This is a genomic window from Pseudomonas sp. RIT-PI-a, from assembly GCF_001187875.1.
Classification (GTDB): Bacteria; Pseudomonadota; Gammaproteobacteria; order Pseudomonadales; family Pseudomonadaceae; genus Aquipseudomonas; species Aquipseudomonas coleopterorum.
Genome location: NZ_LGIR01000034.1, coordinates 1 through 56,246, shown reverse-complemented (window position 1 = coordinate 56,246; position 56,246 = coordinate 1). Strand labels below are relative to the sequence as shown.

Here is a 56,246-nt window from a genome sequence, read left to right as displayed (position 1 = left end):
CCGTGGTTGGTCAGCCAGTGGGACGCGTAGATACGGTCCACATAGGCCTTGAACTTGTCGATGTCGCCTAGATAGGCCTTGGTTACGTTGATCATTCGCTGCTCCCTGGCGGCTCGCCATTCCCGTGGTATCCAACACGTTATTGTCCGCTCAGGACGCCTGACTTTTGCTGCGAGCGACTGCGCGTCGGGCGCGGTGCTGGTTGAGCCGCAGGATCATCCGTGTGGTCAGGCTGCCGGCATGAGGGTCACCGTAGTGGAACAGCGCAGTGGCACGCCGGTGCGCCGGATCGCACGGCTGGTTGGCATGCAGCGAACGGTAGCCCCAGAAGAAATACACGTTGCCAGGTTTCATGCGCAGTAACAGCGGCTTGAGCCAGCCGCGCTCGATGCACCAACCCATCAGGCGCCGGCACAGCGGGTTCTGATACAGCACTTTCTCGGCAGCGTTGAACAGCACGCTGCCCCGCACCTTGCGCAGGTTGGGAAACAGCACCAGGTCGCCGCGATCCTTGCCCTGCTCGGGGATGAAGATCGGCACCAGCATGGTCAGCAGGGTGGCATCGAAGTGAAACGCGTTGGATTCCTTCAGGCCGCTGTGGCCTTGCACGCAACGCAATACCGGGAACACCTGGTCGCTGGGCGCAGCATGGCCCTGGCCCTGCTCATGCAGGCGCGCCAGGTGCTGGCGAAACTCGCTCGACATCGCCGTGGCCGCCAAGCGGCTGCCCACCAGCGGCGCATTGCCGTGATAGGCGAAGTACTGATGGTTATGGCGCGCGGCCTGGTCATCCACATAAGCACGAAGTTCTTCCAGCACGTAGGGCGCCAAAGCGTTTTCCAGTACGGCATAGCCCTGTTCATTCATGTCGACCGCCAGGCGGTTCGACGTGCTTTCATCCAGGTTGAACAAATGTGACATGAGGAAGAACCCTCCTTGGACACGCGGTTGATTGAACGCCATAACTAACGTTCTCTGTGTTTGGGCAAAGCTACCGCCCGGTTCGTACTTGACGATCCTTGAAATGTGCAACTTCCAACTTCGCGTACTGCAATGAACATGACGGACTGCACAGGCCAGAGCACACGGCGCGGACCGCTCATTGAGGTCAGCGCTTACAGGGCAATGGGGTAGTCGTCGGGTCTGCGCGACACTCTTCGGCGTCGCTGCAACTGCTGTGTTGGCGGCAGATGGGGTGATATATCGGCTTTGGCGGGAGGACTGTCAATTGCTTTCGTCAAAAATAGCGCGCCGATTAGAATCGCCTTGATATAATTACATATGCAATTGATTTATAAGGTAATTTATTTTTGGCGCTGGCATATTGCTGCTTTCTTTGACGTTTTTGAAGTTTTCCAGCTGGGGAGCCCGTCAGTGGACCGCAAACCCGCGCAGTTACTGGGCCCGATCATTTCGCAAGCGGCGTAAAACAGTAAAATCCACACAAAAGCCGACTATTTACCGTCGTCAAAAAAAAACCACCATGGGCCACAAAGCACGCCCATGATGGTTTATTGACATCACTCACTCGCCCCTCCCGCCACACCCCCCATCCCGTAGGAGCGGTCAGCGGCCGCGAAAAGACACCCCGGTGTGTCAGACAGGCCCCAGTCAAGCTTTCAGGGTCCAAGACCCCGCCTACAAATCGGCAACATCAATAAAGCTCGGTCCGCCTGTCGTTCAGATAGGTGAACGCACTGCGCGCCGATGCCAGAGAGGCCTTGTCCAACGTACCGACGATCAACGCCTCATCCCGACCCGCCTTGGCAATCTGCTGCCCATCGGCACCGGCAATGCTGCTCAGCCCGCAGTACTCGAACTCCATCTCGTTGCCGCAATAGTTGGCATACGCCACGTAGCACTGATTCTCGAATGCCCGGCTGCGCACGGTCACCTCGGCAATGAATCCGTAGGGGACCATATTGGCGGTGGGCACCAGAATCAGCTCCGCCCCTGCTGCCGCCAATCGACGCGCGTTTTCCGGAAACTCCAGGTCGTAGCAGATCAGCAGGCCCAGCTTCCAGCCATTGAGTTCGAGCACGGCAGGGGCCTGTTCGCCTGCGCTGAACATGGCGCGGTCGGCGTCGCCGAACAGGTGGGTTTTGCGGTAGTTGCCCAGGCGCTCACCGGTGCGGTCGATCAACTGCACCGAGTTGTACACGTTGCCCTGTTCATCCAGCTCTGGGTAGCCGTACACAATGGCCAGGCCGAATTGCCGAGCGATCTGCGCGACCTGTTCGGCGTTGGCACCGTCGCTGGCCTGGGCCAGATTGCGGGCCACGCCCGCGCCAATGTTGTAGCCACTCAGAAACATCTCCGGCAGTACCAAGAGTTCGACATCCCACTGTGCAGCTTCACGGGCGCGCGCCTGCAAGCGGGCAAGGTTGCCCTCGACGTCGAGCGGTTGGGACGGGCATTGGTACAAGGCTATGCGCATGCGGGCTCCTGTTGCGATCAAGGAAGCGGTCAATCCGACAGGGCAATGGGCCCCAGTTCATCGAAAACATCCCCAGGCCCGGGGTTTTCCGGGTGAGTGTAGCCGTCGAAGTGGGTCATGATGCCCCACACCGCGTTCAGCGACGTCTGCACCGCGCCTTCGACCCAGGCAGGCGTCCATGACACGTCGTCACCGGCGATGAAGATACCGCGTTGTGCATCAGGCAACGCGCTTTGCATAAAGTGCGCATACATGCGCTGGTTGTAGCGGTAGTGGCCGGGCAGGGCGCCCTTGAAAGCGCCGAGGAAATACGGATCGGCTTCCCATGACACGGTGATCGGATCACCGATGATGCGCGCGGCGATGTCGACTTTCGGGTAGATCTTCTTCAAGGCATCCAGGGCCAGCTTGACGCGCTTCTCCACAGGATGAGGAAGCATCTTCAGGGCATCGCTCATCCAGGCATACGACAGGCAGATCACCCCCGGTTTGTCGTCGCCGTGGTCGAACAGGTAGGTGCCACGGGTCAGGCGGTCGGTGAGAGTCATGCTCATCAGATCGCGGCCGGTCTCGGGGTCCTTGTCCTTCCAGAACGGCCGGTCGACCATGACGAAGGTCTTCGAGGACTGCATGTAGCGGGTACGGTCCAGGGCCATCCACATCTTCTGCGAAAACAGCGTTTCCTCGCATTCGATCTGAGTGGTCAGCAACCAGCTCTGGCAGGTGGTCAGCACGGCCGCGTAATGCCGCGTGTCGTCCCAGTGATCGGTGACCGCAAAGCGGCCATCTGCGGCCCGGGCGATCTTCTTCACGCCACCGCGCGGCGCGCCGCGGTGCAGCGACGCCAGGCTGGTGCCGGCAGGCCAATGAGCGCAGCGCTGGGGCACATGCTTCCACAAACCCAATGGCACCTGCTCGACGCCACCGACCACCAGATGCTGGTGATCGTCGCAGTTGGTCATCACCACGCGGAAGATTTCCAGCATCGAATTGGGAAAGTCCGAATCCCAGCCGCCGGTACCGAAACCCACCTGGCCAAACACTTCTCGGTGATGAAACGACAGCTGGGCAAAGGCCTTGGACGTGGCCACGAAATCATAGAAGGTGCGGTCGTCCCACAGCGGCACCAAGGTGTTCCACAGCTCCTTGAGACGAGGCACATCGCGGTCGCGGATCGCCTGCTGGATATCGCCGAAACGGGCGCCTTCTTCCAGCGCGTCGGCCCAGGCGTCCGCGACCTCCTGAAACAGTGCTGGCAGGTCGGCCAAGGTCTGGCCGTAGTAGGTCTCGCCTTCCAGGTCGATCACCGTGCTGCCCGAGGCCGGGGTCAGCGGGTTGGGGAAGGGCTTGGTCTGCAGGCCGAGCTTGTCGACGTAGTGGTAGAACGCGGTAGACGACACCGGGAAACGCATCCCGCCCAATTCGGCGACGATATCCTCGGTGCCTTCGAACTTCTGCGAGCGCAGCCGTCCGCCCATTTTCGACGCCTCATAGACCACGGGCCGCAGCCCCAGCTTCATCAGCTCGTAGGCCGCCACCAGCCCGGCGATCCCGGCGCCGACGATGGCCACTTCGGCACCGTGGTGGTGTTCGGGAATCACCCCCAGCCCGGCCGGATGCTCGATCCAGTCGTCGAAGGCGAAGGGAAAATCCGGACCGAATACGGTGACGGGCTTCTTGCCGTCGGCGGGGTGACGCGAAGTTGGGCTCATGGCGGGACCTTGGCTGAACGAGGAAAACGCAGGTTCATTCTAGGCAAGCGTGATGAGGTTAATAAGACACAAAGTGTCGTCGATCTGACGTTTTATCGGTCGTAAAGACGTGTCGGCGCTGCATTGTGCAAAGCGAGGGGTTCAATCCCGGCGGTCGACCTTGTTGCTGAGGATGATCGACGTCGTGGTTTTCTCTACCCCGTCGACGCTGCCGATCTGGTCCAGCAGTTGGTCCAGTTGCTCCGGCGAGTCGGTGCGTAGCCAGGCCACGTAATCGAACTCGCCACTCACCGCGCACAGTTGCTGCACCTGCGCCATGCCACTCAGGCGTCGCACTACGTCCTTGCCCGAGCGCGGTTGCACGGTGATGCCGACGTAGGCCTGCAGGCCGCCGTCCAATGCGTGCTGGCCGAGCCGCACACCGTACCCGCTGATGACCCCTGAGCTTTCCAGCCGAGCCAGCCGCGCCGTGACCGTCGTGCGCGCAATGCCCAATCCGCGCGCGAGCATCGCCACACTCTCGCGGGCATTGAGCTGCAGCGCGGCAATCAATTGGCGATCTATGGCATCCAGGGCAAGCGGGTGGCGGTCGGACAAGGCGGGGGCTCCATAGGCAAGTCAGTGCGGCGCATTAGGCCATTTATCGACGCCCGGCTCAAAGCAATGTTGCCAAGGGCGATCCTTCAGGTCTTTCAACCGCTGTTGCTCCTCGTTGCGTTAGTTGAATGGAAAGTTTGACGCAACGGATGAAAAGTCCGCTGCAACCGGCTGTTTGTGGCGTCAGGCGAACGGCAGGCCGAGTGCAGTGGATTGATTAAATTGAAGTGGCAAAACAATTAATCCCTCTATAGTTCGCTTGCCGAACAACGCCCCTTTCATCCCCTGACCAAACAGTCCGCTGCTCGCGGCCATGGAGAGCAAGGAACATGAGTTCAACCCGTGGCATGCACCTGCCCACCGTAGTGGCCGGTCTGATGCTGGCCTGCGCCGTGATCGCCAGCTTTCTGGCCAGCAGCGGCCCGATTCAGTGGATGGACAACGGCCTGATGCTTGCCGAGGCCGCCCACGGCTCGTTCTTCAGCACCTCCCTGGGGCCGGTCAGTCATCCGTTCCACGCACTGGTGAGCCGTGTCGTCCACGCGCTGCTGGGCATGCACCTGCTCAGCCTGCTCAACGCCATCCTGTTGCTGCCGCTGGCGCTGGTCGTGCATGGCCTGACGGTCAGCGTCGGCGCTGCGCGCCACCTGGCGCTGCTGTCGGCCACGGCAACGGTATTGGCCCACGCCGTGTTCTGGGCGTCCACCAAGGCCGAGCCCTATGTGCTGCATGCCGTGCTGATCATTGGGGCTTACTGGCTGTGCTTCGCCACACCCGCGCGACTTGGCGCCACAGCGCGCCTGCTGGCCATCGGTGTGCTCAGTGGCCTGGCCCTGGCGATACACCCGTTGACGCTGGTGGTGCTGTTGCCGATGTACGTGCACCTGGCCATTCAGCACAGACTGCGCCTGCTGCTCGTCCTGCCTGCAATTGCGCTGGGGTTTGCACCCGCTTTGCCCGCTGTCATCGGCGACCTGGACAGCGGCATGAGCCTGTTCGAAATCGCTCGCCGTTACCTGGCCGGTCCCGACCAGTTGGCGATCATTCCCGGCGGCCGCAACGACACGCTGTGGCGTTTCGACGACATGTGGCACGAAAAGAACGCCGTGGTGCTGCTGGGTTTGTCACTGATCGGCCCGCAACTCATTGGCCTGCTCGTATGGCCGAAAACCCGCGCCCTGCAAGTGCTGTGGGCCGCGCTGCTGCTCAACTTCCTGTTCGCCGTGTCCTACGGCGTATTCGACCGCTTCACCCTGTTCCTGCCCGGCATCGCCTTGGCCAGCATCCTGGGCGTCGCTCACTTGGCCAGGTACCTGCCTGGCAATCGCTTCGGCGTCGCCGCGCTCTACCTTTCGGTCGTGGCCGGGCCGGCGGCCCTGCTGTCGATGTGGGGGCTGTACGCCAATGGCTGGGTCAAACTGCCGACCCATACCGAAGCGCTGCCGTTTCGCAACGACATCCGCTACTACCTGGTGCCCTATCTGCAGGACCGCTCTGCAGAACAGTTCGCCCGCACCTACGAAACCCTGGTGCCCCCCGGCGCCCTGGTCGTCGCCGACCCGACCCCACTGGGCGCCCTGCGCTCGGCCCAGGCCAACGGCGCGCTACGCGGCCGCATCCTGCAAGGCTGCGAACAGAGCACCAACATCCCGCCTTACCTGAACGGCGCCGGCGCGTTCCTGCCACGCACCAGCTTTTGCGGGAACATTGGCGAGCAGTACCGGCTGCAGGAAAATTTGCTGGGGTTTCGCCTGCAGGCCAAGTAAGTGCTTCCGGAGAAGCCTAAAGGCTGCATTTTGTGCCAGCCGAAGCTTTATTTTCACAAGGGTTAGGTATACGTTACATTGACCTCAATTTGTCACGTATACACAACATGGATTACGAGCTCATTGCTACCCGTCTGGGCGCCCAAATCCGGCAACGCCGCCTCAATCGTGGCATGACTCAAGCCCGGCTCGCCGCATTGGCTTTTGTCACACGGCAGAAGGTCATTGCGATCGAGAAGGGCGACCACTCGGTCGGCATGACTGCCTATGCGCGTGTGCTCGCTGCGCTGAATTGCGAACTTACGGTCATCCCTGCCGTGCTGCCCACGCTGGATGAAATTCACGGGATATTCGACTGATGCCGACCCTACTGCAGGTTTCAACCCCAGAGGGAGAGAGCGGAAGAGTGCTACGCAGCGAAGATGACTACATCTTCCGCTATTGCGATGACGCCGCCGCGCACACCGCGATCAGTCTGCTCATGCCCCCGCGGATAGATGAATATCGCCATCGAGAACTTCATCCCATCTTCCAGATGAATCTGCCTGAGGGTTACGTGCTGGAGCAGCTGCGTAATCGCCTGGCCAAGGTGACAAACGTCGATCCAATGCTACTCCTGGCACTTTCAGGCAGCAGTTCGCCCATCGGGCGAGTCGCAGTCAAATCGCCGGAAGTCGATGCGCTGTTGCAACGCCAACAGTTCCCCGGAGAAAGGCTGGATGAGATCCTCGCCTGGGATGGTGCCGAGGACATCTTCGCCAGCCTGGTTGATCGGTACATCCTGCGTGCCGGCATCTCAGGGGTGCAACCCAAGGTGCTGGTACCTGAGCATCAAAACCACGCTCCGCAGCGATTCACTTCGAAAACGTCGGAACTGATCATCAAGAGCGGCCGAGATGAATTCCCTGGCCTGGCGATCAACGAGTTTCTCTGCATGTCCGTGGCCAAAGCAGCCGGCATCGTCGTGCCGGAATTCTACTTGTCCGATAACACCAAACTGTTCGTCATGCGCCGCTTTGATCGGGACGAGCAGCTCAACCCCATTGGCTTCGAGGACATGACAGCCCTCATGGGCCTGGCTGCCGAACAGAAGTACAGCAAGAGCTACTCGTCCATTGCCAGAGCCATCCGTATGTTCTGCGCCCCTGACCGGATAGAGCATTCACTGTCTCAGCTATTCGCGATCGTGACTCTCAGCTGCATCGTCGGCAACGGCGATGCCCATCTGAAAAACTTCGGACTGCTCTACGCCAATCCCGCCCAAGGCGATGCACGACTTGCACCCGCCTACGACATCGTCAACACCACGGCCTATATCCCTGACGACGTACTTGCCCTGGACCTGATCGGCAACAAATCAATGTTCGCCTCGCGGCAGGGCTTGCTGGATTTCGCCCAGCTCTGTGGTGTGGAGCAGCCCCAAGAAGTTATCCGCACGCAACTGCAGGCGTTGGAGCAAGTGCTGGCGAGCTCGGGTGAGGTGATGGAGCAAGCGCAGCACGTGGTCACTGCAATACAGAAAAGTGCCGATCCGTTCAGGCAAACATTTGGGTAGTTTGCCTCTCGATGCGGAGTCTAGTGAAGGGCAGCACCCTAGAGACTTTGCATGAATCTACACTTGGGGAACGCCGAACATCCCCAAAACTGCTGCCCGGCATTGGCTCCTGTTTTCCGCGTGCGGATGAGCAGCGCACTACCGCACTTCGGGCAACAACGTTCAGCGCTTGGATCGCTGCGACGCTTGAGGTGTTGCACGTGTTCGCGATGAGTCACAAGGCTCGGCGCCAGACGTCCGGCCTTCAATGCTTGCAACATGTCATCGACTTCCGCCTCGCTGAACACAACCTGCCGAAACGACTTGATATAGCGGATGAAGCCGATGCCCCGCGTTACGTTGGCCGGCATCTGGGTCTTGAACGTACTGCCCCCGACGAACGTGATGACCGAATGCAGATGCGCAGGGCTGACATCCAAAGCGGCTTCCAATGCCCTCAGGTGTTTGTAGTTCTGCCGAAGGGGATTCTGGAATTTGAAACTGCGCCTGGGAAATCTCTGCGTCCACTGCGCTTGTTGCTCAGTGCCGAAAATCCAGCCGCTCATGTTCTTCGTTTCCAGCACGAAAATGCCATGGACCGAGAGGAACACATGATCGATCTGCGTCGTGCCGTCCGGCGTATTCAAGGTGACGTTATGCAGACGACGGTAGATCTGCGCGTCCAGTTGCCAGTGCGCAAACAGGCGCACCAGCAACTCGCCGATATGACCCTTGGCCCATGGCGATTTGAACAGCGTGATCAGCAACAGGAGCGGTAGCGCCCAGCTCAGCGTTCCCCAGAGCTGGGCGATGACAGGTGTGAAGTCCATTTCTCAACCTTGATGACAGTACTGATCCAGCCTGGCTGGATTATTTCGGCGTTTGCGCGCCACTGGCCGTGGACGATGCTTCGGAGCCGGTTGCCGTCTTGAAGTACGCCACATGATAGGCCAAGCCGACGAAGACCGCGCCGCCCACGGCATTACCCAGGAATACCGGCACGAAATTATCGGCGAACTGCGCCCAGCTCAACGCCCCGGCAAAGATCGCCGCTGGTATGACGAACATGTTGGCAACAACGTGCTGGAAGCCGATCGCGACAAAAGCCATCACCGGAAACCACATGCCCACCACCTTGCCGACCACATCCTTGCTCGCGTAGCTGAGCCACACCGCCAGGCACACCAACCAGTTGCAGCCAATACCGGAAATGAACGCCTGCTCGAAGCTGGCCGACACTTTGGCATTGGCGATAGCCACGGTCTTGCCCATGAAGGCGCCTTCGGTCAAGCCGACCAAATGCCCGAAGCAGTAGGCAACGAACAGCGCGCCAATCAGGTTGGCCAGCGTCACCAGCGCCCAATTGCGCACCAGCTGGCTCAAACCGATACGCCCGGCGAACAGCGCCATGGGCAGGCTCATCATGTTGCCAGTCAACAATTCGCCGCCGGCCAGCACCACGAGAATCAACCCCACCGGAAACACCACAGCGCCCAGCAGGTTACCCAGCGACGCCCAATCACTGGGGATCATGGTGCTCACATGAATGTCGAGAAGAAATCCGAAGGCGATGAAAGCGCCCGCCAGAAATCCAAGGATCATCAACGAAGAGAGGCTCAGATGGGCTTTCTTGAAGCCGCTTTCGACGGCAATTTCGGCAATTTGCTGCGGGGTATTCAAAGACATGGCGGGCTCGTGCGTGATCGTGGGCTGAGCAGGGGGACGACAAGCTCAGACGGTGCGCGCATCTGTCGCACCGGGTGGTTACGTTACGGAGGGGGGCGGGAAATGGCCAATCGGCTGTTTTGATGGGGTGATTGAGGGAATCGATGATGCCTTCAATGCTCTGCCGGGAAGCTATCTCCCAACGAGTCGAGTTCCCTCACCGGATTGGCCAGCAGTGCCAGTTGCGGGCAAAAAGCGCGGTAGGACAAGCATGTGCGGCACTGCAAAGGCAGTCAGCACAGCGAACAAGGCACGGATGCCAGTGTGCTCCTGGAGGAGGAAGAGCAGGCCACCACCCAAGGTGAACAGCGCTGCGCCCAATAGTATTGGCCAAGTGAGCCGTAGATAGGCCGCTAAATCAGGTACGCCCAGCATTCGTTGACGAACCCGGGTCTGGGGCGCGGCATGCAATAGATAGAAACCCAGCGCAAATCCTACCAACGGTGGTGCCAGCACTACCCCGATCAAGGTGGTCGCCAACCAAAGACAGCGTCGTCGGCAGGAAGCCAGCAGCAGTATCGGCAGCGCCACGCTGCCAACTGCGGCGAGTAACCACGTCAGCCACTCTGCGAGGGCATTGGATTCGCCCAAGCCCATGCTCAACGCCAGCAACCGAGTGACCTCTGCCTCGTGCATCACCGCCGGGCCACCGACGATGAAAACGCCCAATGCCAGCGAAGTCAGCCGATCAGGAAACACTTCATCCTCGTGGACAAAATGCCAGACCGAGAGCAGCAAGAACAGCAGCAGAGCCGTCCCGCTTGCGAGTTGCCAAAAGACCAGGCAGCCCAGAGCCACCGCCAGATAAGCGCACAAAAAACCCCAGCGCCGGGCCGGTGCCACAAGGTGTAGGTCGCTGACGCCGTGCAATAGCCCCAAGCCCAGCCCTACGGCCAGCGCAAACGTCAGCTGTCCCGCTCCCCCGTCTACGCTGGCCATTGCGGCGGTCAACAGCAATGCCAACCAGCCGCTCCGGTTCATTCTCAGGTGCCGGAATGAACAAGCGCCGCGCGCAGATTGCGCTCGGAGGTAAAGGCGTAGACAACCTTGGCCAGCACGTCGAGTACCAGAATGATCCAGAGGGTCGCTGCATCGCTGATTGCCCAGATGCCTTCCGGTCCGACGGCAAAGACAACGGGGTAGATCAGCCAGAGCACGGTGAGAAAGCCACTGTTTTTACGATAGGCCGCGCCGATTGCCGGAGACGCTTCGGAAAGCGCCGCCAATGGCTTCCAGATCAGATAGAGCACGCCGACGAATGCGACGCATGACCAAGCGAAGAAGACCCATTTGATGGTGCCATAGAGCGCCAGAGAGGCAATCAGGCCTGTCACTATCATCATCACGTCCAAGGTTACGATGGACGTCACGAAACCGGCCTGACCATCGCGCTCGCGAGCCCCCAGATACGCCGAGCTGACAACGCCTGCCAACAGCAGGGGCGTGGTCAGGAGCCAGTCGAAGTAGCGGGCGACATAAGTGATGCTGTCGTCCGGCTTGATCAGATTGCCGACACCCAAGTACATGGCGAGATACGCCGTAGCGGCGATAAAGGGAACAGCTGCATGGATCAGCGTATGGCCGCGCAGCGGCCCGCGGTGAGCACCTTTGGCATAGATAGCCAAGGAGGCAAGCGACATGATGACGAAGCCGATGAGCAGAGGTGTCTGTGTCATGGGGATTTATCCAAATGGTCTATGAGATCGCATCGGCAGCCGCGTCCTTGAGAGAACAGGACATTTGCTGGCGTTACAGTCCAGATAGAGGAGTCAACGGATAAATTGGTTCAGGATGTTTCAGCGGTGTCGAAAGCTGCGCTCGCCGATTTGATCAAGGGATCACAAGTCGAAAATCTTTCATGAATCCTCCTCCATGCTGGATCGAGAATTCACCTTGCAGCGTTGCACTACGGGACCGTATTGGAATGATCTCGCCAGAAATAAAAAAAGCCGCGCAAAGCGCGGCTCCAAAATCTTGGTGGGCCCAGCAGGACTCGAACCTGCGACCAAGGGATTATGAGTCCCCTGCTCTAACCAACTGAGCTATAGGCCCCAGAAGGCCGCCGATTATAGCGATGGATTGCAGGGAGTGCTATCCGAAAAATCCGTAAGGCGCATACGAAGAAAGGTCGCGGCGAATCGGTCGGGGGGCAGGGGGAGGCTGACGAGGTAGCCCTGGATCTGCTCGCAGCCTTCGCGGGCCAGGAATGCTTGCTGTGCGGCGGTTTCCACGCCCTCGGCGATGACGGTCAGTTGCATGCTTCGGCCCAAGGCGATGATGGCGCGTACGATCGCGGCGTCGTGGGGGTCGTCGGGCAGGCCGCGGACGAAGGACTGGTCGATCTTGAGGATGTCCAGCGGCAGGCGCTTGAGGTAGCTCAGCGATGAATAGCCGGTGCCGAAGTCGTCGATGGCCAGTTGCACTCCCAGACGCTTGAGCTGATGCAGCACCACCAGCGCTTCCTCGGTCTGGCTCATGATGAAGTTTTCGGTGATCTCCAGTTGCAGCGATTGCGGGCGCAGATCGCTGTCGGCCAGCAGGCCTTCGATGCGCTTGAGCAGGTTGGGTTGGCGCAGTTGCGCGCCGGCCAGGTTGACCGACAGCGGACCGAACTCGTGGTAGAGCTGTTTCCACTCGCGCAGCTGCCGACAGGCCTGCTCCAGCACCCAATCGCCGAGCTGCAGGATCATGCCGTTCTCTTCGGCCAGCGGAATGAATTGCTCGGGCGGCACGTCGCCGAAGTTGGGGTGCTTCCAGCGGATCAGCGCTTCGGCACCTACCAGCAGATCCGAGTCGATGCTGAACTTGGGCTGGTAGCTCAGGCTCAGCTCATCGCGCTCGATCGCCCGGCGCAGCTCGTGCTCCAGCGCGATGCGCATGGTCGCCTGAGTGGTGAGGTCGCGGGTGTAGCTCTCCACGCGGTTGCGGCCCTTGGCCTTGGAGCGGTACATGGCAGCATCGGCGTTCTTCACCAAGGTGGCGACGTCGGTGCCGTCCTGGGGATACAGGCTGGTGCCGATACTGGCACTGGTGAAGAACTCATGGTCACCGGCCTGGAAGGGCGCCGCGAAGCAGGCCAGGACCTTGGCGGCAATGTGCTCCGCATCACTGGCGTGGGCCAGGCCCGGCAGCAGAATGATGAACTCGTCGCCGCCCAGGCGCGCCACGGTGTCGATGTCGCGCACCTGTTCCTTGAGGCGCTGGGCGATGCCTTTGAGCAGCAGGTCGCCTACGGGGTGGCCGAGGCTGTCGTTGATGTGTTTGAAGCGGTCCAGATCCAGGAACAGCACTGCGCCTTGGCCACCGGCTTCGTTCTGGCTGGCCAGGGCGGCGGCCAGACGGCTTTCGAAGAGGGTTCGGTTGGGCAGGCCGGTGAGCGGGTCGTGGTGCGCCTGATAGTCCAGCCGCGCCTGAGCGTGCTTGAGGCTGGAGATGTCGGCGAACACGGCGACGAAATGGGTGATGGCCTCTTCGCTGTTGCGTACCGAGCTGATGGTCAACCAACTGGGGTACAGCTCGCCGTTCTTGCGCCGGTTGCAGATCTCGCCCTGCCAATGCCCTTCGGCGGCCAGGCGATGCCACATGGCAATGTAGAACGCACTGTCGTGCTGGCCCGAGGCGAGCAGGCGAGGGGTTTCGCCCAGCACTTCCTGTTCGGAAAAACCGGTGATCTCGGTGAAGGCGCGGTTGACCATGCTGATGCGTTGCTGGGTGTCAGTGATCAGCACGCCCTCGGCCGTGCTCTCGAACACCGTCGCGGCCAGGGTCAGCTTGTGCTGCATCTGCTGGCGCTCGGTGATGTCCCGGGCAATGGTCAGCATGCAGGCGTCCCCACCGATGGGCAGCGGCCGTACCGACACCTCACACAGGCGCACCTGGCCATCGATACGCCGGATGCGGCAGACGAAGTCACGAACGAAGCCTTGCCGCTGCAACTTGTCCAGCAGCCGCTTTCGCTCGTTGGGATCGGCCCAGATGCCCAGTTCGAGGGTCGAGCGATCCAGGGACGTCTTGCTCTTGTGCCCGGTCATGATGCTGAAGCCTTCGTTGACTTCGATCAGCAAGCCGTCGCTCTGACGAGTCAGCAGCATGCCATCGGGCGAGGCGTGGAACGCCTTGGCGAACTTCTCCTCGGAAATCTGCAGGCGCTGCTGGGTCTGCTTGAGCTCGCTGATGTCGCGCACCACCACGACCATCGCCGCCGTGGTTTCCAGCTGGAGTGGTTCGGCCGAGAGCAGGCCGGTGAAGCGCTGGCCGTTGTCGCGGCGAAAGGTCATCTCCAGGTTGCGGATGCTGCCGCCCTGCAGGCGCTTGAGCAGTCGCGGCGCGACGCCGTCCACGCCCCAGATGTCGAGCTCCGCTGCGCGCCGTCCGACCACCTGTGCCGCCTTGAGGCCGATCTGTTCCTCGAAGGCTTCGTTGACCTCAAGCAGGCAGCCGTCGCTGAGCCGCGCAATGACCAGAATGTCGGGACACTGACGAAACACCGAGGCGAACTTCTGCTCGGACAGGCGCTGGGCTTCTTCGATCTTCTTGGTTTCACTGATGTCGATCATCAGGCCGCGCATCACCGGTCGCTGGTCATGCTTGATCAGGCTGACGATGTCGCGCACCCACAGGCTGCGACCGTCTGCAGTGATCACGCGGTATTCGAGGGAGTGACCCACCCCTGCAGCGGTCTGCTCGGCGCAGTAATCGCGCGCCCAGCTCGCGTCCTCCGGATGCAGGATGCGCTGCCAGAAACCGGGCTCCAGCCAGCTCTGCAACGGGTAGCCCAGCAGCGCCTCGGCATGGGGTGAGACGTAGCTGTAGGTGTAGTCGGTCGTGTCAGCTTCCCAGGCGATGGCCGATAGGCTCTCGATCAGGCCGCGGTAATGGTATTCGCTGCTGCGCAGCTCACGTTCCAGAGCGATGCGCTGGCTGATTTCCGAGGTCAGGCGACGGTTGATGCGGATCACCACGCCCAGGGCAATGACCAGCATGACCAGGCCGGGCAGGCCGTAGATCAGGGCGGAGTACCAGTCACGGGCGGGCGCAGCATTGGCCGACGAGGCTTGCTGCGTCGTTGGCACACTGGCGTCTGGCGCCGTGGCAAGCAGGGGGCGCGCCTCGGCCACACTCGCAAGCAAAGGCGGATGTTCAACTAGCCCAAGCGGGTAACCAGCGGGAGAAACAGTGTCGGCGATGGCTGCCCCGGCGAGCGAAGTCAGCAGCACAAGTGCCGGCAGTCGATGCATGGCAGCCTCGTTGGACCATCGCAGGAAGGGCCAGTGTAGTCGGGCGCGGCAGCCAGCGGGAAGAGGGGGGCGAACAAACTTTGGGGTCATGGGTCCATCACGCAAAACCCCCGGCAAGGCCGGGGGTTCTGGTGGTGCTCGTCGCTGAGGCTTATTCGTCGAGGAAGGAGCGCAGGTGCTCGCTTCTCGTCGGATGACGCAGCTTGCGCAGCGCCTTGGCTTCGATCTGACGAATACGCTCACGGGTAACATCGAACTGCTTGCCGACTTCCTCGAGGGTGTGGTCGGTGTTCATGTCGATGCCGAAGCGCATGCGCAGCACCTTGGCTTCCCGTGCCGTCAGGCCGCCCAGCACTTCGCGCGTGGCTTCCTTGAGGCTTTCCACGGTGGCCACGTCGATCGGCGACTGCATGGTCGAGTCTTCAATGAAGTCACCCAGATGGGAGTCTTCGTCGTCACCGATCGGCGTCTCCATGGAGATAGGCTCCTTGGCGATCTTCAAGACCTTGCGGATCTTGTCCTCGGGCATCTCCATGCGCTCGCCCAGCTCTTCCGGCGTAGGCTCGCGACCCATCTCCTGCAGCATCTGCCGCGAAATGCGGTTCAGCTTGTTGATGGTCTCGATCATATGCACCGGAATACGGATGGTGCGCGCCTGGTCGGCGATCGAGCGGGTGATGGCCTGACGAATCCACCAGGTGGCGTACGTCGAGAACTTGTACCCGCGACGGTATTCAAACTTGTCCACCGCCTTCATCAAGCCGATGTTGCCTTCCTGGATCAGATCGAGGAATTGCAGGCCACGGTTGGTGTACTTCTTGGCGATCGAGATCACCAGACGCAGGTTGGCTTCGACCATCTCCTTCTTCGCCCGGCGAGCCTTGGCTTCACCGATCGACATGCGACGGTTGATGTCCTTGATCTCGGCGATGGTCAGACCGGTTTCCGCTTCCAGCGCGCTCAGCTTCTGCTGGCAGCGCTGAATGTCGGCCTGCAAGCGACCGATGGCTTCGGCGTACTTCGCCTTGCCGTTGGCCAGAGCATCGCTCCAGGTTTGGTCGACTTCGTTGCCAGGGAACTGGCGCAGGAAGTCGGCGCGCGGCATGCGAGCATCACGAACGCACAACTGCATAATGGCGCGTTCCTGCTGACGCAGGCGATCCAGGGCACCACGAACACGCTCCACCAGGCCTTCGAATTGCTTGGGCACCAGCTTGATCGGCATGAACAGCTCGGCCAGCGCGAGCATCTCGGCGATGCCTTGCTTGCTGTGACGGCCATGCTTCTTCAGCGCTTTCAGGGTAACGGCGAGTTGATCGGACACGGCGCCGAAGCGCTGCTGGGCCACGACCGGATCGGGACCGCTCTCGGTCTCTTCCTCGTCGTCGCTGTCGCTTTCTTCTTCGTCGTCATCCTTGGCGTCGGCCTTGTCAGCCGGCTTCTCGACCGGCGGCGGCACTTCGGCCGGCGGCGCGATGCCGTCGTCCGGATCGATGTAGCCGCTGAGCACGTCGGACAGGCGACCACCCTCGGTGGTCACGCGGTCGTATTCGCTGAGGATATGCTCGACCGTGCCGGGGAAGTGCGCGATCGCGCCCATCACCTCACGGATGCCCTCTTCGATACGTTTGGCGATTTCGATTTCGCCTTCACGCGTGAGCAGCTCGACCGTACCCATTTCGCGCATGTACATGCGCACCGGGTCGGTCGTGCGACCGATGTCGGTTTCGACCGCTGCCAACGCCGCAGCGGCCTCTTCGGCCGCCGCTTCGTCGGTATCGGCTTCGGCCAACAAAAGGGCATCCGCATCCGGAGCACTCTCGAATACGTTGATCCCCATGTCGTTGATCATGCGGATGATGTCTTCCACCTGCTCCGGATCTGAAATATCCTCGGGCAGGTGATCGTTGACCTCCGCGTAAGTCAGGTAGCCCTGCTCACGACCACGGGTGATCAACTCTTTGATGCGAGATTGCTGTTGCGCTTTTCCGGACATAACACCCTATCCACTGAAGGTCTTGGCGGGCAAAAAACAAGCCGAGGATTATACCCGAGCTAGGACCTCACGCGCCAGTTGAGGTCGGGGTTTGTGCGTGAACATTGCGGCTGAGGAGCTCGCGCAGTTGATTCTTTTCCTCTGCGCTCAGTTCACTCTGTCTTGATTTTCTGAGCAAATGCTCGAGACAACGCTCGCGTTGGCGAGCGGACAAGCTAGTTATAGTGTCGAAAAACTGTTGTTCAAGGTTATCGGCATCGATCAGCCATTCTTTCTCGGCCAATGCGCGCAGCAACTTGCCTTGTTCGGTACCGTGCCATCGCGCGATCAACTGCAGAGAGCGTAGCTTGGGATTCTTCTGCAGGGCTTCGAGCAGTGCCACCAGTAGTTGTGCGTGCAGCTGTTCCTCGTCGGCAAAGTGACTGACATCCTCCACCTTCTCCGCCAGTTGCGGATAGTGCAGCAGAGTACGCAGTGCACTGAGCGTGGGCGGCTCCACCGTCACCGGCGTGCGTGGCTGCGGGCGCGGTTCGAAATCACGCTTGCCCTTGCCTTTCCACGGCTTGCCTTCCCATTTCTTGCCGGACGTCTTGGTCGATGTCCATTGTTGCTGTGGTTCGAAGGCCGGCGGCGCATGAAAGTCACTGAAGTCCGGCGAATAACCCGGCATCGAATCGTAATCGGCCATCGGATCGTGACTGGGCGTCGGCGCTGGGGGCGCGCTTTGCACCAGCTGGCTGACGGCCTCGCCACTCAAGCCGGTGATCTGGCTCAGGCGATTGCGCATCAGGGTGCGCAGGTTGGCGCCCGGTACCTTGTCGATCAGCGGCGCGGCCAGCGTTGCCATGTGCGCCTTGCCTTCCAGCGAGCGCGGATCGGCTTCTTCGGTCAGCTGCTGGAAAAAATAGTCCGCCAGCGGCTGCGCGTGTTGGTTGATTCGAGCCCGGAAGGCGTCGGTGCCTTCGGCGCGCACCAGGGTGTCCGGGTCTTCGCCTTCGGGCAGAAACAGAAAGCGCGCCTTGCGCCCATCCTGCAGGCTCGGCAGCGCAGCTTCCAGTGCACGCCAGGCGGCATTGCGGCCGGCCTGGTCGCCGTCGAAGCAGAACAGCACGCTGGGCACCACGCGAAACAAACGCTTGAGGTGCTCCTCGCTGGTGGCCGTGCCCAAGGTCGCGACGGCGTTGCGCAAGCCTTGCTGAGCCAGGGCAATGACATCCATGTAGCCCTCGACGACGATGATCTCGTCAAGGTTGCGGTTGTGCTTGCGCGCCTCGTACAGGCCGTACAGCTCCTGGCCCTTGTGAAACACCGGAGTTTCCGGGGAGTTCAGGTACTTGGGCTTGTCGTCGCCCAGCACTCGGCCACCGAAGGCGATGACCCGCCCGCGGCTATCTCGGATGGGAAACATCACGCGGTCGCGGAAACGGTCGTAGCGCTTGCCCGAGTCGGCGTTTTCCACCAGCAGGCCCGCATCGATCATGGCTTTCTGCTGAAGGCTGTCGCTGCTCAGGTGCTTGAACAGGTTATCCCAGCCAGGCGGTGCGAAGCCCAGGCCGAAATCGCGCGCGATCTCGCCGGACAGGCCACGGCCCTTGAGGTAGTCGACGGCCGCCCGGCGTTGCGGGTGCCCCTTGAGCGCCAGGCGATAGAACTCTGCAGCGGCTTCCAGTAGCGGATACAGCGGTGAGTCGGTCGGCTGGCGCGGCTTGCTGTTGCGCCCGCTGTCTTCGCGCGGCACTTCCATGCCAGCGGCCTTGGCCAGTTCCTCGACGGCCTGGGGAAAGTCCAGGTTGTCGTGGTCCATGATGAAGCCAAGGGCGTTGCCACCGGCGCCGCAGCCGAAACAGTAATAGAACTGCTTGTCGGGGCTGACGCTGAAAGAGGGGGTCTTTTCCTTGTGGAAAGGGCAGCAGGCCGTGTAGTTCTTGCCGGCTTTCTTCATTTGCAGACGTGACTGCACCACATCGACGATGTCGGTGCGGTTGAGCAGGTCGTCGATGAAGCCTTGGGGAATCAGCCCGGCCATGGCGTTCTCTTTATCAGCAGCCCAGGAGCGGAAGTGTACCCATTGGAAATCGGTCTGGCAGGTTTTGCAGCGCTGATTTCTATGTCGGAAACGTCTCTGCGTTCAACGGCGCCTTGGGCAGCAGTCGAAGGAGGGCGTTACCAACGGAATAAGTGTGCTCGTCTGCAGCCTTGCAAGGCTCGTCAGGATGACGTGCACGATCTGGCAATGAAGCCAGTTCTGACGTTTGAGGCGGGGGACTGCGGCAACTGCCGGCAGCCCGGCTGTGGGCCGGGCAAGGCAGAAGCTTGCGACGAACGTCTGTGTATTAGTACAGACGAACGGCGCGGCGCTGTTCGCGCTGGACTTTCTTGGCGTGACGTTTGACAGCGGCTGCTGCCTTGCGCTTACGCTCCGAAGTCGGCTTCTCGTAAAATTCGCGGCTACGAACTTCAGCCAGTACACCGGCTTTTTCGCAGGAGCGCTTGAAACGACGCAGAGCTACGTCGAAGGGTTCGTTCTCTTTAACTTTGACGGCTGGCATCCAGAGCTACCTTCATTCATTACCGGGGTCGACATCTCATGGCAAAAGCGCGCATAAGTACGTCGGTTTTTAAGGGTTGCGGATGTTAACCCTTACCCAGCAGGAATGCAAAGCCTCTGATCGAAAACCGCTGGTCGGTGCCCTGTTCGACGACTATCATGCGCGCCTTCGAATACAGCTCCACAAGGCCTGGCCATGCTAGTACTGGGATTGGAAACGTCCTGCGACGAAACCGGTGTCGCATTATACGACAGTGAACGCGGCTTGCTGGCCGATGCGCTGTTCAGCCAGATCGACCTGCATCGCGCCTATGGCGGGGTGGTGCCTGAGCTTGCCTCGCGCGACCACGTCAAGCGCATGCTGCCGCTGATCCGTCAGGTGTTGGCCGAGGCCGACTGCGCGGCCACCGAGATCGACGCCATCGCCTATACCGCCGGCCCCGGCCTGGTCGGCGCGCTGCTGGTCGGCGCCTCCTGCGCCCAGGCGCTGGCATTCGCCTGGGACATACCGGCGTTGGGCGTGCACCACATGGAAGGCCATCTGCTGGCACCCATGCTGGAAGAGCAACCGCCGCAGTTTCCGTTCGTCGCCCTGCTGGTATCCGGCGGCCATACGCAACTGGTCCAGGTCGACGGCATTGGCCAGTACGCCTTGCTCGGCGAGACCTTGGACGATGCGGCCGGGGAAGCCTTCGACAAAACTGCCAAGCTGATCGGCCTGAACTACCCGGGCGGCCCGGAGATTGCCCGCCTGGCCAGACAGGGCGTGGCCGGGCGCTTCACCTTTCCTCGTCCGATGTGCGACCGCCCTGGCCTGGATTTCAGTTTCAGCGGTCTGAAGACCTTCGCGCTCAACACCTGGCAGCAGTGCCGCAGCGCTGGCGATGACGGCGAACAGACTCGCTGCGATATCTCTCTGGCGTTCGAGCAGGCGGTGGTCGATACGCTGACCTACAAATGCCGCCGGGCCTTGAAGCAGACCGGCCTCAAGCGCCTGGTGATCGCCGGTGGGGTGAGTGCCAACCAGTCATTGCGCCAAGGCCTGGAAAAGATGCTGGGCGAGCTGGGTGGCAACGTCTATTACGCCCGCCCGCAATTCTGCACCGATAACGGTGCGATGATCGCCTATGCTGGGTGTCAGCGTCTGTTAGCCGGGCAGCAGGAAACTCTGGCCATCAGTGTCCAGGCGCGTTGGCCGATGGAGCAGTTGCCAGCGCTCTGAACGCGCCGGCAACTGCTCAGAAGTGCCGCTCGCGGCCAGCGAACAGATCGCGCAGATTGCCGCGGTGACGCCAGATGATCAGGATGGTCAGCACGCTCAGGGGCAGCAGTGTCTCTGGGCGTTGCCAAGCCAGCAGCGGCAAAGTCAGTGGCGTGGCGATCAGGGCTGCGAGTGAACTGGTGCGCGTGAGCCGAAAGGTCAGCGCCCAGGCAGCCATGGCCAGCAGCGCGGCAGGCGGGTACAGGCCCAGCAGCAGGCCGGCGGAGGTGGCCACGCCCTTGCCGCCCTTGAAGCGGAAATACAGCGGAAACAGGTGGCCGATCACCGCGCAGAGCCCGATCCAGGCTTGCTGTGCGAGCGTCATCCCGGCTTGCGCGGCAATTAGTACCGGCAGCAAACCCTTGCACAAGTCGCCCAGCAGAGTGAGGATGGCGAGCTTTTTACCGGCCAGGCGTAGCATGTTGGTCGCGCCGGCGTTGCCCGAACCGCTCATTCGCGGGTCGGGAGTACCCGTCGCGCGGCTGAGCACGATAGCGAAGGACAGCGAGCCGAGCAGGTAGGCGCCAAGCGCCAGCAACCAGAACATGCTTTATTTCCGGGTAGGGAAACCCTTGATTCTAACGGCGCCAGGCGCCCTTGTCGTGCTGCGGAGTGAAGTGCTTGGACAAAGTGTTTATCGAAGGCCTGGAAGTCGACACGGTGATCGGCGCCTATGATTGGGAGCGTGACATTCGTCAGTGCCTGCGTCTGGACCTGGTATTCGCCTGGGACAATCGTCCGGCTGCCGCGGGCGACGACCTGACGCTCGCGCTGGACTACGCGACCGTCTCGCAGCGCATCCAGGCCTTTGCTGCCCAGGCGCGCTTCGAGCTGGTCGAGACCTTCGCCGAGCGCCTTGCCCAATTGCTGATGAGCGAATTCGGTATTCCCTGGCTGCGGCTCAAAGTCACCAAGCCCGGTGCCGTCGCGGCGGCGCAGGGTGTAGGCGTGGAGATCGAGCGCGGATGTCGCTGAATCGAATCTATCTGGGCCTGGGCAGCAACGTCGATCGTCAGCGCCATCTGTGCGCCGGGCTCGACGCGTTGGCCGCCTTCCTCGTGGACCTGCGCTGCTCGGCCGTATTCGAAAGCCAGCCGGTGGGTATCAAGAGCGGCCCGTTCTTCAACCTGGTGGTCACCGCGCTGACCGATCTGCCGTTGGAGGAGCTGGACCGCCGGCTGAAATTCATCGAGGCCGACAATGGCCGCTACGCCCCGGACCGCAAGGGGCTGCCGCTGGATATCGATGTATTGTTGTACGCCGACTTGGTCGGCAACTTCGATGGGCTGATATTGCCGCGTGCCGAAATTCTGAAAAACGCGTTCGTCCTGTGGCCATTGGCGCTGATTGCGCCAGAGTTGGTGCATCCGGGTACAGGTGTGAGTCTTGGCCGGTTGTGGCGCGAGGCGAGTATCGACCAGGTGTTGGCACCTGTCCCCTTCGAATGGCGCGGACAGCAATTGACCCCTGCCACGCTTTAGATCGCTTGCGCCTTCTTCGCGGGCAGAGACCCGCTCCCGCAGGTGATCCCACTTCCCCATGGGAGCCCCAGGTGATCACACGTCCCTGTGGGAGGGGGGCTCCCCCGGTTGTCACATTTCCCCATGGGAGCCCCAGGTGATCCCACCTCCTTATGGGAGCCTCAGGTGATCCCACTTCTCCATGGAAGCCACAGGTGATCCCACTTCCCCATGGGAGCCTCAGGTGATCACACGTCCCTGTGGGAGCGGGTCTCTGCCCGCGAAGAGGCCCGCAAAGCCACCCTCAACCATCCCCATTCAAACGCCCGCCTTATACCCCTTCAACACCTCCAACCGTGCCCGTTTCAACGCTTCACCCAGCGCCTGCCCCTTGAACCCCTGGGCAACCAGCGGCTGAACCGCCACCCCCCGCGCCGCCGCAGCCGCACCGCGCAGATAATCTGCCTGAGGGTACTCTCGCCCCTCGAACCCCAACCGTCCACGCGCGTCCATTTCGCACGCCATGATGAACTCCTCGAAGCGCTGGGGACGGCGGTACACGTCGAAATTCTGCAACAGCTCCAGCAAGGTCGACGGCTTGAGCTCCAGAGCCCGATGCCCATGGGTGTGGTATTCACCGACCAGCACCGCCAGCTCCTGGCAATCCTTGGGCACCTTGAAGCGCTCGTTAACCGCCTTGATCAACTTCACGCCGCGCTGCTCGTGAGCGATATGCCGCGGCCACTCGCTGGGTCGCGTGGTGCCCTTGCCCAGATCGTGCAACAGACACGCCCAGCGCACGGTCAGCGGCTGGTGATGCCGCGCGGCCTGTTCCAGCACGCTCAAGGTATGCACCCCGGTGTCGATCTCCGGATGATGAGCAGGCGGCTGCGGTACGCCGAACAACGCGTCCACTTCGGGGAGCAATTGTTCCAGCGCTCCGCAGTCGCGCAGCACCTGAATGAACACGTGTGGGTGCGCTTCCAACAGCGCCCGGGAAATCTCCTTCCAACTGCGTTCGGCCGTCAGGGCCTGCAACTCGCCCGATTCGCTCAGCTGACGCATCAGTTGCAAGGTCGGTTCGGCCACTCGAAAACCCAGCCCGGCATAGCGGGCAGCGAAGCGTGCAACCCGCAATACGCGCAGGGGATCTTCGATGAAGGCGGGGGAGACGTGCTTGAGCAGGCGGTCATGCAGGTCTTGCTGGCCACCGTAGGGGTCGATGATCCGACCTTTGTCGTCCTCGGCCATGGCATTGATGGTCAGGTCGCGCCGCGACAGGTCCTCTTCCAGAGTGACGTCCGGGCTGGCATGGAACACGAAACCACCGTAGCCGCGCCCGCTTTTGCGTTCGGTACGCGCCAAGGCATATTCTTCGCCGGTCTGCGGATGCAGAAACACCGGGAAATCGCTGCCGACCGGCCGGTACCCCTCAGCGAGCATTCGTTCGGCGCTGGCACCCACGACTACGCGATCGATGTCGGTGACAGGTATACCCAGAAGGCGATCGCGCACCGCGCCGCCCACTTCATAGATCTTCATTGCAACACCTCCGATGGCCGCGAAGGATAACACCAAGCCACCGAAGGTTTGCCCAGTGCACCGGGCTCAGAGGTGCACGACGTTGAGGTCCGCCCGCCCATGGCTGCCGTCCGTGTGCTCGTTGCGAGGCGGCACGTGGTGCGTCTTGACCAGCTGATCGCCTTGCAACGTCTCCAGATGGATGTCGAAGCCCCACAAACGGTGCAGGTGCTTGAGCACTTCCTCGGTGGATTCGCCCAGCGGCTTGCGGTCGTGTTGCTGATGACGCAGGGTCAATGAGCGGTCACCGCGTCGATCGATGCTCCAGATCTGCACGTTGGGCTCGCGGTTGCCCAGGTTGTATTGCGCCGCCAGGGTCTCGCGGATCGTGCGATAGCCGTTCTCGTCGTGGATCGCCGGTACCAGCAGTTCGTCGCGCTGGTCGTCGTCCATGATGCTGAACAGCTTCAGGTCGCGGATGACCTTGGGCGACAGGTACTGCAGGATGAAGCTCTCGTCCTTGAAGCTGCTCATGGCGAACTTGATCGTCGACAGCCAGTCACTGCCGGCAATCTCGGGAAACCAGCGGCGGTCCTCGTCGTCCGGGTTTTCGCACATGCGCCGTATGTCCCGGTACATGGCAAAACCCAGCGCATAGGGGTTGATACCGTTGTAGTAGGGGCTGTCGAAACCCGGCTGGAACACCACGCTGGTGTGCGACTGCAGAAACTCCATCATGAAACCGTCGGTGACCAGGCCCTCGTCGTAGAGGTCGTTCATCAGGGTGTAGTGCCAGAACGTCGCCCAGCCTTCGTTCATCACCTGGGTCTGGCGCTGGGGATAGAAGTACTGCGCGATCTTGCGCACGATCCTGACGATCTCGCGTTGCCATGGCTCGAGCAACGGCGCGTGTTTCTCGATGAAGTACAGGATGTTCTCCTGCGGCTCGGCCGGAAACCGGGCGTTGTCCTCCTCGCGGTTCTTGTCGGCGCCCTTGGGGATGGTGCGCCACAGATCGTTGATCTGGCGCTGCAGGTGTTCCTCGCGGTCGGCCTGGCGGCGACGTTCCTCCTCGGCGGAAATCGGATACGGACGCTTGTAGCGATCGACACCGTAGTTCATCAACGCGTGGCAGGAGTCGAGCAGGTCTTCCACGGCATCGATACCATGCCGCTCTTCGCACTTCATGATGTAGGACTTGGCGAACACCAGGTAATCGATGATCGAACTGGCGTCGGTCCAAGTGCGGAACAGGTAGTTGCCCTTGAAGAAACTGTTGTGCCCATAGCAGGCGTGAGCCACCACCAGCGCCTGCATGCAGATGGTGTTCTCTTCCATCAGGTAGGCGATGCACGGATCGGAGTTGATGACGATCTCGTAGGCCAGCCCCATCTGACCGCGCGTGTAGGATTTCTCGGTACTGAGAAAGTGTTTGCCGTAGGACCAATGGTGATAGCCCAGCGGCATGCCGACCGAAGCATACGCATCCATCATCTGCTCGGCCGTGATCACCTCGATCTGGTTGGGGTAGGTGTCCAGCGCATAGCGCTCGGCGATGCGGCTGATTTCCCGGTCATAGGTTTGGATGAGCTCGAAGGTCCATTCCGAGCCCGTGGAGATGGGTTGACGCTTCTGCTCTCTGGCGGTCATGTCGCTAACCTGCGCTGGAAGAGTTCACGGAAGACCGGATAGATATCCCCGGCCGACACCAGCTGTTGCTGGGCGAACGTATCGGCGAACGAATCGCTGATGCGCTCGTATTCGTACCACAGCGCCTGATGTTCGCGCGGCGTGATCTCCACATAGGTGTAGTACTGCACGAACGGCATGATCTGCTTGGTGAGGATTTCCCGACAGATGGGCGAGTCGTCGTTCCAGTTGTCGCCGTCCGAGGCCTGGGCGGCATAGATGTTCCATTCGTTGGTCGGGTAGCGCGCCGCCATGATTTCCTGCATCAGCTTCAACGCGCTGGAAACGATGGTGCCGCCAGTCTCGCGGGAGTAGAAGAATTCTTCTTCGTCGACTTCGCGGGCGCTGGTGTGGTGGCGGATGAATACCACCTCTATCTTGTCGTAGTTACGCTTGAGGAACAGGTACAGCAGGATGAAGAACCGCTTGGCGATGTCCTTGGTCGCCTGAGTCATGGAGCCGGACACATCCATGAGGCAGAACATCACTGCCTTGGAGCTGGGGTTGGGGTGTTTGACCAGCAGGTTGTACTTCACGTCGAAAGTGTCGAGGAAGGGCACTCGATGGATGCGGGCGCTGAGCTTCTCGATTTCCCCCATCAGGGCCTGGATGTCACCAAAGTTGTCTGGCTCTTCGATCTTCAGGCGTTCGAGTTCGAGTTTGGCCGCCTTGAGCTTAGCGCGGCTGCTGCCCGAGAGCGCGATGCGCCGCGCGTGGGCGGAACGCAGGGTGCGGATGATGTTGATGCGTGAGGGGTTGCCCTCGTTGCTGATCCCGGCGCGCACTGTCTTGTAGGTGTCGGTACCGCTGAGGTTGCGCTTGACCAGGTTGGGCAGTTCGAGGTCTTCGAACATGAATTCGAGGAATTCTTCCTGGGTGATCTGGAACACGAACTCGTCCATGCCTTCGCCGGAGTTGCCCGCCTTTCCAGGCCCTTTGCCGCCACCCCCACCGCCTTGGGGGCGAGCGATGTGTTCACCGGCCGTGAACTCCTTGTTGCCGGGGTGCACCACGGTCTGCTTGCCACCACGGCCGTGATGCAGCACCGGTTCGTCGATGTCGCGACCGGGAATGCTGATCTGCTCGCCGTGTTCCATGTCGGTGATGGAGCGGCGGCCGACCGCTTCTTCCACGGCCTTCTTGATGTGATCACGGTAACGCCGCAGAAATCGCTGGCGGTTCACCGTGCTCTTGTTCTTGCCATTGAGGCGTCGGTCGATCACATAGCTCATTAGGCCTCCGGGCAGCCTGGCTGCAAGCCACAAGTCGAGAGCGGCGAGGCGCCCGGACGGTCATGTCCGTCCGGGCCCTTCGCTGCCTGAAGCTTACCGCGCGATCACTGCGACTTCCTGACCCGCAGATACCACTCGGACAGCAGGCGTACCTGCTTGTCGGTATAGCCACGCTCGACCATGCGAGTGACGAAATCGTTGTGTTTCTGCTGGTCCTCCTTGCTGGCCTTGGCGTTGAAGCTGATGACCGGAAGCAGATCCTCGGTGTTGGAGAACATCTTCTTCTCGATCACCACGCGCAGCTTCTCGTAGCTGAGCCAGGTCGGGTTCTTGCCATTGTTGTTGGCGCGGGCGCGCAACACGAAGTTGACGATCTCGTTGCGGAAATCCTTCGGATTGCTGATGCCGGCCGGCTTCTCGATCTTCTCCAGTTCTTCGTTGAGAGCCACACGGTTGAGGATTTCTCCGGTTTCCGGATCGCGGTATTCCTGATCCTGAATCCAGAAATCGGCGTACAGCACGTAACGGTCGAAGATGTTCTGGCCGTACTCGCTGTAGGACTCCAGGTACGCGGTCTGGATCTCCTTGCCGATGAACTCGATGTAGCGCGGAGCCAGGTATTCCTTGAGGAAACGCAGGTAGCGCTCACGCACCTCGGCAGGGAACTGCTCCTGCTCGATCTGCTGCTCCAGTACGTAAAGCAGATGCACCGGGTTGGCGGCGATTTCGTGTGGATCGAAGTTGAACACCTTGGACAGGATCTTGAACGCGAAGCGCGTCGACAGACCATTCATCCCTTCGTCCACGCCTGCTGTGTCGCGGTATTCCTGGATCGACTTGGCCTTTGGATCGGTGTCCTTGAGGTTTTCGCCGTCGTATACGCGCATCTTGGAGTAGATGTTGGAGTTGTCCGGCTCCTTTAGCCGCGACAGGGTGGTGAACTGGGCGAGCATCTTCAGGGTGTCGGGTGCGCAGTGGGCCTTGGACAGCGAACTGTTGAACAGCAGCTTGTCGTAGATCTTGATCTCGTCGCTCACGCGCAGGCAGTACGGCACTTTGACGATGTAGATCCGGTCGATGAACGCCTCGTTGTTCTTGTTGTTGCGGAAGCTGTGCCATTCCGATTCGTTGGAGTGCGCCAACAGGATGCCTGAGTAGGGGATCGCGCCCAGACCCTCGGTGCTGTTGTAGTTGCCTTCCTGAGTGGCAGTCAGCAACGGATGGAGCACCTTGATCGGCGCCTTGAACATCTCGACGAACTCCATCAGCCCCTGGTTGGCGCGGCACAGGGCACCGGAGTAGCTGTAGGCGTCGGCGTCGTTCTGCGGGTATTCCTCCAGCTTGCGGATGTCCACCTTGCCCACCAGCGCGGAAATGTCCTGGTTGTTCTCGTCCCCCGGCTCGGTCTTGGCCACGGCGATCTGGTTGAGGATGGAAGGATAGAGCTTGACCACGCGGAACTGGCTGATGTCGCCGCCGAATTCAGCCAGGCGCTTGGTCGCCCAAGGCGACATGATGGTGCTCAGGTAGCGCTGCGGAATGCCGAAGTCTTCCTCCAGGATCGCGCCGTCCTCGGTGGCATTGAACAGGCCCAGGGGCGACTCGAACACCGGCGAGCCCTTGATGGCATAGAACGGCACCTTCTCGATCAACTGCTTGAGCTTCTCGGCCAGCGACGACTTGCCGCCACCGACCGGGCCGAGCAGGTACAGGATCTGTTTCTTTTCTTCCAGACCCTGTGCAGCATGGCGGAAGTACGACACGATCTGGTCGATGCATTCCTCCATGCCGTGAAAGTCTTCGAAGGCGGGGTAGCGGCGGATCACCTTGTTGGAAAAGATGCGCGACAGCCTGGAATTGGTCGACGTATCGAGCAATTCGGGCTCCCCGATCGCCATCAGTATCCGCTCGGCGGCGGAGGCGTAGGTGCTACGGTCCTTTTTGCACAGCTCGAGGTACTCCTGTAATGAGAGCTCTTCCTGGCGTGTGGATTCGAAGCGTTGTTGGAAGTGGCTAAAAATACTCATGACGTCACCTCGCTCGATACGTGGAGCCGACGTCGGATCACTCAGTTGATGCTGGCGGTCACCTGAACCCCTTGGTGGCCGTATACCCCCCAGAACACCCATGTAGTCTTTACCGATTGACCCGCGCGCCGGTGTACCGGCTCTCCCCTGTTATGGATGGCCTGAGCTAAAGGATAGTTGGTAATCGGGGACTTCAAGGGCGGATGCGCAATTAAGTGTCGGCAAGGCTTTGCGCCGATGCCGGGAAGGCCCGTGGGGCGCGGCGTCGGCGCACGAAAAAAAATTCGTCGCGCCTTGCCCGCCGCCGAGGATTCAGGCCTGGCTGGTTTCGCTCGGAAAGGTGGTGCGCCACAACTCGAAGCCACCATCCAGACTGTAGACGTCGGAGAACCCTTGGCTGACCAGATAGGCGGCGGCGCTCTGGCTGGAGTTGCCGTGGTAGCAGACCACGACCAGCGGTTTGTCCAGGTCGGCTGCCTTGATGAAATCGTGCAGCGAGTGGTTGTCCAGGTGCGTGGAGTCGGTGATGTGGCTGGCCGCGAAGGTCTGCGGATCGCGGATGTCGACCACCACGGCGCCCTGTTCGCGCAGGCTGTGGGCTTGTTGCGGAGGGATGCGTTGGAATTCGGTCATGGGCAGGCTCCTGGGCTGGGCATCCATTCTAGCGTTTGTCGCCGGGGGGAGGGAAATCTGCCGCAGGCATCGGTTCGGGTGTAATTGCCCCGCCCTGGTCGGTGCATTGGCATGACAGGCGCACGCCATTGTCGACGTCGAGCAGGGTCATCGCGCCGCCCCATACGCAACCGGTGTCGAGCGCGAAAACGCCCGGCGCGTCGCAGCGACCTTCCAGGGCCGCCCAATGGCCGAAGATGATCTTGAGGTCGCGGGTCTTGCGCTCCTTGTGCGCGAACCAGGGTGCGTAACCGGGCAGCGCGGTGTCGGCGCCTTCCTTGCCCTTGAGATCGAGCTTGCCGTCAGCGGTGCAGAAGCGCATGCGGGTGAAGTAATTGGTGATCACACGCAGACGAGCGGCGCCCTGCAGTTCCTTGTCCCACTTGTTCGGCTCGTTACCGTACATGCCATCCAGATAGGGCTGAAACAGGTTGTCGTCACGCAGGGCCGTCTCGACTTCGGCGGCCAGACGCAGGGCCTTGCGCAGCGACCACTGGGGCGGAATCCCGGCATGAACCAGAACGGTATTGCGTTGCTTATCGTAGTGCAGCAGCTTCCGGCGGCGCAGCCAGTCGAGTAGTTGCGGGCCGTCTGGCGCTTCGAGGATCTCGCGCAGGGTATCGCCGCGCTTGAGTCGTTCGGCGTTGTGAGCTACCGCCAGCAGGTGCAGGTCATGGTTGCCCAGCACGCAGACCACCGACTCGCGTATGGCATACAGATAGCGCAGAGTTTCCAGCGAGCTCGGTCCGCGATTGACCAGGTCACCCACTAGCCACAAGGTGTCTTTCGTCGGGTCGAAGGCGACCCGTTGTAGCAAGCACTTGAGGGGTTCCAGACAGCCTTGCAAGTCACCGACTGCGTACACCGCCATCAGTGCAGAGCTCCCGGCACGGCGAGGCGAAACGGCGCGATTACGGCTTCGAACTGCTTGCCGTCCTCGGCTTGCATCTGATAACTGCCCTGCATGTTGCCCACGGTGGTGGCCATGACCGTACCGCTTGAGTAGGTATGACTCGCGCCTGCAGCAATAAGTGGTTGCTGGCCGATCACGCCAGGCCCACGGACTTCTTCGACCTTGCCATCGCCATCGGTGATCACCCAGTGTCGTGATAGCAAGCGAGCGGGCAGTTGTCCGTTGTTGAGCACAGTCACGGTATAGGCGAAAGCAAAACGATGCTGCTCGGGTTGGGACTGTTCGGGCAGGAAACGGGTCACGACGCTGACGTCGATCTGATAGCGAGGATCGGACATGCAAAAGGCCTTGAAAGCGAGAGCGAATGTAGCCGGCGTCGGCCGGTTCAGGTCAGTCTAGGTCAAATAGAGGGCCTGTGGACCAACGAGTGGTCCACGTTAGAGGTCAGAGCGCGTCGCTTCGTTCGGCCAATTGATCGGCCAGGCGTACGAAAGCCGCCAGGTCGAGCTGCTCGGGCCGCAGGCTGCCGTCGACGCCGGCCGCTTCGATCGCCTCATTGGGCAGCAACGCCTTGAGGGTATTGCGCAAGGTCTTGCGGCGCTGGTTGAACGCTTCGCGGACGACACGCTCGAGCAGGCGGTGATCCTTGGCCGGGTGGGGCAGGGTGGTATGAGGCACCAGTCGCACGATGGCCGAATCGACCTTGGGCGGTGGATTGAACGCACCGGGTCCGACGTTGAACAGGTGTTCGACGCGGCAGTGGTACTGAACCATGATCGACAGACGACCCCAGTCGCCACCGCCAGGCCCTGCAGCCATGCGCTCGACCACTTCCTTCTGCAGCATGAAATGCATGTCGCGAATCAGATGGGCGTTGTGCAGCAGATGGAAGATCAGCGGTGTGGAAATGTTGTACGGCAGGTTGCCGACTACGCGCAGGGTAGCGGGCTCGGCACCCAGACTGGTGAAGTCGAACTTCAATGCGTCGCCCTGGTGCAGACGGAAGTTGTCACGGCTTGCGAACTGCTGATTGAGAATGGGCACCAGATCCTTGTCCAGTTCCACGACGTCCAGTTGCGCGCCGCTGCCCAGCAGGCCTTCGGTCAGCGCGCCCTGGCCCGGTCCGATTTCCAGCAGGTGTTCACCGGGCTTGGCATGGATCGAGCGAAGGATACGGTCGATAACGCCGGCGTCATGAAGAAAGTTCTGACCAAAGCGCTTGCGCGCCCGGTGTTGGTATTGCTCGGTCATTAAAATGTCTCGGCCATTCGATAGGCGGTGTCGAGGGCGACGCGCAGGCTGCCGGTATCGACCTTGCCGGTCCCGGCCAGGTCGAGGGCGGTGCCATGGTCCACGGAGGTGCGGATGATCGGCAGCCCCAGGGTAACATTGACCGCCGCGCCAAAGCCCTTGTACTTGAGTACGGGCAGGCCTTGGTCGTGATACATCGCCAGCACCGCGTCGCAATGCTGCAGGTATTTGGGAGTGAAGAGCGTATCGGCAGGCAGCGGCCCGCGCAGATCCATGCCCTCGGTGCGTAGACGCTCCAGGGTGGGCTCGATGATGTCTATTTCTTCGCGACCCAGGTGGCCGCCCTCACCGGCGTGCGGGTTGAGGCCGCAGACCAGGATGCGCGGGCGAGCCAGGCCGAATTTGCCCTGCAGGTCGGCATGCAGAATGCGCGTGACCCGCTCCAGGCGTTCGGCGGTGATTGCGTCGGCTACGTCGCGCAGCGGCAGGTGAGTGGTCACCAGCGCCACGCGCAGATCGCCGGTGGCCAGCATCATCACTACCTGTTCGGTCGCGGTGAGGTCGGCGAGGAATTCGGTATGTCCGGAAAACGCGATGCCACCGTTGTTGATGACACCCTTGTGCACCGGCGCGGTGATCATGCCTGCGAACAGACCGTCGAGACAGCCTTGAGCCGCACGGGTCAGGGTCTGCAGCACGAACGCGGCATTGGCTGTATCCAGCTCACCTGTACGCACAGGCGCGCCCAGCGGTGTATCCCATACGTACAGGCTGCCAGCGGGCGCAGGATGGTCGGGGAGGGCGTCGGCATCGACTGCCAGCAGACTGACGGCCAGCCCCAGTTGCGCGGCCCGCTCGGCGAGCAGGTCACGACTGGTGATGGCTATCAGGGGATGAGGCTGGGATTGCGCGGCGAGCAGCAGGCACAGGTCAGGACCTATGCCCGCCGGCTCGCCGGGCGTCAACGCGAAACGCTTGGGTGTCACTGTGCAGCCTGGTCGGCGCCAGGCAGCTTGATTTCAACGTAGGCTTCGTCGCGGATCTGGCGCATCCAGGTCTGCAGCTCTTCGTCGTATTTGCGGTTACGCAACACGTTCATTGCCTGCTGATCGCGGGCCTGCTCGGTGTTGTCGGTCGCGCGGCGGCCAAGTACCTGCAGAACGTGCCAGCCGAACTGCGTCTGGAATGGACGCGAGACCGATTCCACTGGCGTCGAGGCCATGGTTTCGCGGAACTCGGGTACCAGCGACTGCGGGTTGACCCAGTTCAGGTCGCCACCGTTGAGTGCCGAACCTGGATCTTCCGAGAAATTCTTCGCCAGGGTGGCGAAGTCTTCGCCGTTCTCGATGCGCTCGTACAGTTTGCGCGCCAGCTCTTCGGTTTGCGCCGGACTGCGAATCTCGCTCGGCTTCAGCAGAATGTGGCGTACGTGCACTTCGTCGACGGTCTGGACGCCGCCGCCGCGCTTGTCCAGCACCTTGAGGATGATGAAACCCACAGGCGTGCGCACTGGTTGCGTGACATCACCAACCGGCATGGTGCTCAGCATGCGATCGAAAGGTGGTGGCAATTGCGCCGGCTTGCGCCAGCCCATGTCGCCGCCTTCGAGGGCGTTTTCGCTCGACGAGCTGGCAATGGCCAGCTTGTTGAAGTCGGCACCCTGCTTGAGTTGGCGATAGATGTCTTCGGCCTTGCTGGCCGCTGCCTGGATGGCCGCCGAACTGGCGCTTTCCGGAACCTGGATCTGGATGTTGGCCAGGTGCAGTTCCTCGGACAGCTGCATCTTGCCCAGGTCCGAAGCGAGGAAGTTCTTCACTTCCTGCTCCGACACCTGGATGCGCTCGGCCACGCGACGCTGACGCACGCGGCTGATGATCATCTCGCGCTTCACCTGCTCGCGCGCATCGTCATACGACAGGCCGTCATGCGCCAATGCGGCGCGGAACTGCGCGGTCGACATGTTGTTGCGCTGGGCGATGGTGGCGATGGCACCGTTGAGCTCTTCGTCGGTGATGCGAATGCCGGAACGCTCGCCGATCTGCAGTTGCAGATTCTCGACGATCAGGCGTTCCAGCACCTGCTGTTGCAGGACGCTGGCGGGAGGCACGCCACCACTGCCGCCACGCTTGGCGATGGTTTGCTGCACTTCCTTGACGCGCTGGTCGAGCTGACTTTGCATGACCACGTCGTTGTCGACGATGGCCACGACACGGTCCAGCTGTTGCACCGCGGCGTGCGCCGTGGTGCCCAGCAGCATGGCGCCCAGCACGACTGGGCGCAGCAGATCACATAGCTTGGTCTTCACGTTCACGATAACCTTGAATGCCCTTGTCGAGGAAACCCTCAACCTTATTGCCTACCACGCCACCGAGGCCCTTCAGCACGATTTGCAGGAAGATGCCATGGTCGCCTTTTTCGTTCTGCGGGGCGGCCTGGCTGTATTCGTCGTAGTCAACCCAGTAACGGTTGATCAGACGCATCTTCCAGCAGCAGTTGTCGTATTCGAAGCCACCGAAGGCTTCCAGCGTGCGGTTGCGGTTGTAGTCGAACTGCCAGCGGCTGATGACGCTCCACTGCGGCACGATCGGCCACATGACCGAGAAGTCATGCTGCTGGATCTTGTAGTAGTCCTTCACATAGTTCGGATCGCCCGGCTGACCGTAGTCGCCACCGAAGGTCCAGCGACCGGTCGCCGAATCGTAGTGCACGGTGTCGTCGCGGTAGCGATAGCCCAGGTTGACCACCTTGTTGGGGTTGTCTTCAGGCTGGTAGTGGAACATCGCGCTGCCCGAACGAGTGCTGCGGCTGTCTGGATCCCAGTTGAAATCCGAGCTGAAGCGCCAGTCGCGGTTGAAGCGGTATTCGTATTCCAGGGCGTACGGCGAAACGTTGGCCTGTGCATCGTCGCGGGTCTTGAAGTCGACGCCCGGCAGTTGCACTTCGCGATCCCGGAAATACAGGGCCTGACCGACGCTGACACGCTGACGCTCGAAACCGTTGTCTTCGATCCAGCGGCTGGTCACGCCCAGCGAGAGCTTGTTCTCGTCGCCCACGCGGTCGGTACCGGTGAAGCGGTTTTCACGGAACAACGAACCGTAGCTGAAGGTAGTTTCCGACGTGTCGAACACGGGAATGTCGGTCTGGTCTTCCTCAGGTACATAGAGGTAGAACAGGCGCGGCTCCAGGGTCTGGCGGAAGTTGGTACCGAACATCTGCGTGTCGCGATCGAAGTACAGGCCGCTGTCGATGCTGGCGATCGGTACGCCACGGTTCTGCGAGCTGCTGAAACGCTCGTCGGCCAGCAGGGTGTTCTTGCCGCGGCTGTCCAGATCCAGGTCGTACTGGGTGTACATGTACTTGAGCGACGGACGCACGAAGCCCCAGTTCCAGTTCAGCGGGAGGGCCACACCAGGTTCCAGGTTCAGGCGGTTGCCGTTGGCGCGGGCCAGGCCGGAGACGTTGTTGTCGATACGGCGATCACTGAAACCATCTTCGTTGATGAACGTACCGGTGCGCAGATCACGCTCGAAACGAACGATCTCGCTGTTGTACGTGAAGTCCAGACCACCCGGATGGTAAGGCAGTGCACCGTTGAAGGTGATCTGCGGCATGCGGTTGTACGGAGTGATGTCCGCCACGGTCGCCAGCTTGTACGCCTGAACGTTCAAGCGTGCGGTGTAGGTATCGCCACGATAGGTCAGGGCACCCTGCTGGTTGATCCAGTCGTGGCGCTCGACGCCGATCTGGTCGGACTGCAGGTCCTGGAAGTAGTAAGGATCGCTGATGTCGGTGTAGTCGACTTCAGTGGTCAGGCGTGAATCCAGGCCACCTTTGTGCTGCCAGTTGACCATCCAGCGAGTCTTGTCGTAGTCGGACTGCAGGCGGCGATCGTCGTTCTCGTCGTTGAGGTACGCACCGCCGAACTGGCCTTCGCTGGTCTTGGTCAGGTAGCGGAACTCGCCTTCCATCATCACGCCGCGCTTGGCCATGTAGCGCGGATACAACGTGGCGTCGTAGTTGGGCGCCAGGTTGAAGTAGTACGGCGTGACGAGGGTGAAGCCGCTGTCGCTGTCGGTGGCGAAGGACGGCGGGAGGAAGCCGGACTGGCGACGGTCATCGATCGGGAAGTAGATATACGGCGTGTACAGCACCGGAATATCCTTCACGCGAAGGGTGACGTTGGTCGCGGTGCCGAAACCGGTGGCCGGGTTCAGCGTGATGTTGTTGCCCTTGAGCTGCCAGGCGTTGCTGTCCGGCTCACAGGTGGTATAGGTACCGTCCTTGAGGCGGATGATCGCGTTTTCGGCACGCTTGGCGTACAGCGCACTGCCGCGGATGCGCGACTTGTGCAGCACGTATTCGGCGTTGTCGACCTGGGCTTCGCCGGTGTCGAGCTGGACCTGGGCGTGGTCGCCCACGACCAGCGCGCCGTTGTCGCGCAGCTTGACGTTGCCGTTGAGCTCGCCACGGTTCTCGGCCTGATGCAGGCTGGCCTCGTCGGCCTCGATCTGCATGCTGCCCTGGCGCATCACCACGTCACCGGCCAGCGAAGCGATCTGCTCTTCGGTCTGGTAGCGCGAAGCCTTGGCGCCGATGAAGGTCGGAGACTCGCTCTTGGGCGTGTTGTCGCTCATGCCGGGACGCACGGGTTCGATGTACGCACCGGAGCAGTACGGTCCGGTTTCGGCCAGTTGCGCGGCAGTCAGCTTGCTGCGCGGTACCCAGTCCAGGTGGCTGTAATCGGCACTGCGCGAGGTCAGGCCACGGCCCTTGCTCTGGGTGACGGCCACGGGGCCGACGGTCTTCTCTTCACGCGAAGAGCCGCCGCCACTGCCTGCCACCGCCGCGCCGTCGTGCACGGGGCGTGGCGGCAACTGCGCAGCCGGGGCCTTGGGGTTGCAGTCCCAGGCACCGGCAGCGGAGACTTGGCAGTCGAATTGCTCTGCAGCAAAGACGAACTGGGTGGCCATGGGTTGCATCACCAGCAAACCGCCAGTGACCAGCAACGGAAATTTTTTACGAAACGCGGGGGATTTCAATGCCATCTTATTAGTCCGGGCTTCCTGCGTGCCATCTTGCCCGCGGGGGGGCCGCACGCCTCTCGATGGTCTGAAAAAGATGCTGGATAATAAAGCATGACCCGCTTGACGGCTAGCGCCGTCGGAGACCCTTGCAATGCCTGATCAAGATGTACGCCTGCAACACCTCAAAACATGGCTCGACGAGCAACTGGAGAAACTCTTCCAGGCTCGTGAATGGGGCGCCGTACCCCCGGCCACGTTGACTGCGGCCAGTAGCGATGCCAGTTTTCGTCGGTACTTCCGCTGGCAGGGCCAGGGTCGCAGTTTTATCGTCATGGACGCGCCACCGCCCCAGGAAAACTGCGCACCGTTCGTGAAAATCGACGAATTGCTGGCGAGTGCCGGCCTCAATGTGCCGCAGATTCATGCCCAGGACCTGGAGCGTGGCTTCCTGCTGTTGAGCGATCTTGGCCACCAGACCTACCTGGACGTGATCGATGCGGACAACGCCGAAGCGCTGTTCGCCGACGCCATCGATGCCTTGCTGGCGCTGCAGAAACTACCGGCCAGCGGCGACCTGCCCAGCTACGACGTGGCGCTGCTGCGACGCGAGCTGGAACTGTTTCCAGAATGGTACGTTGGCAAGGCCTTGGGCAAACAGCTGGACGCCGAGCAACTGGCGGCCTGGCAACGCGTGAGCACGCGCCTGATCGACAGCGCCCTGGCGCAGCCCAAGGTCCTGGTGCATCGCGACTTCATGCCTCGCAATCTCATGGTCAGCGAGCCTAATCCAGGCGTGCTGGACTTTCAGGATGCGGTCTATGGTCCGGTTACCTACGACATCACCTGTCTGTTCAAAGATGCGTTTCTCAGTTGGCCAGAGGAGCGTGTGCAGGCATGGCTGCAGCGCTACTGGGAGCAGGCAGGCGAGCAGGGCATACCGGTGCAACTGGACTTTGCCGAGTTCTGCCGTGCCAGCGACCTGATGGGCGTGCAGCGCCATCTTAAAGTGATCGGCATTTTCGCCCGTATCTGCCATCGTGACGGCAAACCCCGTTACCTGGCCGACGTACCGCGTTTCTTCTCTTATATAGAAACGGTACTGGCGCGGCGTCCCGAGCTGGCTGAACTGGGTCAACTGTTCAAAAGCCTTGGAGTGTCCTCATGAAAGCCATGATCCTGGCGGCAGGCAAGGGCGAGCGCATGCGCCCGCTGACCCTGGCCACGCCCAAGCCGTTGCTGAGCGTCGGTGGCAAACGGTTGATCGAATACCACCTGCTCGCGTTGGCCAAGGCGGGCTTCAGCGACGTGGTGATCAATCACGCCTGGCTGGGCCAGCAGATCGAAGACTACCTGAGCGACGGCGCTCGTTATGGTGTGGCCATCGAGTATTCGCGCGAGACCGAACCGCTGGAAACCGGCGGCGGCATTCGTCAGGCGTTACCGCTGCTGGGTGATGCACCGTTTCTGGTGGTCAATGGCGACATCTGGACTGACTACGATTTCAGCCAATTGCGCGGCCCATTGGCGGGCCAGGCTCATCTGGTACTGGTCGACAACCCGGCCCAGCATCCGAAGGGTGACTTCACCCTGCTCGAAGGCCAGGTGCGCGACCAGCCCGGGTTGACCTACAGCGGCATCGCCGTGCTCGACCCCGAGCTGTTCGACGGCCATGGCGAAACCCCGTTCAAGCTCGCGCCATTGTTGCGCCGTGCGATGGACGTGGGGCAGGTGACCGGCGAGCACTACCGGGGTCAGTGGATCGACGTCGGTACGCCGCAGCGGCTGAGCGACCTGGATCGGCTCCTGGCCGAGCGGGGTTGATATGCTGTGGCCCGCAACGGTAGCCGGCGCAGCGGCAGGGTATGCCATTGCCGACATTCCAGGCGCGCTGCTGGGTCTGGTGCTTGGTCAAGCGCTGGATCGCCACCTCAGGTTACAGACCTGGGGGGAATTGCTGGATCGGCTCAAGGGCAAGTCGGTGCTGCGCGACGAAGAGCTGTTGTTCGTCCTGCTGGGCCGGGTGGCCAAGGCTGAAGGCCAAGTGCTCGCGGCGCATATCCAGCAGGCGCGCCTGGAAATGCGCTCTTTGAACCTCAACGAGCAGGCACGTCGCCGCGCGATCGGTGCATTCAATCGGGGCAAGGCGGGGGGTGATCAGTTGCGCGGGCACCTGCTGCGCCTCACGCATCAACCCAATTCCGCCGAAGGCATGCTGCGTGCCTGCTGGCGGATGGTCTGGGCCGATGGTCGCGCCGGAACCGCCGAGCGCGAGCTGGTGGTCACCTGGGGCAAGTGGCTGGGCTGGTCGTCGGCGCGCGTGCAGGGGCTTGGGCAGGACTACGAGCCGCGCCACAGACCGGTGACCAAGCGTGGCGGTGCCTACGAAGAAGCAATGCGTTTGCTGGGAGTGTCCTCGACCACCGAGCCGGATCAGATCAAGCGCGCCTACCGGCGCCTCTTGAGCCGACATCACCCTGACAAGCTGGTCGGCAGCGGCGTAACCCCGGCGCAGATTCGCGAGGCGACCGACCGCACCCGTGAGCTGCACAACGCCTACAGCCTGATCCGCGAGCGCCGCGATCTGCGTTGATGGGCCGGTCCGCTGGCGAGCGCGCAATCGTCTACTGCGCGCTCAAGGCACCCTTGACCCGCCGGAACAACTGCTCGGCCTGTGCATCCCTGTCCGGCAGCGATTTGAGCGAAACCTGGGAATACACCGCGCCCTTGTTGCGCTTGCTGGCTTGCAGACGCAGTTGCGCAGCAGCGGCCGCCGCCTGACGATCGCTGTAGAAAATGTCCGTGGTCGGCACCTTGAGCAGTGCGGCCAACTCGTCGATCTGCTGGGGTGCATTGTCCGGCGTGCGCGTGTCCACCAACATCAGTCGCTGGACGTGTGCAGGTTGCCGTTCGGCCATGTAGCGGGTCGCCCAGTAGGCACCGCTGCCATGACCTACCAATACGATGCTGCGCGAGTTGTGTTGCTGGGCGAAAGCGATGCCTGCTTCGATGCGCGCAAAGATGCGCTCGGCGTCCACCTTCATCGGGTCTTGCAACTGCACCTCGGGGCTGGCCGCTTCGGCATCCTGCGCTGTGGCCTTTTCCACCCCGGCGCCGGCGTCCGGCGGCGTCGCCTGGGTTTCGGTCGTCACCGGCAATGGCGGCTTCTCGGCTGGCCTGGCCGAAGGCATCTGGCTGACCAGGTCCGGCAGGCTGAGGCTCAGGCTGTTGAACCCGGCGTCCGGCAACTTGCGCCGCAACGGCCCCACCCCCTGCGGCCAGTCCGCGGTTTCCCCGGCACCTGGCACGATGATGACCGTACCCTGCGCATCGGCAGTATTGGCTGGACGCCACAGCGACAGGAACTCGTCGCTGCCGGCCTGCAACTGTTGCTGCTCGCTGGCAGGCAGTTGACGTTCCAGTGCCTGGGCATCCTCGACGCTGCGCTCAGGCAAAGGTTGACGAACATCCGCCGCATCCTTCGCCGGTGCGGCGTCATCGGCCAGCGCAAAGCCGTGCAGCGGAACGAGCAATGCCAGGCAGACCGCTCTGATGTGAACAGCTTTCATCGGTACTTTCCGTCCAGATCAATGATTCTTGTGTTCGACACCGGTTGAAATTCCAAGCCTATAGCTTAGTGCCATCCACGCAAAGGTCGTTCACAGCGAATGTTCCCCCTTCGCTCCGCCCCCGGTTCTGCAATGCGTTCCAGCGCGATTCGCCCGCCCATCGCACCTGAGCTACAATGCGCGCCACCGTGATTCCAGCCTGAATAGGTGCGCCATGCAGCCCTTCGCAATTGCCCCGTCCATCCTCTCTGCGGATTTCGCCCGCCTGGGCGAAGAAGTCGATAACGTACTCGCCGCGGGCGCCGATATCGTCCACTTCGACGTGATGGACAACCACTACGTCCCCAACCTCACCATCGGCCCGATGGTCTGCGCGGCGCTGCGCAAGTACGGCATCAGTGCGCCCATCGATGTCCATCTGATGGTCAGCCCGGTCGACCGTATCATCGGTGACTTCATCGAGGCGGGTGCCAGTTACATCACCTTCCACCCCGAAGCGACTCAGCACATCGACCGCTCGCTGCAGTTGATCCGCGAAGGTGGTTGCAAGGCCGGTCTGGTCTTCAATCCGGCAACCCCGCTGAACCTGCTCGAATACGTCATGGACAAGGTCGACATGATCCTGTTGATGAGCGTCAACCCCGGTTTCGGCGGCCAGAAGTTCATTCCCGGCACCCTGAACAAGCTGCGTGAAGCACGCGCTCTGATCGACGCCAGCGGGCGCGAAATCCGCCTGGAAATCGACGGCGGCGTCAACGTGAACAACATTCGCGAGATCGCCGCAGCCGGTGCCGACACCTTCGTCGCCGGCTCGGCCATCTTCAACGCGCCCGACTACCGCCACGTGATCGAGCAAATGCGCACGGAACTGACGCTGGCCCGCTCATGAGCGCCCTGGAGCGGCTGTTTCCCGGCAGTCTGCCGCGCTTGGTGATGTTCGACCTGGACGGCACCCTGGTGGACTCGGTGCCTGATCTGGCAGCCGCCGTCGATACCATGTTGGCCCAGCTGGGCCGTGAGCCGGCCGGAATCGAAGCCGTGCGCGAATGGATCGGCAACGGTGCCCGCGTGCTGGTTCGCCGTGCGCTGGCAGGCGGCATCGATCACCAGCACATCGACGAGGCGGACACCGAACACGCCCTTGAGCTGTTTTCAGCGGCCTATGCCGCAAGCCATGCCCTGACCCAGGTCTACCCGGGGGTTCACGAAACCCTCAAATGGCTGCACAAGAAACGCGTGAAGATGGCCCTGATCACCAACAAGCCGGAACGCTTCGTCGCGCCCTTGCTGGACCAGATGGGCCTGGGACGCTATTTCAAGTGGATCATCGGCGGCGATACGCTACCCCAGCAGAAGCCCGATCCGGCAGCCCTGTTGTTCGTCATGAAAATGGCCAAGGTCAAGGCGCAGCACGCCTTGTTCATCGGCGATTCGCGTAGTGACGTGCAAGCCGCCAAGGCTGCGGGCGTGAACTGTATCGCGCTCAGCTACGGCTACAACCATGGCCGACCGATCGCCGAGGAATCACCGGCACTGGTGATCGACGATCTGCGCGCACTGATGCCTGGTTGCTTCGATCCGGCCACTGGGATAACGTTGGCCCACGGCAACTCCCCCGCTCATAGAGATTCCATCGTGGTGGTCACTCGCAAACTCTGGATGAAAGTCATCAAGGCCTTGGCCCGCTGGCGTTGGCGCGCCTGACTTTCCCGTTCCAGCGTTTGCCCACAGACCGTTCGACCCCTCCATCACGAGGCTGAATCATGACCCGCGAAGAATTCCTGCGCCTGGCCGCCGAAGGCTACAACCGTATCCCGATGGCCCACGAAACCCTGGCCGACTTCGATACACCCCTGTCCATCTACCTGAAACTGGCCGACCAGCCCAATTCCTATCTGCTGGAATCGGTACAGGGCGGCGAGAAATGGGGCCGCTACTCGATCATCGGCCTGCCGTGCCGCACCGTCCTGCGTGTGCACGGGTACCATGCCAGCGTGACCTGCGACGGCGTCGAGATCGAAGCCTGCGATGTCGAAGACCCGCTGGCCTTCGTCGAGACCTTCAAGGCCCGCTACAACGTGCCGACCATCGCCGGCCTGCCGCGCTTCAACGGTGGCCTGGTGGGCTATTTCGGCTATGACTGCGTGCGTTACGTCGAGAAGCGTTTGGGCCAGTGCCCGAACCCGGATCCGCTGGGCGTTCCGGACATCCTGTTGATGGTCTCCGATGCCGTGGTGGTGTTCGACAACCTGGCTGGCAAGATGCACGCCATCGTCCTGGCCGATCCTGCGCAGGCCGATGCCTACGAGCAGGCCCGCGATCAGCTCGAAGCCCTGATGGACCGCCTGCGCCAGCCCATTGCGCCGCGCCGCGGGCTGGACTTCAATCGTCCGCAGGCTGCCGACCCGGTGTTTCGTTCCAGTTTCACCCAGTCCGACTACGAAGGCGCCGTCGACACCATCAAGGAATACATCCTGGCGGGCGACGTCATGCAGGTGGTCCCTTCGCAGCGCATGTCCATCGACTTCAAGGCAGCGCCGATCGATCTGTACCGCGCGTTGCGCTGCTTCAACCCAACGCCCTACATGTACTTTTTCAATTTCGGCGATTTCCACGTGGTCGGCAGCTCGCCCGAAGTGCTGGTACGGGTCGAGGACGACCTGATCACCGTACGGCCGATTGCCGGAACCCGCCCGCGGGGCGCGACCGAAGAAGCCGACCATGCGCTGGAAGTCGATCTGCTGTCGGATGACAAGGAGATCGCCGAGCACTTGATGCTGATCGACCTGGGCCGCAACGACGTGGGCCGGGTATCGGAAGTCGGCTCGGTGAAGCTGACCGAGAAGATGGTCATCGAGCGTTACTCCAACGTGATGCACATCGTGTCCAACGTGACCGGCCACCTCAAGCAGGGCCTGACCGCCATGGATGCCCTGCGTGCCATCCTGCCGGCTGGCACCCTGTCCGGTGCCCCGAAGATCCGCGCCATGGAAATCATCGACGAGCTGGAACCGGTCAAACGCGGTGTCTACGGCGGTGCGGTCGGCTACTTCGCCTGGAACGGCAACATGGATACCGCGATTGCCATCCGTACCGCGGTCATCAAGAACGGTGAACTGCACGTGCAGGCTGGCGGCGGCATCGTGGCCGACTCGGTGCCTGCCCTGGAATGGGAAGAAACGCTGAACAAGCGTCGCGCCATGTTCAAGGCCGTGGCCCTGGCCGAGCAATCGCCAGACTGATACCGGACCCGGCAAGCCAGTGTTCACCGGTTCCAGACAACCGGTGACCCGTCAGCAGATTCGAGAGGTTAAGCACCATGTTGCTCATGATCGACAATTACGACTCCTTTACCTACAACGTCGTCCAGTACCTGGGCGAGCTTGGCGCTGACGTCAAGGTCATCCGCAACGATGAACTGACCATCGCCGAAATCGAGGCCCTGGCCCCGGAGCGCATCGTCGTTTCGCCCGGACCCTGCACGCCCAACGAAGCCGGTGTGTCTCTTGACGTCATTCGCCACTTCGCCGGCAAGCTGCCCATCCTGGGTGTCTGCCTAGGCCATCAGTCGATCGGCCAGGCCTTCGGCGGTGACGTGGTGCGCGCTCGGCAGGTCATGCACGGCAAGACCAGCCCGATCACCCACACCGACCTGGGTGTATTCGAAGGTCTCAGCCACCCATTGACCGTCACCCGCTATCACTCCCTGGTAGTCAAGGCGCAGACCCTGCCCGAGTGCCTGGAGCTGACGGCCTGGACCACACACGAAGACGGCACGGTGGACGAGATCATGGGCCTGCGGCACAAGACCCTGAATGTCGAGGGTGTGCAGTTCCACCCCGAATCGATCCTGACCGAGCAAGGCCACGAGCTGTTCGCCAACTTTCTCAAGCAGACCGGCGGCAGCCGCCAGGGCTAAGGGATACCCATGGATATCAAAAGCGCGCTGACCCGTATCGTCAGCCAGTTGGACCTCAGCACCGAGGAAATGCGCACGGTGATGCTCGACATCATGACCGGCCAATGCAGCGAAGCGCAGATCGGCGCCTTCATGATGGGCATGCGCATGAAAAGCGAGACCATCGACGAGATCGTCGGCGCCGTGTCGGCGATGCGCGAGCTGGCGAGCAAGGTCGAACTGCGGACCTTGGACAAGGTGGTCGACATCGTCGGCACCGGTGGCGATGGCGCCAACATCTTCAACGTGTCCACTGCCTCGGCACTGGTCGTCGCGGCGGCCGGTTGCACGGTGGCCAAGCATGGCAACCGCGCGGTCTCGGGCAAGAGCGGCAGCGCTGACCTGCTCGAAGCTGCCGGCGTCTACCTCAACCTGGACGCCACTCAGGTCGCCCGCTGCATCGACAGCGTCGGCATCGGCTTCATGTTCGCCCAGGCTCATCACAGCGCCATGAAACACGCCGCCATCCCGCGCCGCGATCTGGGCCTGCGGACCCTGTTCAACATGCTCGGGCCCTTGACCAATCCGGCAGGCGTCAAGCATCAGGTGGTCGGTGTGTTCACCCAGGCCCTGTGCCGACCGCTGGCCGAAGTGCTGGCGCGCCTGGGCAGCAAACACGTACTGGTGGTGCATTCGCGCGACGGTCTGGACGAGTTCAGCCTGGCCGCGCCAACCTTCGTCGCCGAGCTCAAGGATGGCGAAGTCACCGAATACTGGGTCGAGCCCGAAGACCTGGGCATCAAGAGCCAGAGCTTGCACGGGTTGGTGGTCGACAGCCCGGCGGCTTCGCTCGAATTGATCCGCGATGCGCTGGGTCGACGCAAGACCGAACATGGCGAGAAAGCCGCCGAAATGATCGTCCTCAATGCCGGCGCAGCGTTGTACGCGGCCGATGTGGCAAGCAGCCTGAAAGAGGGCGTGGCCATGGCGCACGATGCCTTGCATACCGGCCTGGCCCGCGAAAAGCTCGAGGAACTGGGTGCCTTTACCGCTGTATTCAAGCAGGAGAACGAAGCATGAGCGTGCCTACGGTGTTAGAGAACATACTGGCGCGCAAGGCGCAGGAAGTGGCCGAGCGTCGCGAACGAGTCGGCCTGGCCGAACTCGAGCGCCTTGCCGCCGCAGCCGATGCGCCGCGTGGTTTTGCCCAGGCCTTGATCGCCCAGGCCGCTTCGAAGAAGCCAGCGGTCATTGCCGAGGTCAAGAAAGCCTCGCCCAGCAAAGGTGTCATCCGCGAGCACTTCGTACCCGCCGACATCGCTGCCAGCTACGAGAAAGGCGGCGCTACCTGCCTGTCGGTGCTGACCGACATCGACTATTTCCAAGGAGCCGACCTGTACCTGCAACAGGCGCGCGCTGCCTGCCAGCTGCCGGTGATCCGCAAGGACTTCATGATCGACCCCTATCAGGTGGTCGAAGCGCGCGCATTGGGGGCGGACTGCATCCTGTTGATTGTCTCGGCGCTACAGGATGCGCAAATGGCCGAGCTGGCCACAGTGGCCAAGGGCGTTGGCCTCGACGTGCTGGTCGAAGTCCACGACGGCGATGAACTGGAGCGCGCGTTGAGCACCCTGGACACCCCGCTGGTCGGCGTCAACAACCGCAACCTGCACACCTTCGACGTCAGCCTGGAAACCACGCTCGATCTGCTGCCGCGTATCCCGCGCGATCGCCTGGTGATCACCGAGAGCGGCATCTTCAATCGTGCCGATGTTCAGCTCATGGAAATCAACGGGGTTTACTCGTTCCTGGTCGGCGAAGCGTTCATGCGCGCCGAAGATCCAGGCACGGAACTGCAGCGCCTGTTCTTCCCCTGATCCAACGGCCGTCTGGGCCTTCACTTTGCACGAGTCTCGCCCCATGCTTCAGCATTTGCCTACGGAACAGGGTTTGCGCGCCGAGCAGGATCTGCTCGGCAGTGTGTGCAAGGGTGAGCAGGCGTGGGGCCTGCTGTTCTGGTGCCCGACCGATCGCACCTTGGTGATGCCGCGACGCATGAGCCGCCTCGATGGCTTCGAGCAGGCCCGCCTCGCATCGGCTGCCAGCGGCTGGCCTGTGCTGCTGCGCGAGACTGGCGGGGAGCCGGTGCCACAGTCGCCCTCGACCATCAACGTTGCGCTGGTATACGTGGCCCCGCAGCAGGAAGGTGACCAGCACCGTATCGAAACGGCCTACCGCCGCCTGTGCCAGCCCTTGCTCGATGCCCTCGAGCGCCTGGGTGGCCGCGCGTCACTGGGCGAAATAGAAGGCGCCTTCTGCGATGGCCGCTTCAACGTCAATCTCGACGGCCGCAAATGGGTGGGCACGGCACAGCGCTGGCGCCAGGGTCTGAGCGGCACGCGTCCGGTGGTATTGGTTCACGGGGCGATGTTGATGGAGGACGAGCGCGAATCGATGGCGGCCGCCGTCAATCTGTTCAATCAGCAGTGTGAGCTGGAGCAGCGCGTCAAGGCCTCCAGCCATGTAGCACTGCACGAGCGTCATCCCGCACCGGATCTGATCGACGAGCTGCAAGTGGCCTATACCCAAATGCTAACAGCACTGGCCTGAGCCTGACGGGTCAGCGGGTTCCGTACACCACCATGGTCTTGCCCTTCACGTGGACCACGCTGCGCTCTTCCAGGTCCTTGAGAACCCGTCCGACCATCTCCCGTGAACAGCCCACGATGCGGCCGATTTCCTGACGCGTGATCTTGATCTGCATGCCGTCGGGGTGGGTCATCGCGTCGGGCTGCTTGCACAGATCCAGCAAGCAACGAGCTACCCGCCCAGTCACATCGAAGAACGCCAAATCGCCCACCTTGCGCGTGGTGTCGCGCAGACGTTGCGCCATTTGCCCACCCACGGCATAGAGCATGTCCGGCTCCTGCTGAGCCAACTCGCGAAACGCCGCATAGCTGATCTGCACCACTTCGCATTCGGTCCTGGCGCGTACACAGGCATCGTGTGCCTGTGTGCTATGGACTGATTGAAAAAGGCCCAGCTCGCCGAAGAAATCTCCGGGATTGAGGTAGGCAATTACCAACTCCCGACCTTCCTCAGCCTCGATCATCACCGTCGCCGAGCCTTTGAGAATCAACGAAAGGGTGTCATCCCGTGCACCGGCTGCGATCAGCGTAGTCTTCGCGGCAAATCGATGGCGCTGACCTTGCGCCAGCAGCTTTTCGAGGTTCTTGATCTTGTGCGCGGCAGCGGGCATGGCTTGGTTCCGGAAAGGGCAATCGATCTTGCATGAATCACGGCAATACGCCAGTACATTGGCGTCAGCTTATCAGACACATAGTGGGGTCACACGGCATTTGACTGCAGAACGCAGGATTTGACCGGTTCGACCTCGCAAATTGTTACAGGTGCGCTGTGTTAAGCTCACCCGCTTTATGAACACGGGAGTCCGGAAAGATGAAGGCGCGTATTCAGTGGGCCGGCGAGGCCATGTTTCTGGGCGAGTCGGGTAGCGGCCATGTCGTGGTCATGGACGGACCTCCCGAGAGCGGCGGCCGCAACCTCGGTGTGCGCCCCATGGAAATGCTGCTGCTGGGCCTGGGCGGCTGCAGCAACTATGACGTGGTCAGCATCCTCAAGAAATCGCGCCAGCCCATCGAAAGCTGCGAAGCCTTTCTGGAGGCCGAACGCGCCACGGAAGACCCGAAAGTCTTCACCAAGATCCACCTGCACTTCGTGGTCAAGGGCCGCGGCCTGAAAGAAGCTCAGGTCAAGCGTGCAGTGGAGCTGTCGGCGGAGAAGTATTGCTCGGCATCCATCATGCTGGGTCGCGCCGGCGTGGACATCACCCATGACTACGAAATCGTCGAACTGGGCTGACTTCAAGAACAAGTAAAAAGGGCGCTCATCGAGCGCCCCTGTTCTATCTGCTGCAAACAATCAAATCCGGTAGGTGCTCTTGGTCATGCCCTTGGCCCCCAGGCTCATGCCAAAGCGCACCGGCGCCGGAAACCTGGCCCCGCCAGCGTCGAGGGCCGATTCGGCATGGGCTTGTTCATCACTGCGCATCTGCGCCAGGATCGCCCGCGACTTGACGTCTTCGGCAGGCAGTTGCAGCAAGTGCTCGTCCAGATGCTTGACCACCTGATGCTCGGTCGCCGCCACGAAACCCAGGCTCACCCGGTCGCTGATGACGCCCGCTACCGCGCCGATACCGAACGACATGCCGTAGAACAACGGATTGAGCACGCTGGTATGGCTGCCCAGTTGCCGAATGCGCTGCTCGCACCACGCCAGGTGGTCCACTTCCTCTTCGGCCGCATGCTCCATGGCCTTGCGCACCTGGGGCAGCTTCGCGGTCAGGGCTTGTCCTTGATATAGCGCTTGAGCGCAGACCTCGCCGGTGTGATTGATGCGCATCAGGCCGGCCACGTGCCGACTCTGCTGCTTGTCCATCGTCACCTCGGGCTGGACGAGCGCCGGCGAGGGGCGCGATGGATGTCCGCTGAACGGTAACAGCGTGCGCATGGCCGTATCGGCTTGCAGCAGCAAACGATCAATGGGCGAGTAGTGACGCTGGGTAGCCATGGGCACCTCCGTTGAAAACCTGGCCTGCATGAATGCCGCTCAACCGGGCGGCCAGTTCATCTGGCGCTGTCCCAGTACATGCATGTGTATGTGGTAGACGGTCTGACCGCCCAGTTCGTTGCAGTTCATGACCACTCGAAAGCCCTCTTCGCAACCCAGCTCCTTGGCCAACCGCTGGGCGGTGAACAGGATATGTCCAGCCAGGCCCTTGTCGTCTTCGGTCAAGTCGTTGAGCGTGCGGATGGGTTTTTTCGGGATGACCAGAAAATGCACCGGGGCCTGTGGCGCGATATCGTGGAAGGCCAGTACCTGGTCATCCTCGTAGATGATCTTGGCCGGAATCTCCCGGTTGATGATCTTGGTAAACAAAGTATCCACAATGCATCTCCATGGCAGTCGAAGGTTCAGTGTACTGAGGCTTGTGCCCAGCGCCCAGCCTTGCCGGCTTCAATGGGGGGCGAAAGCCTTGTTGATCCATCCACTCACGATGCGCGTCAGCCACCGTGAGCCCAGCCGCGGAGCCCTGGCCAGCCAGGCATTACGCTGTCCAGGCACGATCACCGCGCGATTGCGGGCCAGCGCTCGTACCGTCTGCAGCGCTACCTGCTCGGGGTCCAGCACCTGCGAACTGTTCGCCAGGCGCGGAATGCGCCGCTGGTTGGAGCGTACCGGCCCAGGACACAGCACCGAAACCTTTACCCCGGTCTGCTTGAGTTCCTCGCGCAGCCCTTCGGAAAAATGCAGCACATAGGCCTTGCTCGCCGCATAGCTGCTCATCCATGGTCCGGGCTGGAAGGCGGCCAGTGAGGCGACATTCAGGATCTGCCCACCACCCTGCACGGCCATCGCATTGCCCAAGGCGTGGCAGAGGCGGGTGAGGGCTAGAACGTTCAGTTCGATCAGATCCTGTTCTTGGCTCCAGTCCTGAGCCAGAAAGTGCCCATAGGAGCGTACGGCCGCGCAGTTCACCAACAGGTCGATCTGGCGTTCGCTTTCTTCAAGCTCCAGCAGAAACCCCGACAGCCGCAGGGGTTCGCCCAGGTCGCAGGCACGAAACAATACTTCCACACCAAAGCGCTGCGTCAGTTCAGCGGCAATGATTTCAAGCTGGTCACGCTGGCGCGCTACCAGAAGCAGGCTGCGCCCACGCCTGGCCAGGGCTTCGGCCATGGCCAGGCCCAAGCCTGCCGACGCGCCTGTGATCATGGCATAACGGGTCATTGAATTCTCCATACCCCCGCCAGGCAAGCTGGCGCGGTTTCATATGGACATTCTACCGCGCGCGTTCACGTTTGGGCTCACAGCTTGTGCGTGACCTCAGAACGGCTTGACCACCACCAGGATCACAACGGCCAGCAGGATCAGCACTGGAATTTCGTTGAACCAGCGGTAGTACACATGGCTGCGTTTGTTCTCGCCACGTGCGAAGCGCTTCATCTGCGCACCGCACACGTGATGGTAGCCGGTCAGCAATATGACCAGGGTCAGCTTCGCATGCATCCATCCCTGGCTCATCCAGCCCGGCGACAGTGCAATCAGCCAGATACCGAAGATGAACGTGGCGATCATCGCTGGGGTCATGATGCCGCGGTAAAGCTTGCGCTCCATGACGGCAAAGCGTTCGCGGCTGACGGTGTCCTCGCTCTGCGCGTGGTAGACGAACAGGCGAGGCAGGTAGAACAACCCGGCAAACCAGCAGACAACGCTGACGATATGCAGAGCCTTGATCCATAGATAAAGCATTTTCGGTCTTCTCAGGTTCACGGTAGCGTCGATAGTAGAGTCTGTCGGCGTTCGCGTCATCTCAACGGTTGTGGCTCAAGCCCCAGGCCCCTATCATCGAAGGCTTTCCAGTCGCATCGTGAAGAGGGCAGTGTATGGTCAAGGTCGGTATCGTCGGCGGCACGGGTTACACCGGAGTCGAACTGCTACGTCTGCTGGCGCAGCATCCGCAGGCGCAAGTAGAGGTCATCACCTCCCGATCCGAGGCTGGCCTGCCGGTTGCCGACCTGTACCCCAACCTGCGCGGTCACTACGACGGCCTGGCGTTCAGCGTCCCGGACATCAAGACCCTGGGTGCCTGCGACGTAGTGTTCTTCGCCACCCCCCACGGTGTCGCCCACGCCCTGGCCGGCGAGTTGCTGGCAGCAGGTACCAAGGTCATCGACCTGTCCGCCGACTTCCGCCTGCAGGATGCCGATGAGTGGGCCAAGTGGTACGGTCAGCCGCACGGTGCGTCCGAGCTGCTGGCCGATGCTGTCTATGGCTTGCCCGAGGTCAACCGCGAGCAGATCCGCCAGGCGCGCCTGATCGCTGTGCCAGGCTGCTATCCGACGGCCACCCAGCTGGGCTTCCTGCCGCTGCTCGAGGCTGGACTGGCCGACAACACGCGTCTGATCGCCGACTGCAAGTCGGGCGTCAGTGGCGCGGGTCGCGGCGCCAGCGTAGGCTCACTGTTCTGCGAAGCTGGCGAAAGCATGAAGGCCTATGCGGTCAAGGGTCACCGTCACCTGCCCGAAATCACCCAAGGCCTGCGTCGCGCCGCCGGTGGCGAGGTGAGTCTGACCTTCGTCCCACACCTCACACCCATGATCCGCGGCATCCACTCCACACTGTATGCCACGGTGGTCGACAAGTCGGTCGATCTGCAGGCGCTGTATGAAGAACGCTACGCCGATGAACCCTTCGTCGACGTCATGCCGGCCGGCAGCCACCCCGAAACCCGCAGCGTGCGCGGCGCCAACGTCTGCCGCATCGCCGTGCACCGCCCCCAGGGTGGCGACCTGGTGGTCGTGCTTTCGGTCATCGACAACCTGGTCAAAGGCGCGTCGGGCCAAGCCGTGCAGAACATGAACATCCTGTTCGGTCTGGACGAACGCTTCGGTCTGTCCCACGCCGGCATGCTGCCCTGACCATTTCCACAGCATCGCCCAGAGGCCCGCGTTGCGGGCCTCTTTGCTTTAGCCACTGGCTAATTCTTGACCATTTTCGTAGGAGAAGAGGATAATGCCGCCATTGAGCATTATGACGGCGTACGCCGGGAGAACTTCTACATGAGCGTCGAATCCTTTACCCCCATGGCTTTGCAATTCACCCAAGGGGCTGCCATCAAGGTCAAGACCCTGGTCGATGAAGAGGGTAACGATCGTCTCAAGCTGCGCGTCTTCGTCACCGGTGGCGGCTGCTCGGGCTTCCAGTATGGCTTCACCTTCGATGAAGATGTCGCCGAAGACGACACCATCGTGGAGCGCGAAGGCGTCAGTCTCGTGGTCGATCCCATGAGCTTCCAATACCTGGCCGGCGCACAGGTCGATTACCAGGAAGGCTTGGAAGGTTCGCGATTCGTGATCAACAACCCCAACGCCAGTACCACCTGCGGTTGCGGTCAGTCCTTCTCGATCTGATCCAGCACCCATGAAAAACGCCGTGCGATTGCACGGCGTTTTGCATTTCAGGTATCCAGCTTCAGGCCGGGTAGATGGCGCCCAACACGCGCAGGCCTCGCGCGCCGGTCACGCTGGGCCGGTTGGCCGCAACGCCTTGCAGGCAGCAATCAGCCAGCCAGGCAAAAGCCATGGCTTCGACCCAGTCCGGATCGACACCCGCCGCTGTCGTACTCTCGACCCGAGTCCCCGACAGCAAGGCTTGCAGTCGCGCCATCAAGGCCTGGTTGTGAGCGCCGCCACCGCACACCAGCAGTGCATGAGTGCTCGGCTGGGCGACACGCAGCGACTGCACGATGCTTTGCGCGGTCAGCTCGAGAAGCGTTGCTTGAACGTCGGCGTCATCGAACGCAGGAAGGCTGTCCAGGTGCCGTTGCAGCCAGCTCAGGTTGAACACCTCGCGCCCCGTGCTTTTCGGGCCGCTGCCAGCGAAGAATGGATCGCTTAGCAGAGCACTCAGCAAATGCGGTTGCAGCGTACCGGTCGCTGCCCAAGCGCCTGCTCGATCATAGTCCTGGCCACGCTTGAGCTGAATCCAGGCATCCATCAGCACGTTGCCAGGTCCGCAGTCGAAACCGCTTACTGGCTGATTGCCGCCGATCAGACTGAGATTGCTGAAGCCACCCACATTGAGCACCGCACGCGCCTCACCTTCGGCACCGAACAGCGCTTCGTGGAAGGCCGGAACCAAGGGTGCACCCTGACCGCCGGCGGCCACATCGCGTCGGCGAAAATCGCCCACGACGGTGATCTGCGTCAGCTCCGCCAACAACGCCGGATTGCCGATCTGTACGGTGAAGCCCCGAGCTGGCTCGTGCCTCACGGTCTGTCCGTGGCTACCAATCGCTCGGATGTCGGCAGATGCAAGATGCTGTGAGGCCAGCAAGGCAGAGATGCCATCGGCTGCCAGTGCTACCCATTGGTTTTCAGCGACGGCAGCTCGAGCGATTTCATCCGGCCCGCTGGCGCACAGTTCCAGTAGCTGGCTGCGTAATGCCTCGGGCATGGGCACGTAGTGTGTTGCCACCAGCCGAGTGGATTGATCCTGCTCGATCAGGGCGATGTCCAGCCCATCGAGACTGGTGCCGGACATGACCCCAAGGTAGTACGCCATGGCTCAGCGCTTGCTCGCCAGCAGGGTGCTGCGCTCTACGTCCATCTTCGCCATCAGCGGCTGGCTCAGCTGGTTGAAGCGCTGTTTCTCGGACTTGGCGATTGGGTCAGCCATCGGCAGCTTCTGGCCCAGAGGATCGACGTGCACGCCGTTTACCTGGAACTCGTAGTGCAGATGCGGGCCTGTCGACAGACCGGTGGTACCGATGTAACCGATCACCTGGCCTTGCTTGACGCTGCCGCCGGTCTTGATACCTTTGGCGAAACCCTGCATGTGTCCGTACAGCGTGGTGTAGCTGTTGCCGTGCTGAATGATCACGGTGTTGCCATAGCCGCCACGACGACCGGCCAAGGTGATCTTGCCGTCACCGGCCGCCTTGATCGGCGTACCGCGCGGCGCAGCATAGTCAACGCCCTTGTGCGCACGGATCTTGTTCAGAATCGGATGCTTGCGACCCATTGAGAACCGCGAGCTGATGCGGGCAAAGTCCACCGGGGTACGGATGAACGCCTTGCGCATGCTGTTGCCATCGGCGGTGTAGTAATTGCTGTTGCCCTGCTTGTTGGTATAGCGCACTGCGGTATAGGTTTTGCCGCGGTTGGTGAAGCGCGCAGCGAGAATACCGCCGGTACCGATTACCTTACCGTTGAGTACACGCTGCTCGTAGATGATGTCGAACTCATCGCCCTGGCGAATATCCTGAGCAAAGTCCACGTCATATCCGAAGATGCTGGCCATATCCATGGTCTGGCTATGAGACAGCCCGGCACGCGCCGCTGACTGCGACAGCGAGTTCTTGATCACGCCATGGGCATACGCTTCACGAGTCACCGGCTTGCTGGTTTCACGCTCGAAGGCGAAACCCGTGCCAGCCTTGGTCAGCCGGATGGTGTCCAGGTCGCTGACCTTGCTGTGCAGGCTGAGCAATTCGCCTTCCGGCGACAGTTCGAATTCCAGCAGTTGTCCACGCTTGAGCTGAGTGAACTGTTTGGCCTTCTTGTCACTGCCCATGACGTCGGCCACGGTCGACGCCGGCAAACCGACCTTCTCGAACAGCGTGGAAAGCGTGTCGCCCTTGGCAACCACCACCTGACGATGTCCCGGCTCTTTCTTCGCGGCAGCGACTTCCTTGGCAGCGGGTGCTTCCTTGGTTGCAGCAACGTGGGGGGCTGGATGCTCGGATGGCTGTGCAGCGTGCTCGGTGTCGGTCGAGGCAGGCGTTTCAATCTGGGCGAAGGGTGCAGGGGCTGCCTGTTCGGCGATCGGGGCAACCGGGGTGTCTTGTTCGGCGTCCTTGAGCTGTTCGACGGGAGCCGGCATTTCCAGGCTCATGTTCGTGCGTTTTGCTTCTACATCACTGGAAGGAAATACCAGCAAGGCAAGGCTGAGGAGGGCGGCCAGGCCGCTGGCAGCCACAAGGTGGCTCTTCGGATAAAGCGGCGGCGCTTTAGGCGGTTGCTTGGTCATAGGTGATTTTTTGACTTTTAAAGATGGAAAGATGAGATGAATGACATGATGAAGATGAAATAACTGTATAAAATATAACCAAAACCCCTCCAAAGCAAGCTCGCAGACGTTTGCTTGGCGCCAATGAGTCACATCTGTGCCCGCGCCTTGTATTTGACCGGTGATCTTGTATCGTTGAGCCTTTTGAATCCGAGCGTTGTAGGACCTTATATGAAGTCTGTTGAAGAGCAGCTGGCGCTGATCAAGCGCGGCACTGAAGAGGTGCTGGTCGAATCCGAACTGGTCGAGAAGCTCAAGCGCGGTCAACACCTGCGTATCAAGGCAGGCTTCGATCCCACCGCCCCGGATCTGCACCTGGGCCACACCGTGCTGATCAACAAGCTGCGACAGTTCCAGGAGCTGGGTCACCAGGTCATCTTCCTTATAGGTGACTTCACCGGCTCCATCGGTGACCCCAGTGGCAAGAGCGCCACACGTCCACCGCTGACGCGTGAGCAGGTGCTGGAGAATGCCGAGACCTACAAGGCCCAGGTGTTCAAGATCCTTGATCCTGCCAAAACAGAAGTGGCGTTCAACTCCACCTGGATGGACGTCCTCAGCCCAGCTGACTTCATTCGCCTGGCTTCGCAGTACACCGTGGCCCGTATGCTCGAGCGCGATGATTTCGACAAGCGCTACACCAGCAACCAGCCGATCGCGATTCACGAGTTCCTCTATCCTCTAGTCCAGGGTTATGACTCCGTTGCCCTGCGGGCAGACGTCGAGCTGGGCGGTACCGACCAGAAATTCAACCTGTTGATGGGGCGTGAGCTGCAGCGCTCTTATGGTCAGGATGCCCAGTGCATCGTCACCTTGCCGTTGCTGGAAGGTCTGGACGGTGTCAAGAAGATGTCCAAGTCGCTGGGCAACTACGTGGGCATTCAGGAAGCGCCCGGCATCATGTACAGCAAGCTGGTGTCCATTCCCGATGCACTGATGTGGCGTTACTTCGAGCTGCTCAGCTTCCGCAGCATGGATGAGATCGACGCTTTCAAGGCGGATGTGGAAGCCGGTGCCAATCCGCGTGACATCAAGATCAAGCTGGCCGAAGAGATCGTTGCGCGCTTCCATGGCGAGGAAGCGGCACAGAGCGCCCATAAGGCAGCGGGCAACCGCATGAAGGAGGGTGAGCTGCCAGAAGATTTGCCGGAAGTGGATGTCGCAGCCGCTGAAGACATGCCTATAGCGGCTATCCTTAATAAGGCAGGGCTGGTCAAGAACGCCGCAGGCGCGCGCGATCTTCTCAATGCCGGAAGTGTCCGCGTCGACGGTGCTGTGGTAGACCGCGCATTCATCTTCCCGCTGGGCGCAACCCATGTCGTACAGGCCGGCAAGAAGGCTTTCGCCCGCATTACGCTAAAAATCGAATAATTCAAAACAAGGGCTTGACGGCGAATTCGAAGTGTCTATAATTCGCCCCACTTCCGGCGCAGCCGAAACGATAAACGCCTTGTTAATCAATGAGTTAGTCGTTCAGGCAGTGAGGAAGTGCTTCGATCTTCAAGTTCGGAAGCGGTGAAAAAGGGG

General features: G+C 61.4%; 52 protein-coding genes, 1 tRNA gene and 1 pseudogene (1 of these 54 running past the window's edge). 20 read left to right on the top strand and 34 right to left on the bottom strand.

Features of this window, described 5'->3' with window-relative positions:
- From AC788_RS20685 to AC788_RS20665, 5 genes are all read right to left on the bottom strand, one after another.
- On the bottom strand, positions 1-95 hold the start of the coding sequence (locus tag AC788_RS20685) for a DegT/DnrJ/EryC1/StrS family aminotransferase (RefSeq protein ID WP_049862434.1). Its footprint begins 1,021 nt before the window's first position; the window shows 95 of its 1,116 coding nt (coding positions 1-95); the start codon lies at positions 93-95; the stop codon falls past the left edge of the window.
- 55 nt (positions 96-150) lie between these two features.
- Complete coding sequence (locus tag AC788_RS20680; RefSeq protein ID WP_049862433.1) at positions 151-921, bottom strand: hypothetical protein; 771 nt, start codon at positions 919-921, stop codon at positions 151-153.
- A gap of 733 nt (positions 922-1,654) precedes the next feature.
- Positions 1,655-2,437 carry a carbon-nitrogen hydrolase family protein gene (locus AC788_RS20675; RefSeq protein ID WP_049862432.1) on the bottom strand — a complete coding sequence of 261 codons (783 nt, stop codon included), beginning with the start codon at positions 2,435-2,437 and terminating at the stop codon, positions 1,655-1,657.
- A 29-nt stretch (positions 2,438-2,466) separates the two neighbouring features.
- On the bottom strand, positions 2,467-4,149 hold the full coding sequence (locus AC788_RS20670; RefSeq protein ID WP_049862431.1) for a flavin monoamine oxidase family protein: 1,683 nt from the start codon (positions 4,147-4,149) through the stop codon (positions 2,467-2,469).
- A 141-nt stretch (positions 4,150-4,290) separates the two neighbouring features.
- Positions 4,291-4,746, bottom strand: a complete 456-nt coding sequence (locus AC788_RS20665; RefSeq protein ID WP_049862430.1) for an Lrp/AsnC family transcriptional regulator — start codon at positions 4,744-4,746, stop codon at positions 4,291-4,293.
- A gap of 329 nt (positions 4,747-5,075) precedes the next feature.
- On the opposite strand from AC788_RS20665, the gene AC788_RS20660 reads away from it, so the two are divergent.
- From AC788_RS20660 to AC788_RS20650, 3 genes are all read left to right on the top strand, one after another.
- Positions 5,076-6,512, top strand: coding sequence for a hypothetical protein (locus AC788_RS20660; RefSeq protein WP_049862429.1), 1,437 nt, complete (start codon positions 5,076-5,078; stop codon positions 6,510-6,512).
- A gap of 107 nt (positions 6,513-6,619) precedes the next feature.
- Complete coding sequence (locus tag AC788_RS20655) at positions 6,620-6,871, top strand: helix-turn-helix transcriptional regulator (protein WP_049862428.1); 252 nt, start codon at positions 6,620-6,622, stop codon at positions 6,869-6,871.
- Positions 6,871-8,067, top strand: coding sequence for a type II toxin-antitoxin system HipA family toxin (locus AC788_RS20650; RefSeq protein WP_049862427.1), 1,197 nt, complete (start codon positions 6,871-6,873; stop codon positions 8,065-8,067). The genes AC788_RS20655 and AC788_RS20650 overlap by 1 nt, the downstream gene beginning before the upstream one ends.
- A 38-nt stretch (positions 8,068-8,105) precedes the next feature.
- Here AC788_RS20650 and AC788_RS20645 read toward each other — a convergent pair whose 3' ends face one another.
- From AC788_RS20645 to rpsU, 9 genes and pseudogenes are all read right to left on the bottom strand, one after another.
- A complete protein-coding gene (locus AC788_RS20645; protein ID WP_049862426.1) occupies positions 8,106-8,876 on the bottom strand; it encodes a nuclease-related domain-containing protein in 771 nt (256 codons plus the stop codon).
- Between the two features lie 40 nt (positions 8,877-8,916).
- Positions 8,917-9,732 (bottom strand): formate/nitrite transporter family protein, encoded by an 816-nt coding sequence (locus tag AC788_RS20640; RefSeq protein WP_049862425.1) that lies wholly within the window; start codon positions 9,730-9,732, stop codon positions 8,917-8,919.
- Positions 9,733-9,903: 171 nt separating this feature from the next.
- Positions 9,904-10,734, bottom strand: a complete 831-nt coding sequence (locus tag AC788_RS20635) for a Brp/Blh family beta-carotene 15,15'-dioxygenase (protein ID WP_177327983.1) — start codon at positions 10,732-10,734, stop codon at positions 9,904-9,906.
- A gap of 20 nt (positions 10,735-10,754) precedes the next feature.
- On the bottom strand, positions 10,755-11,447 hold the full coding sequence (locus AC788_RS20630) for a bacteriorhodopsin (protein WP_049862423.1): 693 nt from the start codon (positions 11,445-11,447) through the stop codon (positions 10,755-10,757).
- Between the two features lie 299 nt (positions 11,448-11,746).
- Positions 11,747-11,823: transfer RNA gene (locus AC788_RS20625), tRNA-Ile, on the bottom strand.
- 14 nt (positions 11,824-11,837) lie between these two features.
- Positions 11,838-14,786, bottom strand: a pseudogene (locus tag AC788_RS20620) (sensor domain-containing protein); the annotation flags it as partial.
- A 373-nt stretch (positions 14,787-15,159) separates the two neighbouring features.
- Positions 15,160-17,004, bottom strand: coding sequence for an RNA polymerase sigma factor RpoD (gene rpoD, locus AC788_RS20615; protein ID WP_049862422.1), 1,845 nt, complete (start codon positions 17,002-17,004; stop codon positions 15,160-15,162).
- Between the two features lie 67 nt (positions 17,005-17,071).
- Complete coding sequence (gene dnaG, locus AC788_RS20610) at positions 17,072-19,030, bottom strand: DNA primase (protein WP_049862421.1); 1,959 nt, start codon at positions 19,028-19,030, stop codon at positions 17,072-17,074.
- Positions 19,031-19,337: 307 nt separating this feature from the next.
- Entirely contained in the window at positions 19,338-19,553 is a 216-nt protein-coding gene (rpsU, locus tag AC788_RS20605) for a 30S ribosomal protein S21 (RefSeq protein WP_002551877.1), read from the bottom strand.
- Positions 19,554-19,748: 195 nt separating this feature from the next.
- Between rpsU and tsaD the strand changes: the two genes are divergently transcribed.
- A complete protein-coding gene (tsaD, locus tag AC788_RS20600; protein WP_049862420.1) occupies positions 19,749-20,774 on the top strand; it encodes a tRNA (adenosine(37)-N6)-threonylcarbamoyltransferase complex transferase subunit TsaD in 1,026 nt (341 codons plus the stop codon).
- A gap of 16 nt (positions 20,775-20,790) precedes the next feature.
- Here tsaD and plsY read toward each other — a convergent pair whose 3' ends face one another.
- Positions 20,791-21,360, bottom strand: coding sequence for a glycerol-3-phosphate 1-O-acyltransferase PlsY (gene plsY / locus AC788_RS20595; RefSeq protein WP_049862419.1), 570 nt, complete (start codon positions 21,358-21,360; stop codon positions 20,791-20,793).
- A 74-nt stretch (positions 21,361-21,434) separates the two neighbouring features.
- On the opposite strand from plsY, the gene folB reads away from it, so the two are divergent.
- Together folB and folK are read left to right on the top strand one after the other, a co-directional pair.
- Entirely contained in the window at positions 21,435-21,788 is a 354-nt protein-coding gene (gene folB, locus AC788_RS20590; RefSeq protein ID WP_049862418.1) for a dihydroneopterin aldolase, read from the top strand.
- Positions 21,779-22,294 carry a 2-amino-4-hydroxy-6-hydroxymethyldihydropteridine diphosphokinase gene (gene folK, locus AC788_RS20585; protein WP_049862417.1) on the top strand — a complete coding sequence of 172 codons (516 nt, stop codon included), beginning with the start codon at positions 21,779-21,781 and terminating at the stop codon, positions 22,292-22,294. Before folB ends, folK begins: the two co-directional genes overlap by 10 nt.
- A 297-nt stretch (positions 22,295-22,591) precedes the next feature.
- On the opposite strand, the gene AC788_RS20580 is transcribed toward folK, so the two are convergent.
- The 11 genes from AC788_RS20580 to AC788_RS20530 all read right to left on the bottom strand — a co-directional run bounded on the left by AC788_RS20580 (position 22,592) and on the right by AC788_RS20530 (position 36,623).
- Positions 22,592-23,815, bottom strand: coding sequence for a multifunctional CCA addition/repair protein (locus AC788_RS20580; RefSeq protein WP_049862416.1), 1,224 nt, complete (start codon positions 23,813-23,815; stop codon positions 22,592-22,594).
- A gap of 66 nt (positions 23,816-23,881) precedes the next feature.
- On the bottom strand, positions 23,882-25,444 hold the full coding sequence (locus tag AC788_RS20575) for a SpoVR family protein (protein WP_049862415.1): 1,563 nt from the start codon (positions 25,442-25,444) through the stop codon (positions 23,882-23,884).
- Positions 25,441-26,715 carry a YeaH/YhbH family protein gene (locus AC788_RS20570; protein WP_049862414.1) on the bottom strand — a complete coding sequence of 425 codons (1,275 nt, stop codon included), beginning with the start codon at positions 26,713-26,715 and terminating at the stop codon, positions 25,441-25,443. The genes AC788_RS20575 and AC788_RS20570 overlap by 4 nt, the downstream gene beginning before the upstream one ends.
- A gap of 104 nt (positions 26,716-26,819) precedes the next feature.
- On the bottom strand, positions 26,820-28,742 hold the full coding sequence (locus AC788_RS20565; protein WP_049862413.1) for a PrkA family serine protein kinase: 1,923 nt from the start codon (positions 28,740-28,742) through the stop codon (positions 26,820-26,822).
- Between the two features lie 312 nt (positions 28,743-29,054).
- A complete protein-coding gene (gene glpE, locus AC788_RS20560; RefSeq protein WP_049862412.1) occupies positions 29,055-29,375 on the bottom strand; it encodes a thiosulfate sulfurtransferase GlpE in 321 nt (106 codons plus the stop codon).
- Between the two features lie 28 nt (positions 29,376-29,403).
- Positions 29,404-30,285 carry a symmetrical bis(5'-nucleosyl)-tetraphosphatase gene (locus AC788_RS20555; RefSeq protein WP_049862411.1) on the bottom strand — a complete coding sequence of 294 codons (882 nt, stop codon included), beginning with the start codon at positions 30,283-30,285 and terminating at the stop codon, positions 29,404-29,406.
- Positions 30,285-30,665 (bottom strand): Co2+/Mg2+ efflux protein ApaG, encoded by a 381-nt coding sequence (apaG, locus tag AC788_RS20550; RefSeq protein WP_049862410.1) that lies wholly within the window; start codon positions 30,663-30,665, stop codon positions 30,285-30,287. Before apaG ends, AC788_RS20555 begins: the two co-directional genes overlap by 1 nt.
- 106 nt (positions 30,666-30,771) lie before the next feature.
- Positions 30,772-31,578, bottom strand: coding sequence for a 16S rRNA (adenine(1518)-N(6)/adenine(1519)-N(6))-dimethyltransferase RsmA (rsmA, locus tag AC788_RS20545; RefSeq protein WP_049862409.1), 807 nt, complete (start codon positions 31,576-31,578; stop codon positions 30,772-30,774).
- Positions 31,578-32,564, bottom strand: coding sequence for a 4-hydroxythreonine-4-phosphate dehydrogenase PdxA (pdxA, locus tag AC788_RS20540; protein WP_049862408.1), 987 nt, complete (start codon positions 32,562-32,564; stop codon positions 31,578-31,580). The genes rsmA and pdxA overlap by 1 nt, the downstream gene beginning before the upstream one ends.
- Positions 32,561-33,889: a peptidylprolyl isomerase SurA gene (surA, locus tag AC788_RS20535; protein WP_177327982.1), complete on the bottom strand. Its 1,329-nt coding sequence runs from the start codon at positions 33,887-33,889 to the stop codon at positions 32,561-32,563. Before surA ends, pdxA begins: the two co-directional genes overlap by 4 nt.
- Positions 33,864-36,623: an LPS-assembly protein LptD gene (locus AC788_RS20530; RefSeq protein WP_049862406.1), complete on the bottom strand. Its 2,760-nt coding sequence runs from the start codon at positions 36,621-36,623 to the stop codon at positions 33,864-33,866. The genes surA and AC788_RS20530 overlap by 26 nt, the downstream gene beginning before the upstream one ends.
- A gap of 130 nt (positions 36,624-36,753) precedes the next feature.
- On the opposite strand from AC788_RS20530, the gene AC788_RS20525 reads away from it, so the two are divergent.
- Genes AC788_RS20525 through AC788_RS20515 form a run of 3 tightly spaced genes read left to right on the top strand, consistent with a single transcriptional unit; the run spans position 36,754 to position 39,192 of the window.
- Positions 36,754-37,767, top strand: a complete 1,014-nt coding sequence (locus AC788_RS20525) for an aminoglycoside phosphotransferase family protein (RefSeq protein WP_049862405.1) — start codon at positions 36,754-36,756, stop codon at positions 37,765-37,767.
- On the top strand, positions 37,764-38,423 hold the full coding sequence (gene murU / locus AC788_RS20520) for an N-acetylmuramate alpha-1-phosphate uridylyltransferase MurU (RefSeq protein WP_049862404.1): 660 nt from the start codon (positions 37,764-37,766) through the stop codon (positions 38,421-38,423). The genes AC788_RS20525 and murU overlap by 4 nt, the downstream gene beginning before the upstream one ends.
- A gap of 1 nt (position 38,424) precedes the next feature.
- A complete protein-coding gene (locus tag AC788_RS20515; RefSeq protein WP_049862403.1) occupies positions 38,425-39,192 on the top strand; it encodes a DnaJ domain-containing protein in 768 nt (255 codons plus the stop codon).
- Positions 39,193-39,223: 31 nt separating this feature from the next.
- Here AC788_RS20515 and AC788_RS20510 read toward each other — a convergent pair whose 3' ends face one another.
- Positions 39,224-40,168, bottom strand: a complete 945-nt coding sequence (locus tag AC788_RS20510; RefSeq protein WP_049862402.1) for an alpha/beta hydrolase family protein — start codon at positions 40,166-40,168, stop codon at positions 39,224-39,226.
- A gap of 214 nt (positions 40,169-40,382) precedes the next feature.
- Between AC788_RS20510 and rpe the strand changes: the two genes are divergently transcribed.
- The 7 genes from rpe to AC788_RS20475 all read left to right on the top strand — a co-directional run bounded on the left by rpe (position 40,383) and on the right by AC788_RS20475 (position 46,676).
- Positions 40,383-41,057 (top strand): ribulose-phosphate 3-epimerase, encoded by a 675-nt coding sequence (gene rpe, locus AC788_RS20505; RefSeq protein ID WP_049862401.1) that lies wholly within the window; start codon positions 40,383-40,385, stop codon positions 41,055-41,057.
- The gene (locus AC788_RS20500; protein WP_049862399.1) at positions 41,054-41,872 is read left to right on the top strand and encodes a phosphoglycolate phosphatase; all 819 of its coding nucleotides are present in this window, start codon (positions 41,054-41,056) and stop codon (positions 41,870-41,872) included. Before rpe ends, AC788_RS20500 begins: the two co-directional genes overlap by 4 nt.
- Before the next feature lie 59 nt (positions 41,873-41,931).
- Positions 41,932-43,410, top strand: a complete 1,479-nt coding sequence (gene trpE / locus AC788_RS20495) for an anthranilate synthase component I (protein ID WP_049862398.1) — start codon at positions 41,932-41,934, stop codon at positions 43,408-43,410.
- Between the two features lie 77 nt (positions 43,411-43,487).
- Positions 43,488-44,087, top strand: coding sequence for an aminodeoxychorismate/anthranilate synthase component II (locus AC788_RS20490; protein WP_049862397.1), 600 nt, complete (start codon positions 43,488-43,490; stop codon positions 44,085-44,087).
- A gap of 9 nt (positions 44,088-44,096) precedes the next feature.
- Positions 44,097-45,146, top strand: coding sequence for an anthranilate phosphoribosyltransferase (gene trpD / locus AC788_RS20485; protein ID WP_049862396.1), 1,050 nt, complete (start codon positions 44,097-44,099; stop codon positions 45,144-45,146).
- Complete coding sequence (gene trpC, locus AC788_RS20480; protein WP_049862395.1) at positions 45,143-45,943, top strand: indole-3-glycerol phosphate synthase TrpC; 801 nt, start codon at positions 45,143-45,145, stop codon at positions 45,941-45,943. Before trpD ends, trpC begins: the two co-directional genes overlap by 4 nt.
- Positions 45,944-45,986: 43 nt before the next feature.
- Positions 45,987-46,676 carry a lipoate--protein ligase family protein gene (locus tag AC788_RS20475; RefSeq protein WP_049862393.1) on the top strand — a complete coding sequence of 230 codons (690 nt, stop codon included), beginning with the start codon at positions 45,987-45,989 and terminating at the stop codon, positions 46,674-46,676.
- Between the two features lie 10 nt (positions 46,677-46,686).
- On the opposite strand, the gene crp is transcribed toward AC788_RS20475, so the two are convergent.
- Positions 46,687-47,325 (bottom strand): cAMP-activated global transcriptional regulator CRP, encoded by a 639-nt coding sequence (gene crp, locus AC788_RS20470; protein WP_049862391.1) that lies wholly within the window; start codon positions 47,323-47,325, stop codon positions 46,687-46,689.
- A gap of 200 nt (positions 47,326-47,525) precedes the next feature.
- Here crp and AC788_RS20465 point away from each other — a divergent pair, with 200 nt between their 5' ends.
- Complete coding sequence (locus tag AC788_RS20465) at positions 47,526-47,948, top strand: OsmC family protein (protein WP_043192495.1); 423 nt, start codon at positions 47,526-47,528, stop codon at positions 47,946-47,948.
- 60 nt (positions 47,949-48,008) lie between these two features.
- On the opposite strand, the gene coq7 is transcribed toward AC788_RS20465, so the two are convergent.
- The 4 genes from coq7 to hemJ all read right to left on the bottom strand — a co-directional run bounded on the left by coq7 (position 48,009) and on the right by hemJ (position 50,399).
- On the bottom strand, positions 48,009-48,656 hold the full coding sequence (coq7, locus tag AC788_RS20460; protein WP_049862389.1) for a 2-polyprenyl-3-methyl-6-methoxy-1,4-benzoquinone monooxygenase: 648 nt from the start codon (positions 48,654-48,656) through the stop codon (positions 48,009-48,011).
- A gap of 39 nt (positions 48,657-48,695) precedes the next feature.
- Positions 48,696-49,034 carry a histidine triad nucleotide-binding protein gene (locus tag AC788_RS20455; RefSeq protein WP_049862388.1) on the bottom strand — a complete coding sequence of 113 codons (339 nt, stop codon included), beginning with the start codon at positions 49,032-49,034 and terminating at the stop codon, positions 48,696-48,698.
- A gap of 69 nt (positions 49,035-49,103) precedes the next feature.
- Positions 49,104-49,877, bottom strand: a complete 774-nt coding sequence (locus tag AC788_RS20450; RefSeq protein ID WP_049862387.1) for an SDR family NAD(P)-dependent oxidoreductase — start codon at positions 49,875-49,877, stop codon at positions 49,104-49,106.
- A gap of 96 nt (positions 49,878-49,973) precedes the next feature.
- Positions 49,974-50,399, bottom strand: a complete 426-nt coding sequence (hemJ, locus tag AC788_RS20445) for a protoporphyrinogen oxidase HemJ (protein WP_049862385.1) — start codon at positions 50,397-50,399, stop codon at positions 49,974-49,976.
- A 134-nt stretch (positions 50,400-50,533) separates the two neighbouring features.
- Here hemJ and argC point away from each other — a divergent pair, with 134 nt between their 5' ends.
- Together argC and erpA are read left to right on the top strand one after the other, a co-directional pair.
- Positions 50,534-51,568 carry an N-acetyl-gamma-glutamyl-phosphate reductase gene (gene argC, locus AC788_RS20440; RefSeq protein ID WP_049862384.1) on the top strand — a complete coding sequence of 345 codons (1,035 nt, stop codon included), beginning with the start codon at positions 50,534-50,536 and terminating at the stop codon, positions 51,566-51,568.
- 141 nt (positions 51,569-51,709) lie between these two features.
- A complete protein-coding gene (gene erpA / locus AC788_RS20435) occupies positions 51,710-52,060 on the top strand; it encodes an iron-sulfur cluster insertion protein ErpA (protein ID WP_043192502.1) in 351 nt (116 codons plus the stop codon).
- Between the two features lie 61 nt (positions 52,061-52,121).
- On the opposite strand, the gene AC788_RS20430 is transcribed toward erpA, so the two are convergent.
- Positions 52,122-53,213 carry an anhydro-N-acetylmuramic acid kinase gene (locus tag AC788_RS20430; protein ID WP_049862383.1) on the bottom strand — a complete coding sequence of 364 codons (1,092 nt, stop codon included), beginning with the start codon at positions 53,211-53,213 and terminating at the stop codon, positions 52,122-52,124.
- A 3-nt stretch (positions 53,214-53,216) separates the two neighbouring features.
- A complete protein-coding gene (locus tag AC788_RS20425) occupies positions 53,217-54,680 on the bottom strand; it encodes a peptidoglycan DD-metalloendopeptidase family protein (protein WP_049862381.1) in 1,464 nt (487 codons plus the stop codon).
- A 210-nt stretch (positions 54,681-54,890) separates the two neighbouring features.
- Here AC788_RS20425 and tyrS point away from each other — a divergent pair, with 210 nt between their 5' ends.
- Entirely contained in the window at positions 54,891-56,090 is a 1,200-nt protein-coding gene (gene tyrS, locus AC788_RS20420; protein WP_049862379.1) for a tyrosine--tRNA ligase, read from the top strand.
- Positions 56,091-56,246: the final 156 nt, after the last annotated feature.

Excerpts from the sequence above, each read along its gene's own strand:
- AC788_RS20680 (WP_049862433.1), bottom strand. The coding sequence starts at position 921 with ATGTCACATTTGTTCAACCTGGATGAAAGCACGTCGAACCGCCTGGCG.
- AC788_RS20675 (WP_049862432.1), bottom strand. The coding sequence starts at position 2,437 with ATGCGCATAGCCTTGTACCAATGCCCGTCCCAACCGCTCGACGTCGAG.
- AC788_RS20670 (WP_049862431.1), bottom strand. The coding sequence starts at position 4,149 with ATGAGCCCAACTTCGCGTCACCCCGCCGACGGCAAGAAGCCCGTCACC.
- AC788_RS20660 (WP_049862429.1), top strand. The coding sequence starts at position 5,076 with ATGAGTTCAACCCGTGGCATGCACCTGCCCACCGTAGTGGCCGGTCTG.
- AC788_RS20655 (WP_049862428.1), top strand. The coding sequence starts at position 6,620 with ATGGATTACGAGCTCATTGCTACCCGTCTGGGCGCCCAAATCCGGCAA.
- AC788_RS20650 (WP_049862427.1), top strand. The coding sequence starts at position 6,871 with ATGCCGACCCTACTGCAGGTTTCAACCCCAGAGGGAGAGAGCGGAAGA.
- AC788_RS20645 (WP_049862426.1), bottom strand. The coding sequence starts at position 8,876 with ATGGACTTCACACCTGTCATCGCCCAGCTCTGGGGAACGCTGAGCTGG.
- AC788_RS20640 (WP_049862425.1), bottom strand. The coding sequence starts at position 9,732 with ATGTCTTTGAATACCCCGCAGCAAATTGCCGAAATTGCCGTCGAAAGC.
- AC788_RS20630 (WP_049862423.1), bottom strand. The coding sequence starts at position 11,447 with ATGACACAGACACCTCTGCTCATCGGCTTCGTCATCATGTCGCTTGCC.
- rpoD (WP_049862422.1), bottom strand. The coding sequence starts at position 17,004 with ATGTCCGGAAAAGCGCAACAGCAATCTCGCATCAAAGAGTTGATCACC.
- dnaG (WP_049862421.1), bottom strand. The coding sequence starts at position 19,030 with ATGGCCGGGCTGATTCCCCAAGGCTTCATCGACGACCTGCTCAACCGC.
- rpsU (WP_002551877.1), bottom strand. The coding sequence starts at position 19,553 with ATGCCAGCCGTCAAAGTTAAAGAGAACGAACCCTTCGACGTAGCTCTG.
- tsaD (WP_049862420.1), top strand. The coding sequence starts at position 19,749 with ATGCTAGTACTGGGATTGGAAACGTCCTGCGACGAAACCGGTGTCGCA.
- plsY (WP_049862419.1), bottom strand. The coding sequence starts at position 21,360 with ATGTTCTGGTTGCTGGCGCTTGGCGCCTACCTGCTCGGCTCGCTGTCC.
- folK (WP_049862417.1), top strand. The coding sequence starts at position 21,779 with ATGTCGCTGAATCGAATCTATCTGGGCCTGGGCAGCAACGTCGATCGT.
- AC788_RS20580 (WP_049862416.1), bottom strand. The coding sequence starts at position 23,815 with ATGAAGATCTATGAAGTGGGCGGCGCGGTGCGCGATCGCCTTCTGGGT.
- AC788_RS20575 (WP_049862415.1), bottom strand. The coding sequence starts at position 25,444 with ATGACCGCCAGAGAGCAGAAGCGTCAACCCATCTCCACGGGCTCGGAA.
- AC788_RS20570 (WP_049862414.1), bottom strand. The coding sequence starts at position 26,715 with ATGAGCTATGTGATCGACCGACGCCTCAATGGCAAGAACAAGAGCACG.
- AC788_RS20565 (WP_049862413.1), bottom strand. The coding sequence starts at position 28,742 with ATGAGTATTTTTAGCCACTTCCAACAACGCTTCGAATCCACACGCCAG.
- glpE (WP_049862412.1), bottom strand. The coding sequence starts at position 29,375 with ATGACCGAATTCCAACGCATCCCTCCGCAACAAGCCCACAGCCTGCGC.
- AC788_RS20555 (WP_049862411.1), bottom strand. The coding sequence starts at position 30,285 with ATGGCGGTGTACGCAGTCGGTGACTTGCAAGGCTGTCTGGAACCCCTC.
- apaG (WP_049862410.1), bottom strand. The coding sequence starts at position 30,665 with ATGTCCGATCCTCGCTATCAGATCGACGTCAGCGTCGTGACCCGTTTC.
- rsmA (WP_049862409.1), bottom strand. The coding sequence starts at position 31,578 with ATGACCGAGCAATACCAACACCGGGCGCGCAAGCGCTTTGGTCAGAAC.
- AC788_RS20530 (WP_049862406.1), bottom strand. The coding sequence starts at position 36,623 with ATGGCATTGAAATCCCCCGCGTTTCGTAAAAAATTTCCGTTGCTGGTC.
- AC788_RS20525 (WP_049862405.1), top strand. The coding sequence starts at position 36,754 with ATGCCTGATCAAGATGTACGCCTGCAACACCTCAAAACATGGCTCGAC.
- murU (WP_049862404.1), top strand. The coding sequence starts at position 37,764 with ATGAAAGCCATGATCCTGGCGGCAGGCAAGGGCGAGCGCATGCGCCCG.
- AC788_RS20515 (WP_049862403.1), top strand. The coding sequence starts at position 38,425 with ATGCTGTGGCCCGCAACGGTAGCCGGCGCAGCGGCAGGGTATGCCATT.
- AC788_RS20510 (WP_049862402.1), bottom strand. The coding sequence starts at position 40,168 with ATGAAAGCTGTTCACATCAGAGCGGTCTGCCTGGCATTGCTCGTTCCG.
- rpe (WP_049862401.1), top strand. The coding sequence starts at position 40,383 with ATGCAGCCCTTCGCAATTGCCCCGTCCATCCTCTCTGCGGATTTCGCC.
- AC788_RS20500 (WP_049862399.1), top strand. The coding sequence starts at position 41,054 with ATGAGCGCCCTGGAGCGGCTGTTTCCCGGCAGTCTGCCGCGCTTGGTG.
- trpE (WP_049862398.1), top strand. The coding sequence starts at position 41,932 with ATGACCCGCGAAGAATTCCTGCGCCTGGCCGCCGAAGGCTACAACCGT.
- AC788_RS20490 (WP_049862397.1), top strand. The coding sequence starts at position 43,488 with ATGTTGCTCATGATCGACAATTACGACTCCTTTACCTACAACGTCGTC.
- trpD (WP_049862396.1), top strand. The coding sequence starts at position 44,097 with ATGGATATCAAAAGCGCGCTGACCCGTATCGTCAGCCAGTTGGACCTC.
- trpC (WP_049862395.1), top strand. The coding sequence starts at position 45,143 with ATGAGCGTGCCTACGGTGTTAGAGAACATACTGGCGCGCAAGGCGCAG.
- AC788_RS20475 (WP_049862393.1), top strand. The coding sequence starts at position 45,987 with ATGCTTCAGCATTTGCCTACGGAACAGGGTTTGCGCGCCGAGCAGGAT.
- crp (WP_049862391.1), bottom strand. The coding sequence starts at position 47,325 with ATGCCCGCTGCCGCGCACAAGATCAAGAACCTCGAAAAGCTGCTGGCG.
- AC788_RS20465 (WP_043192495.1), top strand. The coding sequence starts at position 47,526 with ATGAAGGCGCGTATTCAGTGGGCCGGCGAGGCCATGTTTCTGGGCGAG.
- coq7 (WP_049862389.1), bottom strand. The coding sequence starts at position 48,656 with ATGGCTACCCAGCGTCACTACTCGCCCATTGATCGTTTGCTGCTGCAA.
- AC788_RS20450 (WP_049862387.1), bottom strand. The coding sequence starts at position 49,877 with ATGACCCGTTATGCCATGATCACAGGCGCGTCGGCAGGCTTGGGCCTG.
- hemJ (WP_049862385.1), bottom strand. The coding sequence starts at position 50,399 with ATGCTTTATCTATGGATCAAGGCTCTGCATATCGTCAGCGTTGTCTGC.
- argC (WP_049862384.1), top strand. The coding sequence starts at position 50,534 with ATGGTCAAGGTCGGTATCGTCGGCGGCACGGGTTACACCGGAGTCGAA.
- erpA (WP_043192502.1), top strand. The coding sequence starts at position 51,710 with ATGAGCGTCGAATCCTTTACCCCCATGGCTTTGCAATTCACCCAAGGG.
- AC788_RS20430 (WP_049862383.1), bottom strand. The coding sequence starts at position 53,213 with ATGGCGTACTACCTTGGGGTCATGTCCGGCACCAGTCTCGATGGGCTG.
- AC788_RS20425 (WP_049862381.1), bottom strand. The coding sequence starts at position 54,680 with ATGACCAAGCAACCGCCTAAAGCGCCGCCGCTTTATCCGAAGAGCCAC.
- tyrS (WP_049862379.1), top strand. The coding sequence starts at position 54,891 with ATGAAGTCTGTTGAAGAGCAGCTGGCGCTGATCAAGCGCGGCACTGAA.